The following is a 57671-nucleotide window of genomic DNA, read 5'->3' on the forward strand; positions in this document are numbered from 1 at the left end:
TTTGAGCCATCATTTTTTTGGGTTGTTCAGCTAACTTAAAGAATAAAAATATTCTAACATTATATTCCTTATTAATGTAAATTGTGGAATATGACGCTTTTGTGAAATTGTAGTAATTCTATTTGAAAATATACAAAATAGTGTGAAAAAAATCACATAATTACGCAAAAATCAGCGGTATACTGGGAAACGAAGAAAGGGGAGATAAATGTGGATACGTTAGATTTGTCAAGATGGCAGTTCGGAATTACAACTGTATATCACTTCTTGTTTGTTCCACTGTCTGTTGGTCTTGCCTATATGATGGCATTTATGCAGACCATGTATGTCGTCAAAAATGATGATAAGTACAAGTATCTTACTAAGTTTTGGGGAAAAATGTTTTTACTGAATTTTGCAGTGGGTGTTGTTACAGGAATTATGCAAGAGTTCCAGTTCGGAATGAACTGGGCAGACTATTCTCGCTTCGTAGGGGCGGTATTTGGTGGACCGCTTGCAGTTGAAGCGCTAGTATCATTCTTCTTAGAATCGACATTCCTTGGTATATGGATATTCGGTTGGGACAGACTTCCGAAAAAGATTCACTTAGCCTGTATTTGGTTAGTAGCGATTGCTGCTACATTATCGGCACTTTGGATATTGAGCGCGAACTCATTTATGCAAGAGCCAGTCGGATATGAAATTGTAAATGGGCGAGCAGAGATGACGGATTTCTTCGCGCTGTTAGGTAATCCTCAGCTTTGGGTAGAGTTCCCGCATGTTATCTATGGTGCGTTTGCTACTGGAGCATTTTTCATGGCAGGTATTTCAGCGTACAAAATCATTCGCAAACAGCAAGTTGAAATGTTCAAGACGTCGTTCTCACTTGGGATTGTTGTTGCATTGATCGCTAGTATTCTTACAGCAACAGCAGGACATTCTCAAGCGCAACATCTTATGACTACTCAACCAATGAAAATGGCAGCATCAGAAGCGTTATGGCATACGAGCGAAGAAAGTGCGCCTTGGTCTGTTATTGCTGCTATTGATACAGATAAGCAACAGAATAGCTTTAATATTGAAATTCCTTATGCACTAAGTATACTGTCGTTCAACAGTATTTATGGTAGCGTGACAGGGATGCTTGAACTGCAAGAACAATATGTGGAGCTATATGGTGAAGGGAATTATATTCCGCCAGTTAAAACAACGTATTGGAGCTTCCGCATTATGGTCGGTGCAGGAATGCTAATGATCTTATTAGGTATTATTGGGACATGGTTTATGTTACGACATAAACTTGAAAAGGTTCCAACTTTCTTGAAATTTATGATTCCAGCAATCTCGTTACCGTTTATAGCTAACTCTGCTGGATGGATTATGACAGAGGTTGGACGACAGCCTTGGATTGTCTTTGGTTTACAAAGAACGGAAGATGGAGTATCGCCGCTTGTTTCTCCTGGTATGGTTGCAACTAGCATGATTGGGTTTACGATAGTGTATGGCATTCTTGCAGCTGCATTTATCTATCTAGTTGTTCATTTTACGAAAAAGGGCATTGAGACAGATGATCATCATGAGGTGCATAGCGAATCTACTGATAAGGGAGATCATATCCCAGCGATCTAAATCAATAAAAAGTTTAAGTACGATGCTTTCGAAGCTACTTATCGTTCTACAAGAAGTGGTAGAGTTTCGCTTTCGATGTTACTTTTCTGAGCAAAGATAATTAATAGTTTATTCGAAAAGTTTTGAAAGTAAACGAAAAGTTTTAGGAGGTTATAGACATGCTAGAACCGTTATGGTTTGGCTTAATAGCAACGCTATTTGTTGGTTTCTTCTTTCTTGAAGGTTTCGACTTTGGTGTTGGGATGTTGGCTAGATTTCTAGGGAAAAACGATATAGAGCGTCGAGTTATTATCAATACGATTGGACCGTTCTGGGATGGTAATGAAGTTTGGTTAATTACTGCTGGTGGTGCAATGTTTGCTGCATTTCCTAACTGGTATGCATCGTTGTTTAGTGGATTCTATATGGCACTCTTCCTAATGTTAATTGCCTTAATTGGTAGAGGGGTTGCCTTTGAATTCCGTAGTAAATTAGAAAGTCCCAAATGGCGTAATACATGGGATTGGATATTATTCTTTGGTAGCTTATTACCGCCATTATTATGGGGTGTAGCGTTAGCCAATCTAATGCGTGGTATCGCAATTGATGAGAATCAGAACTATATCGGATCTTTCTGGGATCTCATCTCTGTATATTCTGTATTGGCAGGAGTTGCGATTGTATTACTGTTCTTATTACATGGTGCTTTATTCCTTAGTCTCAAAACGACAGATGTAATCAAGCAGAGAGCAGAGCAATTTGCACTGAAAATTGGTAAATGGACGAGTGCTGTTCTATTGCTATTCGTTGTTCTAAGTTATTTCGAGACAGATATGTTCACAGGTCAAGGTATTAATCCAGGTTCAGTACCAATCTTAGCAGGGTTCGCATTATTATCTGTTCACTTCTTCCTGAAGGCTGGATGGAATGGTTGGGCGTTTATTATGACCGGAGCTACTATCATTCTTTCTACGGTTACTGTATTTATGTGTCTATATCCAAATGTAATGATCTCATCTCTTAATCCGGAGTGGTCATTAACGATCTATAACACATCATCTAATACGTACACGCTGAAAGTAATGACAGTTGTTGCCTTAACGATGGTGCCGATCGTTATTGCTTATCAGACTTGGAACTACTGGATTTTCCGTAAACGTGTCACTGTGAAAGATCATTTAGATTACTAACTTAATGAAAAGTTAAGCTTATGCTTCTGAAGTACTTTTCATATCAAGGAGTAGTACTAGGAAGCTAATGAAAAGTTTGAGGATGATTCATATGATGAAAAGGCTGTTTCAGCAGGTACACAATAGCCGGAAATTATTCGTAATCAGTGTTATTTTCGGTTGTTTGGGTGGTCTTATCTTAATTGCTGAGGCTTATTATGTAGCAAATATTGTCGATGATGTATTTCTAGAAAGATTGGGGCTAGCTGAAGTGAAGCTAATGCTAGCTCTCCTGCTAGGTGTTATTATCATTCGTGCACTACTTCATATGGTGAGTGACTATACGGCTTCTAAGCTTGCGCAAGGGATTAAGAGTGAGCTTAGACTTCGTCTAGTTAAGAAGCTAGGAGACTTAGGAGCCGAGTATAGTAAAGAAGAACGTAGCGGTGAACTAGTATCCACATTGTATGAAGGAGTTGAGCAACTTGAAAATTACTTAGCTAAGTATGTACCGCAAATTGTACTATCAATGTTTGTGCCGTTTGCGATTTTTGTGCTAGTAGTTGGTCAAGACGGCTTATCTGCACTTGTCTATGCAATCACATTACCTTTGCTTATTTTGTTTATGATCTTAATCGGTAAGTACACAAAGTCTCGAACAGATCGACAATATAAGTTACTAGGTAGATTAGGTGGACATTTTCAAGAAATATTACGTGGTATGGAGACGCTGAAAATATTCAATCGTTCCAAGGCACAGCTACAAATAATTGGTAAAATTAGTGAAGAACATCGCCGATCTACGATGGCTACGCTGAGACTGGCCTTTTTGTCTGCATTTGTTATGGAATTATTTGCAACGATTAGTACAGCAGTTATTGCTGTATTTCTCGGTTTGCGACTAGTGAAGGGGCAAATGGAATTTTATGATGCGTTTCTAATTCTACTATTAACGCCAGAGTTCTATGCGCCGATTCGTGCGTTAGGTACTCAGTTCCATTCTGGCATGAATGGAGCTTCTGCAGCTACTCGTATTTTCAAAATTTTGGATGCAGATCCTGCTGGGTATATAGAGAAGGAAGAAGCTTTGACACCAACTCCAATTCGAGCGGAAGGATATCGCATCCAATTTCAACATGTGACGGTACACTATGCGGGATATGAAACACCAGCTTTACATGATGTGTCCTTTACGATAGAACCAGGACAACAGCTTGCTATAGTTGGAGCAACTGGCGCAGGAAAGAGTACTATTCTTGATTTGCTTCAAGGATTTATTAAGCCGACTAGTGGCAAAATTCTAATTGATGGGGTGGATCTCGCTGAGCTATCCATAGCTCAGTGGCGGAAGCAACTTTCGACTGTTTCGCAGAAGGTTCATTTATTTCATTGTTCCATTAGAGAGAACATATTATTAGGGTTAGAACATGAGTCGGATGAACAAGTGTGGAATATCCTTCGGCAAGCAGGAGCCGATCGATTTGTTAGTCAGTTGCCACAAGGGTTGAATACTGAGCTAGGGGATGCTATTCAATTATCTGGCGGGCAAATTCAACGAATTGCTATTGCAAGAGCATTAACGAGACAGGATGCTAAGCTAATATTACTTGATGAAGCGACGAATGGACTTGATGTTTATCATGAGGAGTTAGTCCATAATAACCTTCAGCAATGGACTCAAGGTAGAAGTTCAGTTATCGTTGCTCATCAGCTTGAAAGTATTACTTCTTCTGATTACGTTCTTGTATTAAAGGATGGCGAAATTGCTGAAAGCGGAACTCCAAACCATTTATTAGTGAGTGGTGGAATATTCACACAGATGATTACTGCAAGCAAAGAGCAAACATATGAGGAGGATTATATTCAAGCTGCAGATGCGTGGACTAGTCAGAGTAAAGAAGTACATGAAGGCGCATCTGCAGAAGATCATATCGCAGTCTTTGCTAACCGAAATGCCACTCATGAGTCGGTAGAGTGGACGATGACTGAGCAGACGATACAAACACAGAACAATGAAGAATCATTTAGCTTCGGTAGTCTATGGAAAGCAACGCATAACTTAATGACATTTTTATCGCAATATAAATGGTTAGCTTTATGTGCAGTGTTGTTATCATTTGCAACAATTGCCGCTAATATTGGTTTAATGGGGACTTCAGGTTACCTCATTGCGAAAGCAGCATTGCAGCCAGAAAATATACTGATGATCTATGTTCCGATCGTTGGCGTTCGTTTCTTTGGTATTTCTCGAAGTGTATTTCGTTATCTCGAACGACTAGCCTCACATAATGTCACATTTAAGGTGTTACACCGCCTAAGAATTTGGTTGTATGAGCGACTCGAACCGAAAGGCATCACTCTGTTTCAACGCAAACGTGGTGGAGATGTACTAGGAAGTGTCATAAGCGATATCGAACAACTTCAAAATTTCTATTTGAGATTGTTCTCGCCACCTGTAGTATATGCATTAACTGTCGTACTCACTGTAGGTTTCCTAAGTACCTTGCATATTCAGCTCGCAATTGTTTCATTCGTTATGCTTATTATCGCAGGAGTTGTCATTCCGTATATCGGATATAGAAATAGTAAGCAACGTGGTGTGAAACTTGTTATTGCTCGAGTTGGTCTATATGAGCAGGCACTAGATTTATTACGTGGAATGGGTACGATTCAGCAGTTTGGTACATTTACATCTTCACAGCAACAAATTGCGAAGGTTCAAGATCAGCTTAATCAATTGCAATTACAAGAGCACCGTAATACTTCATTAAGTAATGGATTGATGACTGCGATTACACAACTATCAATGTGGCTGATGCTCATTATTAGTATCCCACTTATCGTTAACGGAAGTATTGCACCCTATATGCTTCCAGCAATTCTACTCATTACATTAGCAAGCTTTGAAGCTGCGGCTCCCCTGCCTCAAGCATTTCAGATGAGTTCTGGAATAGCTACAGCTGCTAATCGGTTATACGCATTAGCAGAAGAGCCAGAGCAACCATCTTCTGTGAAGAAAAATCAAGAAACTACCATTGTGCAGTCATTTGAAGCTAGTGAAAATGCACAAGGAATCGCTGTTAGTGAACAAGTAGAATTAGTTGAAGTAGATAATACGTGGGTTAACAACTCTACTATTGAGCAAAATAATGACTGGCAATGCGTGCTGTGTAATGTGCAGTTCAGCTATGAACATAGCAATCAATTTGCTCTGAAAGATATCAATCTGACACTAGAAAAAGGAAAGAAAATTGCTGTAGTAGGAGAAAGCGGAGCGGGTAAGAGTACGTTACTTCAAGCAATACTGAAATTAAGCCCTATTGCGAGTGGTGAAATGAGTATTAATGATGTGAACTGTATTCACTGGGATGAGGAACAAGTTCGCGCGCATTATGCGGTTGTTTCTCAGCAAGTTCAGCTATTTAATGCGACAGTAGCGGAGAATCTACGGCTTGGTAATCAATCTGCCACTCTAGAGCAGATTAGAGCAGCGGCGCAAATTGCGGAGATTGATTCATTCATTATGAGTCTGCCGAGTGGATATAACACGATGATAGGCGAGTATGGTGCGAAACTGTCAGGTGGACAAAGACAGCGTCTAGCATTAGCAAGAGCGATTATCCGTCAAATTAATGCTATCCTGCTTGATGAGCCTGCTACTGGTCTAGATCGACTAACTCAGAAGGCATTCCATTACAATATGCGAGAGCTGATGGCAACACATGCTGTATTATGGATAACTCATCGTCTTGCTGATATTACCGAAATGGATGAGATTGTTGTATTAAAGCAAGGACGGATCGTTGAACAAGGTACCCATGAGCAACTGCTTCATGCCAAAGGGCACTACTATCATATGTGGCGGTTAGAGCGTTCCAAAGACTGGGAGCAGATTGTTAGTTAATAAGATAAGAAGTAGAAAAGCGTGAAAGACCATTATGTGAATGTAATGGTTTTTCACGCTTTTTGTGTGATTAGACGCAAGTGATATGAGATAATGAGGATATGTGCTTTAATAACATTGTTAATTCGAAAACAAGATTAGGATGGAGAATAATATGATCATTGAAGCTCAACAATTTAATGTTAATGGCTTAGCCTATACTATACGATCTGCTAGCAAAGAAGATGCCAAAGCTTTGTCGGACTTAAGATTACAAATAGATGGAGAAACTGAAAATTTAGATAGAGAACAAGGCGAAGCATATATAGATATATCAGGATTTGAAGAAATGATTAAAGCTGACAGTGAAAAATCTAGAAACTTATTTCTTGTAGCCACCGTGCTTGAGAGAATCGTTGCTTTCTCGAGATGTGAAGGTATATATCTTAAACGATTCTCTCATAAAGTAGAATTTGGTGTCTGTGTACTTCAACAATATTGGGGAAATGGAATAGGCGGGAATTTATTGAAACAATCAATTCGTTGGGCTGATTCCAATGAAATATTGAAAATGACGTTGAACGTTTTAGAAACGAACGATAAAGCGATAAAAATGTATACGAGTCTTGGCTTTGAAGTAGAAGGCATATTGAAAAAAGATAAAATACTTGCTGATAATAAATTTTATAACACCCTCATGATGGGAAGAATTAAAGATTCTAAATTGAACCAACTACACTAACAATAACGTTATTCCATATACACAAATCGATGCAATGACGAGCAACAATAGCGGTTTTGCTGCAGTTTTCTTGATGCTTCGTAAATCTATGGACAAACCTAACGCAGCCATCGATACGGCAAGCAGAAATGTTGCGAAAGAAGAAATATTTGTCTGAATTCCTTCATTCATGAATCCAACATAGAATCCTGCAGTACTGATCAATGATATGATAATGAATCCAATTATGAAGTAAGGGAAGCTTGCTTTGGCTGTAACTCCTTCATTTTTTCGATTCATCCACCATGTGAAAATGATCGTTACAGGGAATAGTAGAAACACACGACTTAGCTTGGCCATAAATGCGTTAGTTAATGACTCATTACCGAAGTAATCGCCTGCTAAAGCAGCATGAGCAATCTCATGTGTGCTGTAGCCTACCCAAGTACCATATTGCTCTGGAGATAAATGAATCCATTGTTCAGCTAGAGGTGCACCAAGAGCAAATAATGTTCCCACAATTGCAATTAATGCTGCAGATAGTGCAATATCATTTTTATTGGACTTGATAATGGGGGATACTGCCCCGATCGCGGCAGCTCCGCATATTGCTGTTCCTGTAGCAAGTAATAGTGCGATGGATTGCTCTACTTTCAACCACTTCGCTAATAACAGTACAATTGTAAATGTACATGCAATAACGATAGCCGCTGCTCCTATAAGGGATAAACCTTCTTGAAATAGCAATATAATATTCAAACGAACTCCGTAGAGTACGATTGCAATTCGTAATATGATCTTTGAACTGAAGTCAATGCCATCTTGCCACTTGGCAGCATTATATATAAAATTCCGAAACAACACTGCAAGTAGAATGGCAATAGGAAGGGGACCAACTAAAGATAATACAGGAAGAAATGAGAAAGCATATGCAACCATTGCTAAGCTTGTTGGTAGTAGTATTCCGTATAGTTTTCGTGTAGTCATGATGTTCGCCTCGCTCTCTACAAATACTGTACAATAGAATATGTATAATTAAAAATTAATATAATGTATAATAACTATAAGTAAATACTTATAGTTAGGGGCGATCTGTTGGATACGAAGCATCAAGTATTTTTAACTATTATTGAAACGGGCAGTTTCTCTAAAGCTGCAGAACGTTTATATATGACTCAACCTGCAGTTAGTCAATATATTAAGCAACTTGAAACTGAGATTGGTGTCTCGCTATTTGATCGTTCGACCAAAAAGCTACATGTAACTGGGACAGGTAAAATTGTTGAGCGATATGTTCGTCAATTAGCAGGAATGCATGTTGAGATGGAGCAAGCGATCCATGACTACTTGCATGAAGTAAAAGGGGCGCTTCGGATAGGGGCGAGTTATTCGTTCGGAGAGTATGTACTACCGAATATTTTGGCAAGTTTTCTAAAAGAATATACAGATGTTACTCCAAAAATAGATATACATAATACTTTTGAAATTGCTAACAATGTCGCGCAGCAACAAATTGATATTGGTATCGTAGAAGGTTATGTTGAGCACCCGCAGCTATTATTACAAAAGATAGCTCAAGACGAAATGGTTGTCGTTGCACACCGTCCTGACATTAATATCGATGAACAATCATGGATTGTGAGAGAGCGTGGGTCAGGAACTAGAGAAGCGATGAATACTTTTCTTACCAAGTTTCAATTAAAGCCCAAAGTAATGTATGAGTATGGTAGTACTCAATTAATTAAAGGGACAGTAATGGCAGGTATCGGAATATCGTACTTATCCAAATGGACGGTGCAGCGGGAGCTTGAAGAAGGTAGCTTATTCACGATCAATGAAGCGGAATTTAACATGGTACGGGACTTCTACTGTATTCAGCGCAAAGAGACAGTAAGAAGCAAAGTGTTCGAAGCGTTTATTCAACATTTGCACAAGTGCTGTAGTAATTTGTAATTAAGATTACTAATGTTTCAATCCTCATTAGCACATGTTAAAGTAATGTTAGAACTAATATGATGCAGTGAAATAGGAGGTAGATACTGTGGCGATTGCAGAAGTAACCGTTATTCCAATCGGAACAGCAAGTACGAGCTTGAGTTCATATGTGGCTGATTTGCAACGTGTACTAGAGCAACAGAGTAACATCCAATATACATTAACTTCGATGAGTACAATTATTGAAGGTTCATTGGACGATATATTTATTGCGATTAGAGCAATTCATGAAGCGCCATTTCAAACGGATGCTCAACGTGTGTCTACTTCGATCAAAATAGATGATCGTCGTGACAAAGCAAGCTCATCTGCACAAAAATTGCGTTCCGTTCAAGAAAAGCTATAACAGATAATTGTTATCTTAATAAGTTAAGCGATATCTCTATTCCAGCTTAATATGTAAAACAAAAACAAGTCTAAGTGAAACGGTATTTACCGTCATTTAGACTTGTTTACTTAATTAGAATTGTAAGATGTCTATTTTATTGCACTTGCTTTGGCTCTTTGTCAACATGTTGTTTCAGTGAGGCTTTCTTTGCAGATAACTGCTTTGATAGATCAGTTTGGGAACGTTTAGCTGTTTTGATTTCTTCGTTCAACTTATTGATTCGTGCCATTTTATTATTGAGTTCACTATGCGTTTTGCTTAATTTCATATCTTTTTGTAATTGATTAATTTTAGATTCAGCTTTTTCTTGTTTCATTTTTTCGTTAATAGTTTTAGTTTCTATGTCAGCAATTTCACGTTGTAGACGAGTAACAATTGCTTTAGTGAACATAATGGACATTCATACACCCCATAATCATTTAGTATAGCTAAGTCACTATATTACTATAAATAGCATGATTAAGCGAGAAGATGACATGTGAGAATCTTTACAATTAGAAAATTACTATAAATGTATAAAGAGAAGACGGAGTGACAATATAAAGTTAGATCTGTTAATTCATAATGATAAATTCAAATTAATGAAGTCACTTCACAAAATTTATTGGTGCGTGTAGACCATTTTAATTATCCCTTGCTAAGGCATAATTTGAGTTGATGCAGATCGTGCTTTATGATTAACACCCCAATCATAAAGTACATCAAAAATAGGTTCGAGTGATTTACCATATTCCGTAATAGAATATTCTACGTGAGGAGGTCTATTAGGGAATACAGTTCGTAATACTAAACCATCCTGCTCCATTTCTTTGAGATGCTGAGAGAGCATCTTTTGTGATATGTCAGGAATTAGCTTGCGTAGCTCATTATAACGTTTGGTGGATTGATGAACATGCCAGAGAATAAGCATTTTCCATTTACCTCCAATCACCTCTAGTGTTGTCCATACGTGTAGAACACAATCAATATCATCCTCGTTGTATCCCGGTTGATTAATCAAATAATCTAAATTCATCTGTTGGCCTCCTATGCAATATAACTTTAACGATAACGACTATATTATTATCCAAGCTTCATTTTTTATATAATAACATAATACGGATTGATCTATTTCTAACTTAAAAGTAACCAACGGAGATAAAAGTGCCTTCTTGTGTGAAATGAATCAGAGTATTACTCTATGATTAGAAGGAGTGAGGAAGCAAATGACATATTCATTCGAAGATAAAGTTGTGATTGTTACTGGAGCAACAAGAGGAATAGGTAGAAAAATTGCTGAACGGTTTGCGGAGTTAGGAGCTAAAGTTGTCGTTAACTACACACATAATGAGGCATTAGCTGGTGAAGTAGTTGAAGGAATTAAGCGTAATGGAGGAAATGCCTTTGACATTAGAGCAGATATTAGTCAAGTAAATGAAATTACACATTTGTTTGAAAAAACAATCAAAATCTATAAGAAAATTGATATACTAATTAACAATGCAGGGATTATGATTACTAAACCTATTTTGGATATAACAGAAGATGATTATGATCGACTTTTTGCAGTTAATGCTAAAGGAACTTTTTTCTGTTGCCAACAAGCAAATAAGTATATGAACACTGGTGGCCGTATCATAAATTTCTCTACATCTGTTGTAGGTACTATGTTTCCAGGTTATAGTGCTTATGCTGGAACTAAAGGGGCAGTTGAGCAATTTACTAGGCAGCTTGCAAAAGAGTTTGGTTCCAAAGGTATCACCATTAATTCCATAGCACCTGGTCCAATTAATACTGAATTATTCAATGATGGTAAATCGGCAGAACAAATTCAAGCGATTGTTAAGATGAATTCATTTAACCGACTTGGAGAAACGGATGATGTTGTGGATTCTGTGTTGTTTTTGGCGAGCGAGGAGTCAAGATGGATTTCAGGTCAGACGATTCGTGTCAATGGTGGCTTTGTATAGAGTTGTTGACTAATTAATCGTTCGATTGATATTCGCTACTAGCTGATTCAATAATTACGTTATGAATTTTATTAAATGCTAAAGGAGACTACATGATGACTAAAGCCATCTTAACTATCGACGATGGACCAACAACACTTACGCGATCAATGATTGACTATCTCAAATCTAAAAATATTATGCCGATTATGTTTTTCTATGGGCATCAATTAGAAAATCACTTTGAAGAAGGGTTGTACGCCTTGAAGCAAGGTGCAATAATCGGTAATCATAGTTATAGTCATCCCAATTTTAATAATATTTCATACGAAGAGTGTATCCATGAAATTGAAAAGCAAGATGCGTTACTTGAACGTTTATATCAAGCGGCAGGTATCGAGCGGACATATAAATTATTTCGCTTTCCTTACGGAGCAAAAGGCGGGAAAAATAAAGCATTAATTCAGCAATACTTACATGAGCATGGCTATAATAGAGTAGATGATAGTCAGATTGATATCAAATGGTATATAGATAATGGGCTCAATACAGATATAGATTCATTTTGGACATTCGATTTTATGGAATATCAGTTGAATCATTCTTCTGACTTTACGTATGAAAGTATTCTGCAACGAATACATGATCCAAATCCAGAGAATGGTGCGCCTTTATTGGAGAAAAATTCGAATCATATCATTTTAATTCATGACCATGAGAGTACAAATAAAATATTACCGAATTATTTTGAAATTCTTATCGATTACTTGATTGATGCGGGAGTTGAATTTATCGCTCCTAGAATTAGTGTAGTGAAACAATAAGTGCTATATTAAATAGACAATAGAGAGTAGAGCTTGGAGGGAACGCAGTTGCTTATTGGTTTTATTATTATTTTAGGAGTTTTACTGTGTATTTATTTATTATTAAGTTATTATCCTCCGCTAGGATCGAGTCAATCGAAAGCGCGTAGAAGTGAGCTGAGTAAGTCAAGGAACTATGCTGGTAAAAAATTTGTAAATGCGATTCCGACTTCGATGGCTGTAGCAACCTCAAATAAAGATAGAATGAGTCTGATGTCTGATTATATTAAAGGAAATCCAAATTCAAGACCGAGCAAACCGCTTGAGTTTGTAAGACTTAATGAACAGCATTTTGTTGCTGGAGAACTGCCTCTACTAACGTGGTTCGGTCATTCTGCATCTCTGCTGCAATTGGATGGAAAAACTATTTTGCTTGATCCGATGTTTGGAAATGCGCCATCACCTGTTCCATTAATAGGTGGTAAGCGCTATAGTAAATCATTACCTTTTGAAATAGAGCAATTGCCTACAATAGACGCAGTAATTATCTCTCATGATCACTATGATCATCTAGATTACGGCTCGATCATTAAATTGAAGAGCAAGGTGAAGAGATTTATTGTTCCGCTAGGTGTAGCACCCCATCTGATTAAATGGGGAATAGACAGAACGATAATTACGGAGCATGATTGGTGGGATGAACTCACTTATGAGGGAATTAACCTAGCATGTACTCCTGCGAGACATTTCTCTGGCAGAAGCCTAACGGATCGCAATGCGACATTATGGTGCTCATGGGTTATTCAGGGTCAATCAGCTAAAATCTTTTTTAGTGGCGACAGTGGTTATGGTCCCCATTTCAAGGAAATCGGAGAGAAGTATGGTCCGTTTGATCTGACATTAATGGAATGTGGTCAGTATAATGAGCATTGGGCTTCAATTCATATGTTTCCAGAGGAGACGGTTCAAGCGCATTTCGACGTTCGAGGCGATGTGATGATTCCGATCCATTGGGGAGCATTTACATTATCACTTCATGCCTGGAACGATCCTGTTGAACGGGCAGTCAAAGCGGCAAAAGAGCGGAATGTTACTATAGCAACACCTCGTATTGGCGAAACCGTTCAAATAAACGCAGCATCATATCCAGTAGAGGAATGGTGGCACAAAAAAGACAGCGATTAATTCGCTGTCTTTTTAATTATTCTGCAGTTAGCTCTCTTACTAGCTCTCAATGTTACGATCACGATTGTTACTCTCGATAGAAGAATTACACTGGATTTGAAACTCACGGGGTTTATCTATGAATAGATAAATACGATCTACCAATTGTCGTCTACCAAACATCCGACTAATCTTAATAGTATTGTTCAAAGTAATGAGTATGTTGGGCTCAATAGCAAGAGGTATGAAGGCTGTTTTTAGCTCATTATTAGGGATTTTTTCATAGTTCATCATAGAGACAGATTCAATATTATCGATATCAATATAGGCCAGCATTTGTAGACCATATTGAATTCTTATTTTATGCTTAAAAATTAGAATAGGATTGAGAGTCATCTCTCGATAATCAGCAATGAACCACAGAATAAGATAGACATTCCCTAATGAAATAATCCAAGCAGCGATATGTGACCATTGCATAAGAACGATATGAATTAAAGCCCCTTCAATGATTAAAAGCTTACATAAGAACAATACGATTACAAACCAACTTGAATTTGTATGGCAGCTGAATGATGTGGCTTCAGCTTGCGTATAAGTTTTTTTTCTCCAAGCAAGAAATATATAATAGCATACAGATATTTCATGGATAAGTAGAGCTGCGAGTTTCGAGTTTTTGAAATTCTCTTCAATACTTTTGGCAAGAGTTTCAATAGGGTGAGAATCGGTTGAACGGTTACGTCTATAAGTGATAATGATTTGAGAGAACTTGTAAATCTCATAACTAATGAACGCGAGCTCCAAAGGAATGATAATGTACTTCACAACTTCAATTTCCGTTTGACTGCTTTGAGGCAATAGTAGCATTAGCGCAATATAGCCAACAAGGCAATAGGGGAGAACAGAGATAAACTTTTTAGAAAGCTTCCGATAAATAAGGAAGTAAAGTAATAGCGGTATGACAACAACAAAATCTAATACAAGAGCCATTGATAGTAGTTGATTATTGTCTTGTAGAAGAGAAGACTTCACAATGAAAAAATCACATAGGATGATCAATAAACTTAGACCAATAAAATAATTGACGTTCTTTTTATAGCGCTTGAACATGGTATACACTCCTTTTCTTATAGAGTTAAGTCTATTTCTACACATGAAAATTGACGAATTACCTTTAAATGAATTAGTTTCAGTATAAAATATTGGTAAATTTTGGTCAACATAGTAAAGTATTTAAAGACACATGGGAAATAGTGACGACGCTTGTTTGAAGAAGATTTACATGTGATAAAAATATAGCCAGCTATCGATTGGGGAAATCGATAGCTGGCTATTTCATTAAATAAGCTCCTTAATAAGGAATGAGGAATAATGTATGGAATGAAATTTAACTTAGCGCTATTCCGGCTTAGTGACTTTTAACGTTTCAAGATCTTTACGGATATTATCTTCAGCGGTACGAATCGCAGTATTAACGTCGATTCCATGTAATGCAATATCAGCAAAAGCTTGGGTCACATGCACAGATACATCATTTTCCCATCTATGTTGAGCTAATACTGGTGTATCTGTTTTGAATATATTTTCAATTTTGATTCCTTTTAGAACTTCGATATCTGCTCCAAATTCTTTATCTAACTCAGCATTGTCAATTGCAGGTACTCGGCCATTGCGAGAGACTGTACGCTGAACTTCATCGGATAAAATATTAGCTAACACTTGAAAGGCTTCATCTTGATGCTTGCTCACACTTGAGATAGAGACAGAGTGCACATTCGCTACTTTACCTTGGCCTAGATTATCATCAAAGTTAGGGATAGGAGCGATGCCCCAGTTGAGTGGTTTACCTTCAGCGCGTAATTCTTCCAATGTACCAATTAAGTTAGCCAATAATGTTGGTCGCATCGCTAAATTCTGATCGATAACGAATGAGTTTCGGTCATATTGATACTTATCTCCTTGCACATATCCAGGAATTTTTACACTTTTCTCGACAGTCTCGAAGATTTTTCTCCATTGCTCTGTTTGTAAGATTGGCTCACCTGATATAGGATCTAATGTAGATACACCATAGCTACCTTGTAAAGTAGCGGGACCGTTGTTGAGATCAATTCCGACATATTGCACACCATCTTCATTACGTGTTAATTGTTGTGCAGTCGCTAATAGTTCATCCCAAGTGACTTGCTCATCAGAAGGATAGGGAACATGGAATTTATCAAATATATCTTTGTTATAGAACAAAGCTGCTACATTTGAAGAGAACGGTAGTGTAAATAGTTCACCATCTTTAGAAAAATTATATACGGATTCAAGAAGGTAAGGCTTAATGCGCTTCGTATCGAAACTATATTTTTCAGCTAATGGCGTTAAGTCAGCTAAAGCTTCTAGCTCTTGGAAAGCATAGTATGAACCACTAGTTTGATAGATGATATCTGGCGGATCGTTAGAGAGTAAAACCTCAGCAGGTGTTACACCTTCAGCGGGCACTATTTTTTCTAAAGTTATATGTGGAAATTTTGCTTTCGTTGGTTGAACAAAAAATAAATCGAATTCAGTGTCCGTCAACGTCCCTCCCCCAACATAGAAGGTTAATGTAACAGGATCTAGTACTTCTTGTTTTTCAGGAGTAGCCGTTTCCGAGGTTGATGTTTCTTTCTTACCATCCGTATTCGTTGCTGGATTATTCGTTACATTATTTCCGCATCCGAACAAAAATAGGCTTAGCATTAGAATTGATGCTACTGTTGGAATACTTTTAAGTCTAACTGTCTGTCTCTTCATAGTTATAATCCCCTCTCATTGTGTAAAGATAAACTACCTGTTACAAACATGTATATTTCTTATCATTCAGTCTGTTTAATAAATGCATAAAAGCGAAGACGCTTTATGAAACAGGCATCTCCGCTTATACGGTTGATCTATGAAATTAATTGTTAGAATACACATTTGTTTACTCGGATATAGCCATGATTATACTTACCAAATAACGGTAGGTCAATAGAGATTTTAAAAATAATTATGATTAATTGTTGGGTGCCTATTTTACATATAAATCTATTGACACCCCAAATTTTGGGTGTTAATATGGGTGAAATCAAACTAAAGCGGTTGGTTTTATTGGTATTATCCGTCAGCATTGACCATATCGATGGAGATGTTCAACTTTTCATAGTTCGCACGAAAGTGTCGTGCTTTATGAAAGTGGATATCTCCATTTTTTTATTTAAATAATAACGCTGAGCAGCGAAAAGCTTATGCATCCGATGCGAACTTTTGTTTTCAAAGAGGTTTGTACAAGGAAGTTCACAAAAAGTTTATAGGAGGAAGAGATATGAAGAGAGTTACGTTGTTAAGTGTGGCATTGATTTTAGTAATTATGGTGATTGCAGCTTGTGGAGGAAATACGAAAGTGACACAACAACCTGTAAATAAAAAAGGCGAAGATATAAACAATGATTCGCAGTTAGAAGATACGAAAGAGCCTGTTACCCTTACTTTTTGGAACTATGGTAATACGATTACAGATACGGAATTCGATAAGTTAATTGTACAGCCAACGAAAGAGAAGTATCCTCACATCACACTAGAAAGAATTCGTACAGATGACGATGTGACTCCAGAACAATTGTTGGCAGCAGGTAATTTACCGGACATTATTTATACGAGTACTGGATCTTCTTATTATCGCTTCTTAGATATTGGCATTGTCCAACCATTGGATGAATTGATCAAGAAGCATAATGTAGATATTTCAAAGGTCAAACCAGCAATTCTTGAATCCATTCAAAGTTATACAGAGGATCAATCAATTATCGCAGTGCCATTATCCTTCAATTTATTTATTACGTATTACAACAAGGAAATTTTCGATAAATTTAATGTCCCGTACCCATCAGATGAACCACAAACATGGCAGCAATGGTTGGAAATTGGTCGCCAATTGACTCGTGTTGATAACGGTGTTCAATACTTAGGTATTGATGTAGGTGGCGCAGGTAATTTAGCAAGAAGCTTAAAATTAGCCAATGTAGATCCTGCAACAGACCAATCTACTCTTGCCGATGAACAATGGGAACAAGTTTTTGAACTGTTAAAGCAACAATATGAAATTCCAGGCTTTATTGGAGAAAATCAAGAACTAGTTTACGATCGCACACAATTTATGCAAGAACGCAGATTAGCAATTCGTCATGCTTTCCTAGCCAATATGATTGGACCATTGGAGGAACTTCACAAGGAAGGTATTGAGTTAGATTGGGACATTGCCCCAGCCGCACACTTCGGAGATGAAAAGGTACCAGGAAGTATTCATTCTCTAATTGTTTCTAATCAGGGTGAGCACATTGAGGATGCATTTTTAGTAGTATCTAATGTATTGTCGGATGAAACTCAAAGATTAGTAGCAAGAAATGGACGTGTTCCTTCTATTATAAATCCAGAATTAGAGAAAGAATTTGGAGCAGATATCGAGGTTCTTAAAGGTAAGAAGATTGAAAATGTATTTAAACTGACTCCAATTGCTAATAGTGCACCACATCCACTTGACGGAAAACTTGGTGCAGTATTAGATACGATATCTCAAGAAATAGCGCTAAACGGAAAGGATGTTGTTTCTGCATTACGAGCAGGTAAAGAAGAAAGTGATCGTCTAATAAAAGCATGGGAGGCTACTAGATGAGTAACGAGAACATTAATTATTACTCAGCTGATGTATTAGTAATTGGAGGAGGACCAGCAGGAGCCTGGGCGGCATGGAGTGCAGCGCAAACAGGAGCAAAAGTTATTTTAGTGGATAAAGGATATTTAGGCTCAAGTGGCGCAACAGCTCCCGGAGGAACTAACTTATTATATTTACCTCCTGATCAAGCGCTAAGAGATACTGCTGTAGATATGCGAATGAATTCTGGTGGGTTTTTATCAGAACCTGACTGGATATACCGTGTACTGGACCAAGTTTACATTAATTTAGATCGAATTGAGCAGTGGGGATATCCATTTGTAAGAGATGAAAATGGTGATGCTCAGCGTAATCATCTACATGGACCAGAATATATGGCGCTGATGCGTAAGCAAGTGAAAAAAGCAGGAGTAACAGTTTTGGATCATGCCCCAGCATTAGAATTACTAGTGGATGAACATGGGGTTGGCGGTGCAAGAGGTGTACTTCGTCAACAGAATAAGGAGTGGGAAATTAGAGCAGGCGCTGTTGTTATTGCTACAGGTGGCTGTGCATTTTTAAGTAAAGGTTTAGGATGTAATGTGCTCACAGGTGATGGATATTTGATGAGTGCCGAGGTTGGAGCTGAACTATCAGGGATGGAGTTTAGCCGTCAATATGCACCAAGTGCTGCCTATAGTTCACCTACTCGTGGAAGATTACTTGGATGGGCTACTTATTATGACGAGGATGGAAATGAGCTAGGTGGAGATCGCGGTGGAGATTTCTTAGCAAAAAGACTGCTAAATGGTGGATCAGTGTACGCCATGATGAATAAAGCAGATACGCCAGAAAAACAAGCGATTTTACGTTCAGCACATTCAATCTTCTTCCTACCTTATGATAGAGCAGGAATTAATGTCTTCACAGATATGTTTCCTCTCAGACTTCGATATGAAGGTACTGTGCGAGGAACGGGTGGACTGCGCATTGTAACGGATGATTGTGGAACGACTGTTCCTGGCTTGTATGCTGCTGGAGATGCAGCTACAAGAGAGCGAATTACAGGTGCTGCATCCGGTGGTGGTGCTTTCAATGCTTCCTGGGCAATTTGCTCTGGTACTTGGTCAGGCGAAGGTGCTGCAAATTATGCGAAGAAAGAAGCCAGTACATTTGGCGAACGTGATTTGCAAAGAGCAGGTAAATATGGTCTTAAAGCAGAAAGCACGACACAAGTCGTACAAAACGAAGGTACACCAATAACTTCAAATGTTGCTGAATCAGATGTCATAATTAAAGAACTAGTTAAAGCCATTCAAAACGAGATATTACCACTTGAAAAGAATTATTTCCGTACCGAATCAGGCGTACAAGAGTCACTTGAGAAATTACATGAGCTATGGCCGAAAGTTCAAAACCAAAAAGTAGATTCCATTCATGATGTGGTTCATGCAAGAGAAGCTGCAGCAATGGCTGCGACAGCACGCTGGATTTATACAGCTGCACTTGCTCGAACAGAGACTCGTGGAAGAGGTTTGCATACGTTTAAAGAGTATCCTGAACAAGATCCGAATCAGCATCATCGCATTATAGTGTCTGGATTAGAGGAAATTCAAGTTAGCTATGATACCTCATTTCTAGATAAGGTAGATGAATATCAAGAGCTACACAAAAAGGAAGTGCAAACGAAATGATAGAGTTAGTTAGTGATAGTCGTTGCATTGGTTGCAATATGTGCGTAAAAGTGTGCCCAACTAACGTGTTTGATAAGACTGAGGATGTACCAGTGATTGCTCGACAAGATGATTGCCAAACTTGCTTTATATGTGAAGCTTATTGCCCCGTGGATGCATTATACGTATCTCCATATACGGATGAAGCGGTTGAGGTGGATGAATTACAGCTTGCCAATGATGATGTACTTGGTAGCTGGAGAAAAACTATTGGTTGGGGACCAGGTCGAGTGAAAATTGCTTCTATCGACCAAACCCCATTTATCAACAGAATTTTACCAGAAAGAGTATTAAAGGCTAGAGGGATTTCCGATGTGGATTCTCCATTTGGTCGTTAATAAAAATAAAGGAGATGGTTAGTCATGTCAACAACTAGTCGATTGGAACAAGATCAAACTGTTATTCAATATCGTGAAGAGGTTTTAGAGCATAGAGATGCTGCTAAACCTATACATCCAATTATATTGAACCGTTGGTCTTCTCGTTCATACGCTAATGAATCAATTACAGATGAGCAACTATATACAGTGTTAGAGGCGGCAAGATGGGCTCCTTCTGCCAGCAATGCACAACCGTGGCGCTTTTATATAGCTAAAACTCAAGAGGAGAAGGCGTTATTTCAGCAATTCATTAATCCTCGTAATCGCTTATGGTCACATAAAGCAGCTGTATTTATACTAGTTACATCTGCTAAGTTTAATAACGAAGGAAATCCACAAAGTTCCCACGCTTTTGATGCAGGTGCAGCTTGGGCTACCCTTGCTTTCCAAGCTAGTGCATTAGGATTGAATACGAGAGCAATTGGTGGCTATGATCGAGAAGTAGCTAGAAGATTGTTAACTATACCCGATGACATCGAACTACATGCTGTTATTACGTTAGGCGTTAGAGGAACAATTGAGGAGCTAGATGAAAATTTCCATGAAGCAGAAAAACCAAGTCCAAGAAAAGCATTAGAGGAAAGCATAATGCCAATTACAATACCAGGGCAATATGCAACTGAAAATAAAGAATAAAATTGGCAATTTAGGTATTGAATGTGATAGTCAGTCGTGCTATATTGTATTTATTGAATATATCCGATTAAACATATATGAATAGTATGTTATATGCACAACCGTACAAACGGAGAGCGTTTCTGAGTTAATCAGGAGCGCTCTTTGTCTATAATTAGCTATTCAAAGTATTGGAGGTGGTCATCTTGACTAGGGTTGCAAACAATATTACTGAATTAATAGGAAATACCCCATTGGTACGATTGCATAATATTGTACCTGAAAATAGCGCAGAAGTGTTGTTGAAGTTAGAATACTTCAATCCTGGAAGTAGTGTGAAGGATAGAATCGCCATTCGTATCATTGAAGAAGCAGAGCAAGAAGGGCTTCTACATAAAGGGGATACGATAATAGAAGCAACAAGTGGTAATACTGGAATTGGAATTGCGTTAGTTGCTGCTGCACGTGGTTATAAAGCTGTACTCGTCATGCCAGAAACGATGAGTTTTGAGAGAAGGAACTTACTTCGAGCTTACGGGGCAGAACTTATTCTGACACCCGGTGCGGAAGGCATGAAAGGTGCGATCCGTGTTGCACAAGAGATATTGGATCGTAATCCAAATTATTTTCCGGCCCGCCAATTTGATAATATCGCAAATGTAAATATCCATAGAGAAACGACAGGACCAGAGATTGTTACTGCTATTGATACATTAGATGGTGGTCTCGATGGTTTTGTAGCTGGTATTGGAACTGGTGGAACAATTACAGGAGCAGGAGAGGTGCTGAAAAACAAATATCCAACTATTCAAATTGTAGCGGTAGAGCCTGCCTTCTCACCGGTCTTATCAGGAGGTAAGCCTGCACCGCATAAAATTCAAGGAATCGGCGCTGGATTTATTCCATCAATATTGAACACCAAAATATATGATCAAATTATTACGGTAACGAATGAACAAGCATTTGAAACTGCTCGTCTTGTAGCTAGACAAGAAGGGATACTTGGTGGTATTTCGTCAGGTGCAGCGATCTATGCAGCAATACAATTAGCTAAACAACTTGGAACAGGGAAGCGAGTAGTAGCAGTAGTTCCAAGTAATGGTGAACGATATCTATCTACTGTTCTCTACGCAGACGAACAACAAGTATAAGTGACATTAATCTATTTATCCATGATCTACTGGTAAACCAGAGACATGGCTATCTTATTGTTAAGATAGCTACGTCTCTTTTTTTATATAAAATGTTAGGGAGATGAAGAATATGGCTTTTACATTACAGCTTGGAGATCAAGCGCCAAATTTTAATTTATTATCGGTTGATGGTAAGTATTACGGATTGAAAAATTTTGAGGATGCTAAAGTATTAGTTGTTTTCTTTACAAGTAACAGTTGTCCTTTTGTTGTTGGATCAGATGAAGTCACTCGTCAAACCGTACTGAAATACGCGCCACAAGGCGTTTCATTTATTGCAATTAATGCTAATAGTGCCAATACAAAACCAGATGACTCTTATGAAAAAATGGTTGAACGAATCCAGCAGCATAGATTCCCTTGGGTATATGTTCATGATGCAGACCAAACTGCAGCATTAGCTTACGGTGCACTACGTACACCACATTTCTTCGTGTTTGATCAAGATCGCCAACTTATATACACTGGACGCGGAGTGGATAATCCACGCGAAGCAGACAAAATTACAAGCAATGATTTAGAACGTGCACTAGATGATCACATTGCGGGTAGAGAAGTGCAAACTCCATTAACTAATCCACTAGGATGTAATGTGAAGTGGGAAGGACAAGATAAAAATTGGATCCCAGCTGAAGCGTGTGATTTGATTCTAACGACTAACTAACAGATCAGGCGAAGGTTCCGTATCTGGAGTAATCATTGCCACAGATACGGAATCTTTTATTTTTGTTAAAAATATAACAAAGTAATTTTATGTGAGCATTTAGTGTAGAAACCTTGTCTAAAACGCAATAAGGGAGCGGATGGCTATGGCTGGTATTGTTATCAACCATTTGTATAAACGATATGGCAAGGATAAACAGGTTGTAGTGAATGATTTCCATCTTGAAATTAAGGATCGAGAATTTCTAGTGTTTGTCGGTCCTTCAGGATGCGGGAAATCTACTACTTTAAGAATGATAGCAGGGTTAGAGGATATTACAGAAGGTGAAGTCTATATTGGTGATCAATTGGTAAATCATCTTCCTCCAAAAGACCGAGATATTGCAATGGTATTTCAAAACTATGCCTTATATCCAAACATGAGTGTGTTCGAAAACATTGCTTTTGGTTTGAGGCTTAGAAAACAACCAAGACATGAGATTGATTTGGCTGTGAGAAAAGCAGCAAAAATATTAGAAATTGAGGCATATTTACATCGAAAGCCGAAAGAATTGTCAGGTGGACAGCGTCAGCGTGTTGCTCTTGGAAGAGCGATTGTACGTAATCCTAAAGTGTTTCTAATGGATGAACCACTCTCGAATCTTGATGCGAAACTACGTGTCCAGATGAGAATGGAATTAATAAAGCTACACAAAAGTTTAGCGGCAACATTCATCTATGTCACACATGATCAGGTTGAAGCAATGACAATGGCTGATCGCATTGTAGTTATGAAGGATGGAGTTGTACAACAAATCGATACGCCAGAAGCAGTTTATGCTACGCCAAGCAATACTTTTGTCGCAAGCTTTATCGGTTCCCCACAAATCAATTTAATTCAAGGGAAAGTAATAGCTGACAAGGCAGGTCGATTAACTTTCCAAACGAAAAGATATAACTTACCTATTGGGCAAGAGGCATCAGATATTTTGCGAAAGCATAATAAAATTGATCGAAGAGTCACGCTTGGACTTCGGCCAGAGCATATAGCATTAGAAGGGTTATATACGGAGCCGGTTATTACAGCTACATTTCATATTAGTGAGTTGATGGGAGCAGATCGTTTCCTCCATCTTGATATTGGCGAAGAGAAATTACTTGTTATGCGGGTAGATGCTTACTACAAAACTAATGATCAAGAAAAACTACGTATTGTTCCAGATATGTCCAAAGCACTTTATTTTGAAGCAGATAGTGGAGAACGACTAACATTAAATAATCCATAAAAAACAACAAGTTCTAACTAAGGACGGAAAGGAGTGGCATGTAATGATACGAGGTAAATTACAAATGAAAAGTAGATATGTTTGGTTAATTTTATTATTGCTAGTTATCGCTACATTAACGACGGGACTTATTTCTAGTCAAGTAAAGGGCACTCTTCGTTCAGGTCCGTATCAAGCGAACTTATCACTAAAGGGATTTGTAAGTTGGGAGGATCAGTCTGTAGCAGAAGCTGATCTAGATCCCTATTATGCGAATGTTCTTCAGGATTGGGAGCAGCAACAAATAACTTCGGCAACATCTCGTATTGAAATAGACGCTACCACTCCTTCTGCTCAATCGAGTCAAACTGACATCTATGAGGGCTCATACGGAGGCAAAGATAATGTACTCATATGGGAATCTAGGGACACGCACTGGATAGAATATGAAGTTAATGTTCCAGAGGGTGGATTATATGAATTACATGCGCTCTATCACCCTATTAAAGGTGAAAGTTATACCCGACCGATAGTATGGGATGTCAAGATTAACGGAGAACGTCCTTTCCGAGAAGCATCATCAATCACATTATATCGATTGTGGCGTGACAAGAGCGAAATTTTGAAAAATGATGACGGTGATGAGATTCGTCCTGTAGCACAGGATATTTCAGACTGGAGTCAATGGCCGTTCGTAGATGCTGGTGCCAATTATGCAAAGCCGCTTAAGTGGTATTTTACACAAGGTAAAAACACGATTCGGATTGAAGGTTATGAGCCAATCGCGTTAGATAAATTTTACTTAGAACCGCCTAAGGTTTTGCCTACTTACAATGATGTTACTAATGAGCAGGAAATAGAACCACTTAATCAAGAGATCATTACGTTGCAGGCAGAACAAATGGAATGGAAGAATGATCCTTCTATTGTAATGATGTGGGATCGTGATTGGAGTACTGTTCCTCGTGCAAAAGGACGTATTACTTATAATACGATGGGGGGAGTTCGGTGGGATTGGCCAAACCAAGAGGCTGCTTGGGAATTTGAAGTAAGTGAAAGTGGATACTATCAAATTGGAATGAGAGCACTTCAAGAAAGATTTTCCCAAAAAGCTTCTTTTAGAAGAATTCAGATCGATGGGGAAGTTCCTTTTGAAGAATTATTGACGTATCGATTCCCATATTCCTCTTCATGGAAGGGAGTAGTGCTTGAGGATAGTTTGGAAGAGCCTTTCAACTTCTATTTGGAAAAGGGGACACATACTTTATCGATAGCTTTGACACATGCAACGATAAGTCCAATTGTCCGTGGCATAGAGAATTTAAGCTCACTATTGCGTGAGGCTGAACAAGATATAAGATCTTCGACTGGACGCCAAATTGATCGAAACCGTACTTGGAAGCTAGATCGAGATTTACCAGGTTTAACTGACAAACTAGAATTAGCACAAGCTAACTTAATTGTTTTGGCAGATGAAATGGCAAATGTGAATGGAAGTAAGGACAGTATAAGTGAAGGTTTTCGAGCATCGGCGAGTGATATTGAGGAATTATTAAAGCATGCTGATGATATACCCTACTATGTAGATGAGATTACTTCAATTACTGAAAAAATCAATAATTTTGTCGTTAATTTGCATAAGCAACCACTCCAATTAGATGAAATATATATTGTACCTTATGGTCAATCGATTCCTGTGATGGAAACATCTGTGGGAGATAAGGTCGTAGGACAGTTAGCTAACTTTGCCTATTCATTTAATACACGTCAAAGTTTAGATGATATGGATGCGACGGAGTTAAATGTTTGGGTACTGCGTGGTCGAGATTATGTAACACAACTACAAGATCTTGTTAATGAACAATTTACGCCAGCAACTGGAATTAAAGTGAAAGTGAATCTACTTCCTACTACTCAATTGCTCGTTTTATCTAATGCGGCGGGATTGCAACCAGATATTGCCCTTGGATTAAATCAAGATTTACCTGTTGATTATGCAATTAGAGGGAGTATATATGATCTTTCAAAATTCGAAGATTTCGATGAACTATATGAACGCTATAGCCCAGGATCATGGCAAGCGTTGTATTACGACGGAGGTTATTATGCTATTCCTGAGACACAATCGTTCCAAGTTCTCTATTATCGTAAAGATATTATGCGAAATCTTGGATTAGAAATTCCTGAAACTTGGGGAGACGTATATGATGCACTACCAACTTTGCAACAAAATGATATGAATTTTTATATCAATCCAACTGAATTTTTACCATTTATCTATCAAAATGGTGTTGATTTCTACTCAGCTGATGGACTAACTACGGCACTAGATTCACCCGAAGGTTTCAAAGCATTCCAACAGTGGACTGATTTGTTCAATATGTATGCTCTTGAAAAACAAGTGCCGAGCTTTTATCAACATTTCCGTAATGGAACAATGCCTATCGGTATCTCTGATTATAATATGTACATTCAATTGTCGGCAGCAGCACCAGAACTTAACGGTCGCTGGGGAATGGCACTTATTCCAGGAGTGGAACAAGAGGATGGATCTATTACTAGATGGGCAGGCGGGCAACAAACGACAGGGGTAATTTTCGAGAAGTCTCAGAAAAAAGATGATGCGTGGACTTTTATGAAATGGTGGGTATCCACAGAGGCTCAACAACGTTATGGTTCAGATCTAGAAGCTATAAATGGAGTTTCATTCCGCTGGAACACCGCTAATATAGAAGCCTTTACTCAACTTCCTTGGAAAAAAGAAGATTCAAATGTCATTTTAGAACAATGGTCTTGGTATCGAGAAAAAGAAAATCCTCCTGGAGGTTACTTCTTGGGACGTGAACTGAATAATGCTTGGGTAGCGTCAGTAATCAATGGAACGAACTATCGAACGGCGCTTGAGACAACAGTTATGGATATCAATCGCGAATTACTGCGAAAACAGCAAGAGTTTGGTTTTGTGAATGAAAACGGCGAGATCCAAAAAAGGTTCAGCTTCCCTCAAATCACTGATCCATGGGCGGGAGTGAATGATTATGTCAAATAAAATAAGGATTCATTTGCAAAATATTTGGAAGTTCAGATTAAGCTACTTATTTATTACGCCATTTATGCTTTGTTTCCTAGCATTTATTGTTGTACCTGTTGTAGCTGCTGTTGTTCTAAGCTTTACCTATTTTAATGCTATTGAAAAGCCTAGATTTATTGGGTGGCAGAACTTTCAATATCTAATATCACAAGATTTATTGTTTCTAAAATATGCTCTTCCTAATACTTTTAAGTTTGCTTTAATCGTTGGACCTGGTGGTTATATAGCGGCTTTTCTGTTGGCATGGTTAATCTCTCAATTACCAGGTAAATTGCAGAAGTGGTTCTCTCTTGCAATGTATACACCATCGCTAACGATCGGAATTGCCATGTCTATTGTGTGGTTGCCGATGTTGACAGGTGATCGAATTGGTTACTTGAATAGTATTCTTCTTAGACTTGGGGTTATAGATGTGCCTCAATTATGGGTAACTGATCCGGACTATTTAATGAATGCCATGATAGTGGTCACATTATGGTCAAGTATGGGTGTAGGGTTTCTCGCTATGCTCGCAGGCATCCTTAATATTAATAAAGATTATTATGAAGCAGCTCGAATAGACGGTATGAAAAGTAGGTTACAAGAAATATGGTACATTACGATACCATCTATGAAACCACAGATGTTATTCGGAGCAGTAATGGCTATTGTAGCCACATTTAAGACAGGTGCCATTGGAGTGGAACTATCGGGAACGAATCCAACACCTGCGTATTCCGGACATCTTATTATTAATCATATTGAAGACTTTGGATTTATTCGGTTTGAGATGGGCTATGCAGCGGCTATTTCTGTGTTTTTACTTATTGTTATGTATGCTTCAAATCGATTAAGCTGGGGACTTTTTGGAACGAAAGGAGATGAATAATATGTGGTATAAGTTTCAATTATATCGCCGGAATAGAGTACAAACAATGGATGGATTCCAGAAATTATTAACGGTAATTCTCATCGTGATCTCTATTTTCATGTTATTACCTATCGTCTATATATTTAATCATGCATTTAAGCCATATCATGAGTTGTTTGTGTATCCACCTACCTTTATCGTGAAAGAGCCTTCCCTGCAAAATTTTAATGAACTTCTTTCTGTTACAGCAAGGTCAACTGTACCTATGATTCGCTACATTTTTAACAGCGTATTTGTATCGGTAGCATCCGTTGTACTTGTAACGATTGTTAGTGCACTATGTGCGTACCCTTTAGCTAAACATAAGTTTCCAGGGGCAGCATTTGTGTTTAGTAGCATTCTTTTGACTTTAATGTTTGCACCAGAAGTCGTACAAATTCCAAGATATTTAGTCGTAAGTCAATTGGGCATTATGAATACTTATTTTGCTCATTTCCTTCCGATGATGGCTATGCCCGTTGGCGTGTTTTTACTTAAGCAATTTATGGATCAAATACCAGATGCATTATTAGAGGCTGCTCGAATAGATGGAGCGAGTGAGTTTACAGTGTTTCTACGAGTGGTGATCCCTGTATGTATGCCAGCTGTTGCTACAGTAGCTATATTAGCGTTTCAAAATTCGTGGGCGAATATTGAAACGTCATCGTTATTTATGCTTGACGATGAGATGAAGAGCTTTGCTTTCTTCTTATCGACGTTAACTAATAACTTGGCTAACAATGTTGCTATGCAAGGTGCAGCTGCGGTCGCATCACTTATTATGTTTATTCCTAATCTAATTGTATTTGTAATTTTACAAAGTAAAGTTATTACGACTATGGCACATTCAGGTATTAAGTAGAGATAGGGGGAGGTCAGATGCATAAGCAACTGCGGCGGTTCTTACTACTGCCACTGTTACTATTGATATTATTAGTGAACGCAATCTTACAGCCTCAGACTGCTTCGGCGGATGTACCTTATACAACCTATTATAAGGACAATTATGGTCAACATTATCAAATTCAAGCAGCGTATACACCAACAGCAATGATTGGTTCGCAACTATTTATAGAAGTAAATGGAGAAGAACAATACTCACCACTAGTTCAACCGCAGGATCTATTTATTGACCAAGACGATCAAATGTACATCGCAGATACAAACAATAATCGAATTGTACATTTGAATGAACGTGGAGAATTAGTTCGAATTCTTGAATTTCCGGATAATCCACTGAAACAACCTCAAGGTGTATTTATTACAGATAAAGGTGACATCTATATTGCCGATACGGGTAATCACCGGATCTTGAAATTGAATAAAGAAGGAATAATAATTGCGGAATTCGGTAAGCCAGAGAGTCCTCTTATTCCAGACGGTTTTAAGTATGATCCAATAAAGCTTGTTGTTGATAAAAGAGGGTTTCTCTATATTGCTACATTGGGTGGCTATCAAGGTTTGTTGCAATTGGATCCTGATGGTAATTTTCAAGGTTTTTTTGGAGCTAATAAAACAAGCTTTTCTGTTGTAGATAGCATTAAAAGACTCCTTTATAGTCGTGAAATGTATGAGCGAGAAATTAGTAAATTGCCGGGTTCCATTACTAGTGTTGCTTTAGATTCCAATGGATTTGTTTATACGGTAACCAAAGAGGTTAAGCGTGGGCAAGTTAAAAAGTTGAATATTGCTGGACTAGATCAATTGGCAGGAAAAAGCGAATATTCTAACTCGGATGATGCTAGTTCATTTGGTGAAAAAATTCGCTCTGGTGGATATAGTAGGGGCGTAACATCACAACTCAATGATTTAACGGTTGATAAAGATGGGAATATCACCGTGATCGATTCAAAATTAAATGTAGTCAGTCAATACGATAGTAATGGTAATCTACTATTTTTCTGGGGAGGAGCTAGTCAGGACACAACAAGTAAACTCGGTAATATTAAATTGCCTTCTGCTGTCGCTAATGATTCCAAAAACAATTTATACATTTTAGATAGTGAAAATAATGTGATTCAAAAGTTCTCATTATCCGAATTCGGAGAGTATGTTCACAGCGCTAATTCACTTACACAAGATGGAAGATATGTAGATAGTGAACCAATATGGGAAGAAGTGAATCAACTGAATGCGTACTATGCACCTGCAGTTCTCGGTTTAGCCAAAGCTGCTTATAAGAAAGGTGAATATGAGCAAGCAGAACAATTATTTACTTCTATTGGCGTCGCTCAAGGTTATTCTGATTCATTTTGGCAAAATCGCTTGTTATGGTTTCAAAATCAATTCGGTTTTTTTATGAATTTATTTATAGCAGCATTTGCTTCATTAACGCTATTCCGATATATTGCACGCAAGAGAAACTGGAAGCTTCAAGTACGACTAACAGATCGATCAGTATTGCTGCAGCAACTAAAGCATACGTTCTATATTATTCGCCAACCGATTGATGGATTTCATGCCATTCGTTATGAACAAAAAGGCAGTATATTAAGTGGAACGATTCTACTAGTTTTTGCCATAAGTTCATACGCGATTATGTCATCGCAAATACATTTTATATTTAATCCATCTGTCATTGTACGAGTGGAAGTGTTTACGCCGATTGTCCAATTTTTAGTATTTTGGTTTGGATATGTGGTCTCAAATTATTTAATAAGTTCTTTGAATCAAGGAGAAGGAAGATTACGTGATGTTTATATTGCTAGTTCATATGCCATGTTCCCATTTATTATTGTTGGCTTACCGCTTACGTTAATATCTAGAGTGATGACATTGAATGAAGAAGCAATATTTATGTTTTTACAGTATTTTCTGTATGGGTGGGTTATTTTACTTATTTTTTGGAAGGTGCAAGGCATTCACAATTTTAGTGTTGGTGAAACGATAAAAACATTAATTTTAACGTTAATAACGATGGCTATATTAGCAATATTACTATTTCTTATGTTTAGTTTATCAAGCGAACTTTATCACTTTGTATATTCAATCTATCAGGAGGTGGCTATTCGATGATTCGAAAGCATGGAACAACGATTGCAGGCGCAGTAGCCACGCTATTGGTATTGGGTGTATTAGTATGGTTTATTCAATCAGAAGTAGGGAGTGAAGCACCCAACTTAATTAATGTAATTGCTAGTGAAATAAGCGCTGATGCTTCAGCTAGAATAGAAGCTCGACTACCTGTTGAAACAGATTTTGTCCTTGCAGGAGAATCAGATCATTTGAAACTGTGGGCAGATCAATCGACCGGACATTTCAAAGTCGAACAAAAAGATTCTGGTTACGTTTGGAGATCTTATCCTGATCCTGCTTATTGGGATACTGAAACTTCAACAGGGTTGTGGTATTCCAATTTGTTATCACCTGTCATGATTGAATACATTGATGCTACCAACTCAAAATCTCAAGCAAAATTAACAAACTTGATGGAAGAAAAAGGAGTCATTGAACAATATGAAAGGATCTCAAATGGATTTCGAGGAGTTTATCATTTCGTGAATAGCGGATTCAAAATTCCATTTGAAGTGGTGCTGGGGGATAATTTTGTAGAAACGAAAGTGATCGACAGTGGTATTGAGGAAGGGAAATATAGTCTACTAAATCTAAAGCTATATTCTCAGTTTGGGGCAAAACCATCTATTAATGAGGATGGGTATATATTAATTCCAGATGGTCCAGGAGCACTTATAAAGTTTGATCAGAATAAAAATCAAGACAAATCGATTTATCGAGAGATGGTCTATGGATCAGATCTATCATTCTATAATGAGGCTACGAATCGTCAAACGGTTACAATGCCTGTTTTCGGAATAAAGTCAGGCAAACAATCATTTTTAGCCGTTTTAACTGAAGGGGAAGAATATGCGAAAATATTTGCTGCTCCAGCAAATGCCCTTGGTCAATCGAATTGGGCAACAGGAGAATGGCAATATCGCATTAAGTTTTTCCAAAGTACAGATCGTGATGGCAATCAGGGTTTTTTCACTTATAGTAATGAGCGATTTGAAGCACCGTCTAGAACAACTAGATACTATTTAATGTCAGGTGATCACAGCGAGTATTCAGATATGGCCACAACATACCGTAATTATTTAATAGAAACTTATGACTTAACCAAGCAGGAAAATGTAAGTGACAATATCCCTTTTTATGCTGATCTAGTAGGTGCGGATCTACAAGAAGGTTTACTTTGGGATGATTATATTACAGGTACAACGACAGACGAGGCCCTTAACATAGTAGATAAATTGTATGAGTCTGGAATCCAAAATGTAAATGGTATCTATAATGGCTGGCAAAGATGGGGATATAGCTCATATGGCGGACTTTTTCCTGTTGATCAACGATTAGGTGGCAATGAAGGGATGCAAAAATTCACTACTCATACGAAAGCATTAGGCGGGAAAGTATTTCTAGCAGCCAATTATGCACTTTACAGTAGCAATCGTGGAAACTTTTGGAGCTTAAACGATGGGCTTCGTAATATGGCAGGAACATTGTTGAAATATGAGGCGAATAATGGGGATGAAATTCCTTATGTTTCTCCACACTATGCTTTCAATGAAGTTGCTGATGATTTAGTTGATTATACTTCCATTGGGGTAGATGGTGTGATGTTTACAGGAGGGATTGGAAATGCTCCGCATACCGATTTTAATACGAATAATAAAGCGAGTAGAGCTGATGTTATCATTGGACAACAGGATACTTTAACTTCTGTAACGCGTGAAATTGGAGAGTCAGCAGTGGATGAAGCGGCTTTCTATAGCTTAGGTTCTGTGAATCATATTCACCGACTCGCAGATGATTATTCCTATGATATTTTTGTGGATGAGACGATACCCTTTGCACAAATGGCTTTACACGGACTTGTAACGTACACTTCCGAGTGGGGAAATATGCGTAATGAATATCATAATGAATTTTTACGGAGTGTGGAATACGGGGCTTATCCTGCCTATATTTTTTCAGCTGCACCATCAGGCGCTTTCAAGAAAGCATATTCCATCTGGCATTATAGCCTTAATGAAGATTCTTGGATCGATTCGGCTGCCGAGCAATATAAACGTATGAATGAAGCACTCAAGGATGTCCAGGATCAATTTATTGTGCATCATGAAACTTTATCAGACGGCGTAAAACTAACTGAATATGAAAACGGTAAGCGTATTATCGTCAACTATAATACTGAAAGTTATTCGTATCACAATATTGTTGTACCTGCACAAGATTTTGTTGTAGTGAAGGAGGGGAAATAAATGCTAGCGAGAATGAAGAAATCACTACAGCATAATAGATTCAATCTATTAAATCGATCAACTAAAACACGTCGACCAATTTGGCGCAATACAGCTACACTACGAAAAATTGAAGGCTCTTTTTTTATTGCACCTTGGATTTTCGGATTTATCGCATTTGTCGCATTTCCCCTAGTATATTCCTTTTATATGAGCTTTAATCTAGTGAAAATTACCGTTACTGGAGTACAATCTTCTTGGGTTGGCATTCAATACTACCGTGAGATTCTGTTTTCAGATGGGGGATTATTATATGATGATTTATTTCCTTTTCTGAGAGAGGCATTAGTAATTATTCCGATTATATTAGTGTTCTCGTTAATGATAGCTATTTTACTAAATATGAAATTTTATGGTAGAGGTCTGTTTCGAGTTATTTTCTTCTTGCCAGTCATATTCTCTTCGGGGCAAATTATTGATGAGTTTATGGAGCAAGGCGAAGGGTCCTTAACGATTATTTCAGATTTGAAGGTGGATACATTTCTTCAACAATATCTACCCGAGATGTGGCTGAATCCAGTTCAAAATGTAATTGGTTCGTTTGTATTAGTGCTCTGGTATTCAGGTGTGCAAATACTTATATTCTTAGCAGGAAGACAAACGATATCAGGCAGTGTATACGAGGCGGCACGCATCGATGGGGCGGATCCATGGAGTATTTTTTGGAAAATTACATTGCCAGGAATGGCACCATTTATTTTCTTGAATTTAATCTATACCATTGTTGATCTATTCACGTATCCTTCAAATCCAATTATAGGTAAGGTGACCACAGATAACTATGGTCTATCGAGCGCATTAGCTTGGATTTACTTTATGATTGTACTCGTATTCATTGGAATTGTTCTTGTTATATATTCAAGAATTAACAATAAGTTAGCTGCACAAAGATAATATAAGAGAGGTGGACATAGAATGAATAAAGTGAAACAGTTATTACTAGGAAAAGAAGTAGACAAAGGTTTATTGTTTCGTATTTTCATGTATCTACTACTTATCGATGTAGCTTTTATTTATTTGAAACCGATAATTTATATGCTAACAACAATGATCAAAAGTAAGTCTGATTTACTTGATCCAGCAGTAATATGGGTTCCGATGAAGTTATACGCTGGCCACCTCATTGATGCACTAAGCATGCTTGACTACTGGAAGGGATTTACGATAAGTGTTACCGTAGCTAGTTTAAGTGCATTCTTTCAAATAATTTCATGTGCAATTGCTGGATATGCTTTTGCTAGACTGGAGTTTCCGTTCAAAAAGTTTTGGTTTGCTGCTTTGTTATTTACCTTTATTATGCCGCCACAAGTAACGATTCTGCCATCTATCTTAATGTTCAAAGAATTTGGTTGGATTAATACTTATTGGCCACTAATTATTCCTACTTTGTTCGGACACGGTTTAAAAGGAGCTTTATTTGTACTCATATTTAGACAATTTTTTTCAACATTACCGAAGGAAATGGAAGAGGCTGCTCGTATGGATGGAGCTGGCGCATTGCGAATATTTTTCAAGGTCATGTTACCTATCTCTAGATCAGCCATTATTGTAGTGTTTTTATTTTCATTTGTATGGACATGGAATGATGCCTATTTCCCTTCTATGTACATGTTCGGAGCATCCGATGTCCCTTTATCTACAAGTTTATCTAAGTTAAATGCAAAATTAGCTATGGAGGCACAAGAAGGTGGTTTACGAGCTTTTTTAGAACCTATTAAAATGGCTTCATCATTCTTTATCATCTTGCCGTTATTAGTACTATACGCTTTTACTCAAAGATGGTTTGTAGAAGGGATTGAACGTACAGGAATTGTGGAATAGCAAGGTATGGAAGAGGCGGATATAAATGTAGTTCATACTGTTATAGGAAGTGGTGCAAAGTTGGATTCACAACGTATACTATCGCAGTTTTTCAAGAAAACATGGATCTTCTATATGTTTTCGATCTTGCTTCATGGTATTGCTAATATTATTCAGGTTCAATTCCCACATGTATTAGGGAAATTTACAGATGAACTACAATCGGGTCAACTATCATGGGATGGGATATATCGCTATGGTTGGCTATTACTTTTAATTGGTGCTGGTTTCGCAATATTAGGGGGACTTGGACAATATTTGGTCATGTATACAGGGCGATTGTTCGAGTACTTGAATAGACAACGACTATACACTCATTTTCTCGGATTAAGTGAAAAGTTTTATTCCAACAATGGGGTCGGCAAACTATTAAGTTATTTTATGAACGATATTACTGCCGTTCGAGAGTCAATCTCGATGGGCGTGAACCAAACAGCGAATGCATCGATGTTACTTATCTCCACTATTGTTATGCTACTGCTCTCGGATGTTCCTTTATATTTGGTGGTGGCAAGTATTATCCCACTATTGTTAATTCCTATCATTGTCGTTTGGGTAGGACCTATTATTAAAAAACGTTCGTTAAAGGTGCAAGAAGCACTAAGCGCAATGACTGCCTCCGCCGAAGAACAATTTGCAGGTATTCGAGTGACTAAGAAATTTGCAGTAGAATCTGTCATGAATAATCGCTTTGGTGAAACAGTAGATGCAATCAAAGAAAATCAACTTCGCCTCGTACGAGTTTCTTCACTATTTCAAGCGATCATTCCTTTTCTAGGATCAGTATCTCTTATCGTTGCAATTGTATTAGGTGGCTACTTAACAATTCAAGGGAGAATTACATTAGGTAGTTTCGTAGCGTTAACGTTATATGTTCGCATGCTAATGAACCCACTTCAGCAAATTGGTAATGTCATTAATACTGTTCAGAGAGCAAGAGCGTCTCTAGAGAGATTAAATGATTTACTAGGTAAAAAACCTGATATTGTGGAATCTAGTCAAGCCATTGATCTTCCTTCTGAGAAAATGAGTATCTCAATTCACGATCTATCGTTTAGCTATGAGAAGGAATCGAATGGAGAAGAGGGAAGAAAAGCGCTCAGTAATATTTCTTTCACAATACCAGAAGGAACAACACTTGGGGTTATTGGGCGCACAGGAAGCGGGAAAACTACACTGATGAAGTTATTATTACGTTTATATGATCCTCCTGCAAACACCATTTTATATGATCATTATGATGTTAGAGAGTTAACAATTGAAAGCTTACGGACCTCAATTGCATATGTGCCACAGGATGGCTTTTTGTTTAGTTCTACGATACGTGAGAATATCGCCTTCTTTAAGCGGGACATAGACGAAGAGAAAGTATTATGGGCGGCGCAAGAGGCACGCATTTATGACAATATTATCGATCTACCTGATCAATTTGAAACTAAGCTAGGTGAGCGCGGAGTAACATTATCTGGCGGGCAGCGACAAAGAACCAGTTTGGCTAGAGGCATAATAAAGGAAGCGCCTATCCTAATACTTGATGACAGTGTGAGTGCTGTAGATTCTGTAACTGAAAGTGAAATTTTGAACAATATTAAGCAATTAAGGCAAGGGAAGACGACGATTATTATCGCAAATAGAGTTAGCGCATTAAAACAAGCAGATGATATTATCGTACTGGATGGAGGAGTAATTGTTCAGCAGGGTCGACATGAACAATTACTTGAAGAAGATGGCCTCTATCGCAAATTGTTTGAATTGCAGGAGGAGGGAACAAGAGCCTAATGGCACAAGCGATTAACAATTGGCAGATGGATCAAAAGGCAGATTTAAATGCCCCAAAGGAAAAACCAAAGTACATTTCCACCTTTCGAGCTTTATCTGGATATATGTTAGAGCATAAATACACGTTTATAGGTTTTATCATCTGTACATTAATTGCTATTGGCGGCGAGTTACTACAACCTTATTTGCTCAAACTTGTAATCGATGACAACTTGATGGTAGGTAAAAATGATTATAGCAACTTACTAACTATTGGTGGAATATATTTAGCATTATCAGTCATTAGTTTGCTCTTCACCTATTTGCAAAATAATTTATTACAAAAAGCAGGACAGAGTATTGTCGCAAGTATTCGCAAACGATTATTTAATCATATTTCTAAGCTTTCTATGTCTTATTTTGACCGTGTACCAAGCGGTAGTTTAATTACACATGTATCAAGCGATACAGAGGCAGTGAATCAATTTTTCCAGCAAGTTGTCCTTAGTATTTTTAGAGATGGATTTACGCTAGTCTTCATTCTGATTCTGATGTTCCAATTAGACGTTAGTTTGACCTTATACTGTTTAATTTTATTACCTGTAATTGCATGTATAGCGATTGCGTTTCGATCCTATATGCGAACGACTTATCAATTAGCTAGAACAAGATTGTCTCGTTTAGTTTCTTTTGCTGCTGAGAACTTGGCAGGCATGCCATTAATTCAAGTGTTTCATCAACAAAAGGAGCAAAGTAATCAATTTCATGAAAAAAATGATTCCTATTTTCGCGCTAATCTTAGAGAAATTCGGACAAATGTATTGTTTAATCGTTCGTTTGAAATTCTTAATAACATTGCTATTGCTTGTATTGTTTGGTTTGGTGGTCAAGCGGTATTAGGGAAAACGCTTGAATTCGGTGTGTTATATGCCTTCATTACATATATTCGCTTATTTTTCCAACCAATTAATACAATTACTCAACAATGGAACACACTGCAAGCTGCTACTGTTGCCATTCAACGTATTTGGACATTGCTAGCCATTGAACCTGATGTGAAGGATCACGTAGAAGCAAAAGAACTATCTTTATCTAAAGTTAAGGGCGCAATTAACTTTAATCGTGTTGTGTTTTCTTATGGAGATGGTGAACCCGTTATTAAAAATTTAAACCTAAACATTAAACCAGGTGAGATGATTGGTATTGTTGGAACCACCGGGGCGGGCAAAAGCTCACTTATAAGTCTATTATGCCGATTTTATGATGTGAATGAAGGAGATATTTCGATTGATGGTCATTCAATTACTCAATTACAACAGTCACAATTACATCGCATGGTTGGCTTAGTACAGCAAGAGCCATATCTATTTACAGGTAGCGTATTGGATAACGTTCGGTTATTTGATCAATCCATTTTACGAGAACAAGTTATTGATGCTTGTCGCTTTATCGGAGCAGATACGATTATCGATCGAATGAAGGATAGTTATGATACAGGACTCTCTGAAAGAGGTAGTGGATTGTCCGCGGGTGAACGACAGTTAATATCATTTGCTCGTATTATTGTGTTCCAGCCTCGTATTCTTATATTAGATGAAGCAACTGCTAATTTAGATTCACAAACAGAACAACTGATTAGTAGAGCTCTTGATATCGTATCGCAGGGACGCACGACTATTATTATTGCCCATCGATTATCTACTGTAATGGGTGCGGATCGAATCATCGTTATGCGACAAGGAGAAATCGTGGAAGAAGGCAATCATTCGGAATTAATGCAACTTGAAGGGCATTACCAAGAGATGTATCTTTACACTCAAGGAATCACCAATGAAATGGTTAAGATTTAACATTAATTGTTCCCTCCCCAAAGCTCTGAAACAATTGTAAAAATTTAGCGTATAAGACTATGAAGGGACGGAGGAGGGAGCAGAATGAATGGTTTGATTGGGTTTCTATTTTTAGTTGGTGGATTAATTGGATTCTTCTCACCTCAAACAGCATGGTATCTATCTATTGGATGGAAGTTGAGGGATTCAGAACCTAGTGATGCAGTGCTTGCTTGGAATAGAATTTCGGGTGTTATTTTAGTGTTGATTGGTTTTATTATGATAGCATCATCTTGTGCTAATTTATTTACTGGCGGTAGTCAAGGGCGATGGGCAGAGCAATTTCAGCAACGAGTAGAAGCGGGAGAAATTAGTTCAATTTCAATTATAATATCCCCAGCAAAAAAATTAACAGATGATGAATTAAGCGAAGTCAGTCCATTCATACGTGAGGCAACATTAATACCATTCGATATACCGAATTCTTATAGCTCAAGTGGCCATGGCACATTGAAATTTAACGATGGTTTTGAAGTGGATTTGGAGTTTTTTGGTTCTTCCGGAGGGATCGAGCTTCATCCAAATGATATAGACAAAGGGTTCAAAATAGAAAGTGTACAACTTGAACGATGGTTTAGAGCTTATTTAAACGAGATGTATGAAACTGTAGATTAGCTAGAAATCATAAAAATGGTGTCTCATTGTCTAATAGTAGACAACAGAGACACCATTTTTTATTTTTTATTCATTACACTATGTTTACTACCGTAGAACAGATAGATAAACAATCCGATGATAAACCATATACCACATGCAATCCACGTATGAACAGATAGTTGGAATATTAAAAATACACTTAATAAGAATGATCCGATCGGCACAATAGGAAAGAACGGTACTTTGAATCCTCCTGATGGTATATTCTTATCTTTTCGTAAGTAAATAACGCCAATAGACACGATGATAAAGGCTACTAAAGTACCAGTGCTAACTAGTTCAGCCAGCTCTGATAATGGAATGAAACCGGCACATAAAGCAACAAGTATGGAGAAAATCCAAGTGTTTTTAACTGGTGTCTTATATTTTTTACTAAGCTCATACATACTTCTTGGCAGTAATCCATCTCGTCCTAATGCGTATAGAACTCTTGTCCCGCCATATAACATAACTAATATGACAGTCATCATTCCAACAACAGCACCTAGTGAAATAATACCTGCCACCCAATCTTGATGAATGACTTGTAAAGCAAAGCTAACGGGATCAGTTACGTTAAGCTTTGTATAGGGGACAAGACCGGTTAATACAAGCGAAACTGTTACGTAAAGGAGAGAGCAAATAACTAACGAACCAATAATACCAATCGGCATATTACGACGTGGATTTATTACTTCCTCAGCAGCTGATGAGACAGCATCAAATCCGAGATAAGCGAAGATGACAAGAGATGTCCCACTTAATACACCACTTACTCCAAAAGGCATAAAAGGTTGCCAATTTGCTGGTTCCACGTAAAAAATACCGACTCCAATGAACAATAGAATAACGCCTACTTTTACAAAAACCATAATCGTATTAATTTTTGTAGACTCTCGAATTCCAATCGTTAATAAGAGCGCAATTACTAAAACAATTGCAATAGCTGGTACATTAATATACGTCCCATTGGAAGGATCCCAAGGTCCGGATATAGCTTGCGGGATAGAGAGATTAAATCCTGCTAGCAATGAATTTAGATATGATGACCAGCCTGTGGCGACAGAAGCGACAGCTAGACCATATTCTAACAATAGCGCCCATCCAACTAACCAAGCAATTAATTCTCCAAATACTACATATCCATACGTGTATGCACTACCTGCAACAGGGATTGCTGATGCGAATTCTGAATAACACATTCCTGCCAAAGCACAAACTATAGCAGCCAAAATAAACGAATATATAATAGCTGGTCCTGAATGACTTGCAGCTACTGTACCAGGAAGAATGAATATACCTGTTCCAACAATAGCTCCAACCCCAAGCATAATGAGATCAAACGGTCCTAATGATTTCGTTAGCTTAACACCATTGTCGTTGTTTAATAATTCTCCAACAGGTTTTTTCCTGAACCATACACTTTTCATAATAAGCCCCAATCTATTAAACATATGTAGAAATTCTATACTGTAACTTATTAAATATCAAATGTTGAGAACAACTTTCAAAATAAATTGGTGATGGATGAAATATATAGAAATTAATAAAGAAAAATACAATATGTATCGAAGTAATTGATGAGAAAGTATCTGTCTATTGATTTTGTGACAAGGAGATTATTTAAGTACAACAAAAAAAAGGATGTCTCATTTTTGCTAAGAGACATCCTTTATGCTAATTTTATCTCCCTTTAATAGGGGTGGTTTACAATTAGAAGTTGATAACAATATTAGAAGTAAACGTGAGTAATTTCTAGTGTTCGTTCGGTTGTTAAGTCAATAAATTCATGACCTATTTTAATAAGTGGACTGAAAAACTCAGTTGGATGAGTCATAATAATTGATCCTGTACGACCATCATTCAATTTAATTCTTTTTCCAATAAAGTTAGGTATCATATGTTGAATAAAAGTATGGGTGATCACAGGATCTAACTCTGAAAAGCTCAGACGATATAATTCTTTCAGAACGAATAATAGGTCTCGTTCTTTCTGATAAACTCGGGAGGAAATCATTGCGCTGTATATATCAGCTACAGCGATAATACGCCCAATTTGAGATATTTCTTGGTTCTTAACACCGTGAGGGTAGCCTGTGCCATTAATTCGTTCATGATGTTGCAGCGCACCAATTGCTAATTCCTTATCAGCATGTGAATTCATTATAATTTCATAACCATAAATGGTGTGACGTTTGATCTCATCAAATTCCTCGGCCGTTAATTTTCCAGGTTTATTCAGTACAGATTCATCAAGCTTACATTTTCCGATGTCATGTAAAAAACCTGCATTTCCTACTGTTGTAGCCTCTTCCTTAGACAATCCTAACCAATTCGCTAAATAATAGGAAAGCATTCCAACTTGAACGGAATGTTGGTATGTATAACTATCTTGATTATTAAGTAGTAGTAATAGTGACACAACGTCACGTTCTAAATGTAAATTTTGAAGTAGTGGATTAAAAGTAGCGGCAGCCGCCTCTGTATCGATCGCATTTTCTGTTCTAGCAATATGAAATAATTCTTGAATATTATTAACTACCGCATCATAAATAGGTTTTACTTGAGGAACCCACTTAGGAGTAACAGTAGATTCAAGTGTTCTTTCTAGTTGATCAAAGTCTTCAAGACTATTATTGATAAGGCCGCTTCTTTCTAAAATGTCTATGTAATCAATTTGATGCTGTAAAAGTTTACTAATTTCCGCAGAATAGAGAACGGCTTTTTTTGATAATATATGAAGCCCATAGCTATTAAATACATCGTCTCGAAGAACATCGCCATCTACGATGTCTGTTACATGAATTCTCATAATCCACCTCATTAAAATATGTACGAGCCTATCAAAAATATTTATGATAAATTATTAATTGATTACAAGTCCAATATTATCAAAATTTGTAATCTCTTTCAATGTAAGAAATTCCAAAATTCTTGCAATAATCATTATATTTTAACAAGATGTGCAATTATTGCTTCTGCTTTAGAAATATTGTCGGTTCCTTGCACAATTGCACGTCCATCTGGAAAGAAAACAATCGTATGTTGATCATTGTAAAATAATTTGAGCAAGTAAGTATTTCGCTTTAATTTGTAATGGGTATTATAATAATTCTCTAGTTGATCTAGTGTAACAATCTTTGAACCAGGCAGTGTTACTTGAACAGAATCTCGACCACATAATGAGGAACTGAACACTTTAGGCACATCTTGCTGAAGATTTTCAAATTCATGATGAGTGCAAACAGGACAATCCGTTCTTCGAGCATGTGCAATATTTAGTTTTAATTGATCATTTGTCCAACAATCAAACTGAAGTAGCGAGTGATGAAGGGCAGTTACATTATGACTGCAATATTTAATAACTTCTGTTACCTGGATAGAGGCAATCATATGTACGATTGAACCTAGTACTCCGGCAGTATCACAAGTTTCGACTGTACCTAATACAGGTTTTTCTGGAAATAAGCATCGATAACAAGGTGTCTTCTTAGGTATAAATGTAGCAGTCGAACCACTAGTACCTACGACTGCACCGTATACCCACGGGATTTCATGTGCAATCGAATATTCATTAATGAGATAACGTACAGAAAAATTATCGCTTCCATCAATAATGATATCAATCTGATCGAGTAATTCTTCAATGTTAATAGCAGAAAGATCAGCAATAATCGGTTCAATTTCAATATTCGAATTAATAGCTTGTAAATGCAGAGTTGCAGCGGTTGCCTTTGGAGAAAATTGTATAGCATCTTCCTCGGTATACATGATTTGCCGTTGTAAATTACTAAATTCTACAAAATCACGATCAATTAAACGCAAATAGCCGATTCCAGCTCTTGCTAGCTGTTCGGCGATAACGGATCCTAGCGCACCTAAACCAACGATAGCACATCTTGCTTTGTGCAATTCTGTTTGACCAGTTACGCCTATATGTGAGATTTTTAGCTGCTTAGAATAACGTGATAAGTTATCAACTGTAACTTGGTCTTTCACTTTGATTGCTCCTAATATGGATTTGAGGGAATATAATAAATTATTGCTGTAGACTTACTGTAGGTTTCCACGTTCCTTGCTGATGTCCCTTCCACTCGGAGCCATCTTCCCAAATTTCTTTCTTCCATATCGGTACAATTTGTTTTAGTCTTTCAATAGCATAGCGACTTGCTTCATAACAGTCATCACGATGTGCAGTAGCGACTGCGATTACGACACTAATCTCAGCCAATCCAACAGAACCAATGCGATGCGTAATCGCACAATCGGCACCATGCCAACGCTCTGCAATTTCTTGGCCAATCTGTTGCATTGTAGCAATTGCCATAGGCTCATAAGCTTCATAATCTAAACTTATCGTTCTCATTTCTCCAGTAAATTCACGAGTTGTCCCAACGAAGAGTAGTGTTGCTCCATAGGCAGGCGTTATGACTTTATTCATCACGGATTCCGTGTTAATCGATTCATTCGTAATTTCGAATTTCGAAATTGCATTGTTTTGTAGCTTGATATTATCGCCGTGCTCTCCACCAGACACCGGTGGAAGTAGAGCTATTTCTTGTTCATAATTAATGATTTGTTCATCGATACAATACTGCATATTAGCTGCTATATAACAGACTGAAAGTGAAGCTGCTTGTTGCGGAAAAGCTTCACTAAGGTGTTTTTTCAATTGTAATGTAGTATAAGAAGGTTGTTCGAGAGAGACTTCGATAACCGAGCTTCCAAAGCGTTCAGTTAACCCAGCAAAAAGCTTGAATTTCCAACTATATGTCATATAATTACCTACTTTATTTCATAATGTACAATAGCATTAATAAAAGTTCAAATAGCAGGCTTTCATATTCGATGTCGATTAAGTCACCAGTGTTACTTCGTTTTCAAAGTCTGCTTTTTGAACTACAGCTAATAGCATACCATAATTGAGTTAAAAATGTTATGCTAGAAGCAGTAGAGAAGGGAAGTGACAGCATGCAAATACTTGAAGACAGATACGGAAGATTACACGATTATTTGCGTATTTCAGTCACAGATCGTTGTAATTTACGTTGCTTGTACTGTATGCCTGAAGAAGGTGTTCAGTTTGCAGCTTCTGAAACTTTACTTTCTTATGATGATATCGTTGAAATAGTTAAAGTAGGAGCTTCATTAGGCATAAAAAAATTAAGAATAACTGGTGGAGAACCATTAATTCGTCCCAATTTACATGAATTAATTGGTCAACTTTCAGCAATTCCTCAGATTGAGGATATTGCATTAACGACCAATGGCATATATCTTGAATCTCAGGCAGAAAAATTACGTAAAGCAGGCTTGAATCGGGTTAATATAAGTTTGGACACACTTGATCCAACACGATTTAAGTTCATTGCAAGAAATGGTGACTTGAAAAAAGTGTTAGCAGGAATTGAAGCTGCAGCGAAGGTTGGATTCTCACCTATCAAATTGAATTGTGTTCTTCTTAAAGGTATTAATGAAGATGAAATAGCTCAATTTTTAAGATTAGCTTATGAACAACCATTGCATGTACGTTTTATTGAATATATGCCGATTGGGCATGCCGATGAAGGTTGGAAACAACATTATTTACCGCTTTCTACCGTTCTAGATATCGCGCAAAAAGAAGGCTACAATATAAGCGAAAAGAATGAGATTCAAGGTAATGGTCCGTCTGAAAACTGGGAGTTTTCAGGTGGTGTTGGGTCATTCGGTCTTATCCATCCTATTAGCGATCATTTTTGCAAAAACTGTAATCGACTTCGCTTAACTTCAGATGGTCTGATTAAGCCATGTCTATATTGGATGGATGAGCTAGACATGAAATCTGCTATAGGTAACAGTGATGAGCTACGCAATGTTTATTATAAAGCGATGCAAATTAAGCCGCAAAATCATGAGATGGCTGAGAAGTTACTGGATATTGCTCAAACTCATGTGCCGACGGAGCGAAGAATGTCTCAAATCGGTGGCTAATTACATCTAGTGCAAGTTTAAATAGAAGTTACAGAGCGTAATGTAAAGCGAAGTGTGGGGTGACAGAAATGGAGAAAGACATACAATTAAAGCAGATTGCGATCTATCATAGTAACGATATTCATAGCAGATTGGAAAACAGTGCCAAAATTGCGACGATTATTAATAATGGGCGTAAACAATATGGCGAGGAAAACGTAATAGCTGTAGACATAGGCGATCATATGGATCGGGCAAGAATGGAAACAGAAGGAACGGACGGCTATATACATCGTGAACTATTGAATGAAACGCGATATGATGTCATCACACTTGGCAATAATGAAGGTCTAACATTTACTGCGGAACAACTTAATGCCGTATATAGCGGTAATAATAGTTTTCAAGTCGTCTGTAGTAATATTCATAGTACAGAGCAAGAAGATCCTAATTGGCTGTTACCCCACTTAATTATGGAGATAAATGGAATTAAGATTGGGTTTGTTGCTGCAACAGCTGATTTTACTGATTTTTATGAACAAATGGGTTGGCAAACAGAAGAACCCTTGCAAGCCATTAATACTCAAGTTGCGAATATTCGAGACCATGTTGACATTATTGTACTTTTATCACATCTGGGTATTAAGATTGATGAGATGATTGCCGAAAAATGTTGTAATATAGATGTCATTATGGGGGCTCACACTCATCATCTGCTAGACCCTCCTGTTCATATTAACAACACACTTGTGTGTGCAGCAGGTAAATTTGGGTCCCATGTAGGTAAAGTTACTATTCAATTAGACACTGTGTCTAACGAACTGACTGTTTTTGGCGAGTGCATTGCTACTGCAGCGTATGAGGAACAGACTAGCATTACAAATATTATTTCAGAGTATGGCCTTCAGGCTAAAGAAGTTTTAAAGAGACCAATAACGATATTACAAGCTCCACTGCCAACATCAATTGAACGAGAAAGCCCGCTAAGTAATCTATTGGCAATGGGATTACGCAAATGGTGCGATGCTGAGATTGGATTAGTCAATTCAGGACAATTATTAGCGGGATTGGCAGTTGGTGAAGTGACCGCAGGAGAGATTCATGGTATATGCCCTTCTCCTATTAACCCATGTCGGATGACCTTGTTGGGTAAAGATATTAAAGAAGCATTGGAGCAATCTATACTTGACGAATTTATCCAGTTGCCAATTCGAGGTTATGGTTTTCGCGGCGAGCGACTAGGTAATCTTGCAGTAGATGGTTTAGAGATTCAGGTTAAACGAAGCAATCCACCAATGGACAAAATTATTTCTATAAAGGTTAATGGCATACCACTACAACTGGATCAGTATTACAGTGTGGGTACGATTGATATGTTTACGTTTAATGTAGGCTACAAAAGTTTAGCTAATTACAAAGAGGTTACATACTGTTTGCCAGAGTTTATTCGATATATTGTTGAGGTTGAATTAATGAACTTGAACAATATTGATCAGAGTCATTATCATCGTTGGAGTTTTTCATAGCAGTAACTTAAAACTAACGATGGAATGGTAGTGGAACTCTTAAAAAATATGTTGTAGCAATTCTGTAATTAAGAGTAAAATGAAGTATAGTTTTATACAGAAGGGATCGGAAGTATGCGTCTTCTCACAATAAAGCAATGTAAGCCAGGTATGAGGCTAGCAAAAAAGATATTTTCAGAGGACGGTATCGTACTTCTCGGCAACGAGATGGAACTGACTCAAAGATTAATATCTCGTTTAGAGGCTTGTAATGTGCAATACGTATATATCCAAGATCCTCGGACAGAAGATATTGATCATTCGCCATTAATAAGTGAAGATACTTTTCGCATTGCGGTGAAAGAAATCCGTAAAAATTTTGCTGCCATGATGATACCTGCTCCATCACATAAACCGATTAGGCGGCCATTTATAGCTAAACCACTTAAAGAAATGATGGGTCTAATTATTGACGATTTATCCGATAATAAGGATGCTATGATTATGTTAATGAACATGGGCATCGTTGATCATTATTTGTACCAGCATTCTTTAAATGTATGTGTTTATACGACATTGTTAGGAATGAGTCATGGTTATTCCCGAGATGAAGTTATCCATCTGGGATTAGGTGCTTTACTACACGATATCGGTAAAACGCAAGTTGCTATTGATATATTGAAGAAGCCTCACTCTTTGACAAAGGAAGAATATGAAGAGATGAAGCTACATACGACCAAAGGATTTGAACTGTTAAAAGATGAACCGAATTTCCCGCTTTCTATTGCCCATTGTGCTTTCCAACATCATGAGCGAATTGATGGAAGTGGTTATCCTCGAGGTTTATCGAATAATGAAATTCTGGAGCATGCAAAATGGATTGGCATCGTGGATTCCTATGATGCGATGACAACAAGCCGTATATATAGTAGCCCGATGCTCCCTCATGATGCAATGGAACGATTATATGCCGGTTCTGGAACATTATATGAACAATGGATGCTTGCTCATTTTCGTGATAAAGTAGTAATCTATCCTGTAGGAATTTCAGTAAAACTTAGTACAGGTGAATTTGGTGTAGTAACCAATTATAATGCTAGTTACCCTCATCGTCCCATCGTTCGTGTTCTAATGAATGAAGCGGGAGAAGATCTTAGTATGCCATATGAAATCGATATGTCTACTAGTTTAAGTACGATGATTATAGCTGTGAATGAAGACGATATTTCTATTAAGAAATAAGCATTTGCATAGTTTGCGAGATGATTCAGCCTCCGTAGAACATTACTAATTTCGTGATTAGTTAATATGAGATTTTAATATAGGATGCTGGAAGACCGCCTCGAAACAAGGCGGTCTTCTTGTTGAGAGTTGAAAAAATATGAATTTACATATTGAGTTTGCTTCTATATCTATAGACCCTTACAATATATATGAATAGAAAAGTAAAAAAGGTTAAGGTGCGATTACAATAATGAATCAATTACTATTACCAATGTCTCCGACAAATGATCCTTGGGAGGCAATACATTCGTTACAAAAATATGGTAGACATCGATTAACTAGTGTAGAGATGACCGTAACCAATCTTTGCAATATGCGTTGTGAGCATTGCGCGGTTGGGGATACATTAGTTATGAAGGAACCTACGAAAATTCCATTAGACCTAATGCTGAAAAGACTTGATGAAGTGAAAGAACTTCAGACAATTAGTATTACTGGTGGAGAGCCAACGTTTGCTCAGAAAACGGTAGATGAATATATCGTTCCACTTCTTCAATATGCTAGAAGTAGAGGCATCCGTTCTCAAATTAATTCCAATGTGACACTTCCATTCAAGCGCTATGAAAAAATAGCACAATACCTTGATGTTATGCATATTTCTTTCAATTATACAGAAGCAAAAGATTTTCATGAAGTTGGTTTTGCAAAAGCGGGTCACTCTGTTCCGCTGGAAGCAGCAACGAAGCTATACAATCAAATGATTGATAATGCTAAAAGGTTAAGTGATGCTGGTGTGCTAGTCTCAGCTGAATCGATGATTAATTATCGAACGCATGAGAAAATCGATCGGATTCATGAATTAATCGTTGAGATGGGATGTCAACGTCATGAAGTTCATCCGATGTATCCAAGCTCATTCGCTAAAGATTTGCCCGCAATTACAAAAGACGAGATGCGTGCAGCTATCGAGTTGCTACTAAATACTAGAGATCAATCGATTTGGATGCTTTTCGGTACATTACCATTTTATCATTGCAGTAATATTGTAGAGGAAAGACAATTACTAACTCGTCTTAATCATGAACCTAACGTATCAGTTCGTAATGACCCTGATGGTCGTAATCGATTGAATGTGAACTTGTTCACAGGAGAAGTTTTCGTAACAGACTTTTCAGATGTTCCTTCGTTCGGAAGTATATATAAGGAGCCTCTTGATCATATTTTTGAGCAATGGTTAGATCATCCTTTAGCTAAAAGTGTGAATTGTCATTGCCCTGCTGTTTCATGTAGCGGTCCAAATTTATTAGTGAAAGATATGTACTATAAGGATGATAATTTCCTTCTACGTAAGGCGATTATTGATTAATTTGATGAGGATGTGATACTTTGTCAGTTCGTGCGATGCTTTCAATTGCTGTTGCTCTAGGTTTGCTCTATTTATCGTTTACAGTAGGAGCTCCGTTTCTACTTGCGCTGATCGTGGCAATATTTCTAGAGCCGCTTAATAAATTGTTTATGACAAAGCTTCGTATGCCACGTTTAGTAGCGGCGATTATCTCCTGTACATTGTTTACGGTCGGTTTACTTGGATTAATGTTTCTAATTGGACTTAAAGTGCTCAATGAAGTTATTGCTTTTGTTGAGAAGTTACCACGGTATTTCTCAAACTTAAGTGGTATGACCGATGACTTACTAGGTCAATTAAGAAAATCATACGAAAATTTACCGCCAGAAGTCGTTGAGTCACTTGAAAAATACATGACAACGATTATCGATTGGTTAACAAAAGCGGCAATGGGTCTATCAGGTAAATTGGGATCTGCACTTTCTGCATTGCCAAGTATGTTTATATTCTTTATCGTGTTCATTGTTGCTGTGTATATGTTAAGTTTCGGGCTGCACACATTGAAACAATCTGTTATCTCCTTTTTCCATGAAGAGTCTCATGATAAAGTAACGACTGTATTAGATAGCTTGAAAGTATCCATCTTTGGGTTTTTACGTTCTCAAATTATTTTAAGTGCTATGACTTACGTGCTTTCACTAGTTGGATTATTAATTCTCGATATAAAGTATCCACTTGCAATTGCTTTACTTATTATTATTGTTGATATATTGCCAATTTTGGGTACAGGTTCTGTACTCGTACCGTGGGCAATATACTGTCTATTCGTTGGTGATATTTTTACAGCGATCGGATTAGTATTACTATTCGTAGTGATTACTGTATTCAGACGTACAGTAGAACCGAAGATTCTCGGTGATGCAGTAGGGATAGGCGCGTTATCTGTACTAATTAGTTTATATGTAGGACTAGAACTTGTTGGCGTAATAGGTGTTTTCCTTGGCCCACTTGTTGTCATTATCTACTCAGCTTGTAAAAAGGCAGGTATTATACCATCATCGATTAAACTGTAAGTGCTTTTTGAACAACCTCGTAAATTGCAACCTCTATAAGGTAGGCGTAGGAATGCTCTTTGAAAAAAGTTCATGCCTACGCCTATTGTTTTTGTCAGATGACAAAACATGGTATAGTGTATATAGCAAAACTAGATGAAAAGGAGTAAATCAGATGTCCGATTTGCGATTGAAGTCAACTAGCCATTCATTAGTAAGATTATTATTGTTAGTTTTTGTGATAGGTTTAGGCTTATTCGTTGCTGCACCTGTATTTGCAGCTGAAGCTGAAGCCGATCCGAAAATATCGATATTGATCCCATTGATTGCTATTTTTCTATTTTGCATGATGAGTGCGATAGTTCATCAAATATGGTTTCGTGATAGTAAGTTATTAGAGAAAAAGTTAATATTGAAAAAGACTACGATCATTTGGACTAGCATTTTAATAGGTCTAGCACTTAGATTATGGCTTGCCGCTACGAATAGCGGTTATGTTAATGACCTATCATTATTTCACTATTGGGGAAATTACGCATACTCTGCCGGTATGCATCAGTTCTATCATGGAGATTTCTTTGTCGATTATCCACCTGGGTACATCTATGTACTGTACATCGTTGCATGGCTAGGTGATATGTTAAATATCGACTATGGAAGCATGGGTTTTCTGATCCTTTACAAGTTGCCTGCAATTATTGCAGACGTTGTAGCTTCCTTATTAATATTCAAATTAGCAAATAAAAAATTATCGATGCCGATTTCATTAGGGCTTATGCTTATATATTGGTTTAATCCTGTTGTACTAATAGATGGTGCAGTATGGGGTCAAGTTGATTCTATATTTGCATTAGTACTTGTATTAAGCATTGCGTTCTTTATTGATAAAAGAATTGCCGCTGCTTCTGTTACTTTTGCCTTTGCGGCACTTATAAAGCCACAAGCGTTTATCTTTATGCCGATTGTTCTATTGGCATTATGGTATGGACGTAGTTGGAGAAATGTAGTGATTAGTGCTGCATATGGTTTTGGAACATTTTTATTGTTAGCGTTGCCTCTATTTTTACAGGGGAATGGTTTGATTCAATTAATTGATCTTTATAAAGGAACATTATCTTCGTATGCTTACGGAAGCTTGAATGCATTTAATCTTTACTCATTATTTGGTTATAACTGGGTTGAGTTAGATGCAAAAATGTTAGGTATCACATTGAAAGTTTGGGGAAATGTAGGCATAGTTGTAGCAGTGTTGTATGCTGCTTGGCTCGGACTACGAAGTAAAGTAAAACTTGAACAGCTGTATTTCATCGCAGCTTCGTTAATTGGGATTGTATTTATTCTTGTCACGAAAATGCATGAACGGTATATGTTTGTCATTATTATTTTGCTAATTATGGCATTCATTCAACATCAGGATCGGAGATTATTACATCTGATCTATGGTTTCACCATTACGAATACATTGAATTTATATGATGCATTGGCATTTAGTCCAACGACTTCGTTTGTTCCTAATGATGGAGTAGCTATTCTTTGTGCAACAGGCAATATCATCTTGCTCATATACATGCTTTATATTGGCGTTGATCTATATATTCGTGGTCGAACATTGAATATAAATGCTCGCGATGAACAATTGAGACTGCAACATGCAGCAGAAATTGTAACTGCAGATGTACTGGATAAGCATGAAATGCAACCACCGCGTCGCTGGTACGATATCGGTATGAAGCGGAAAGACTGGATTATTGTAGCGATTGTTACGGTAATCTATGGGATTGTAGCTTTTATTAATCTTGGGGATATGAAGTCTCCCAAAACAGTGTGGGAACCGACAGTTGTCGGTGAATCCGTCATATTCGATCTAGGGACTTCTCAGCCGATTGAGCGAATTACAAGTTTTGGTGGAGTAGGCAGTGGAGAATATAGTTATTCATTTGCCAATGAGTTAGGTGAATGGTCGAATGAAGTTATCGTTACACATGATCATGTAGCCGTATTCGCTTGGCATGAAGAAAATATTATGCAAGATGTAACATATGTAAAACTTACAGCAACGCAACTAGGCTTCCGTTTACATGAGTTAGGTATTTATGTTCAAGGATCTTCAGAACCAACTCCAGTAACAATTGTTGAAAATACGAATAATGATACGAAGGCAACACATTTAATCGATGAGCAGCAGCTAGCACAATATCACCATACGTATAAAAGTGGTAGCTACTTCGATGAAGTGTACCATGCTCGTACTGCTTACGAGAATATCGAAGGAATTAAAGCATATGAAAGTACGCATCCGCCTTTAGGTAAAATACTTATTGCACTGGGCATTCAGTTATTTGGTTTTGGACCATTTGGCTGGAGATTTATGGGTACATTGTTTGGTGTGTTGATGTTACCTGTTATGTACTTCATAGCTAAGGCAATTTTGCGTAAAACTGTGTATGCTACAGGAGCGATCATTTTACTTGCAGTAGATTTTATGCACTTCACGCAGACAAGAATAGCAACTATTGATGTATATGCAGTATTCTTCATCATGCTAATGTTCTTCTTCATGAATCAATACGCCTCACTCAATTTCTATCGAGAACGGCTCAGATATACATGGATACCATTAGGACTAGCCGGATTATGTTTTGGACTGGGAGTAGCGTCAAAATGGATTGTACTATATGGTGGGGCAGGTCTAGCTATAATGCTAGCGATCGTATTATGGCGTAGATATCAACAATATCGCGGAGCGAAACTTCTACTTGCAGAAGGTAAACAACTGAAAGTTGAATATATCGCACAACTAACTACAATTAAACAGAAATTTGTTCCGTACACGGTGTATACACTATTGATTTGTATCGTATTCTATATTGGTGTGCCAGCGCTCATCTATGCATTGTCCAATATTCCAATCCTGACAGTATTACCATCAGGATATACATGGCAAGCTTTAGTGGATTATCAAGTCAATATGTTCAATTACCATAGCAATCTAGTGTCTTCTCATCCATTCTCCTCAACTTGGTGGGAGTGGCCATTTATGAAGCGTCCTGTTTGGTACTATGTGGACAGTGAAACAGCTACAGGATTACGTTCTACTATAGTAGCTTTAGGGAACCCGATTATTTGGTGGAGTGGTATATTTGCGATGATCGCTACGATCTTTATTAGTATTCGCAAAAAAGAATATATGGCGATGATGTTATTTATTGCGTACGGTTCGCAATACATTCCTTGGATGTTAGTCCCAAGGGAAACGTTCCTTTATCATTATTTTGCGATGGTACCATTCATCATTGTTAGCATTATGTATATTGCAAAATATATTGAAGAGAAAGAAAGATGGGGCAAGATCGGAAGAAATGTATTTATAGCGATCGCCGTCTTCCTATTCATATTATTCTATCCCGCATTATCAGGAGCAGTAGTTTCAGAGCAATTTGTTAATGAATATTTGAGATGGTTCCCTTCTTGGTTATTCTAGTCATTAAGTAACGATATAGATTGGAGATAAGGCATGTCTACTCGATCAGTTATGTACAGTGTTATTGTACCTATGTTCAACGAGGAAGAAGTAATTACTACGACATTTGAACGACTTACAGAAGTAATGAAGCAAACGAATGAAAGTTACGAGTTAATCTTCGTTAATGATGGGAGTAGAGATGCTTCAGCAACGATTATATCTGAACTAGCTAATAAACATGATGAAGTTGTATTGATTGATTTTTCTCGCAATTTTGGTCATCAGATTGCGATTACTGCAGGGATGGATTATGCGAATGGTCAGGCGATTATTATTATCGATGCTGACCTTCAAGATCCACCTGAAGTGATGTTAATGATGATTGAGAAGTGGAAGCAAGGGTACGAAGTTGTTTACGGTAAACGTATTAAACGTAAAGGTGAAACTTGGTTTAAGAAATCTACAGCTAAGTTATTCTATCGTATATTAAGAATGATGACGAATGTAGAAGTTCCAACAGATACTGGAGATTTCCGCTTAATAGATCGAAAAGTTTGTGATGTTCTAAAAAGTTTGAAGGAAAAAAATCGGTTCGTTCGTGGATTGATTAGTTGGGTTGGCTTCAAGCAAACAAGTGTAGAATTTGTTCGAGAAGAACGTTTTGCTGGTGTTACCAAATATCCATTGAAACGAATGATCAGCTTTGCGTTAGATGCTATTACATCATTTTCGTACAAGCCTTTGCGTATTGCTACATACGTAGGCTTCCTTATCTCTCTTTTTAGTTTTATTTATTTAATCGTTGTACTATATCAACGGGTTTTCACCGATTCAACAGAAGCGGGTTGGGCAAGTATTATTGCGCTTAATTTACTATTCAATGGGATTATCTTGATTTTGCTAGGGGTTATCGGAGAATATATTGGACGAATTTACGATGAATCCAAAAATCGTCCATTATATATCGTTCGAGAAGTCGTGTCTCAAGATAATATATCTCAACCAACTGTGAAACGAAGTATGGAGAAACGTGAGCAAGATGAATGATCAAGAACAAGCTGCTCTAATGGATTCGGAAAAGTATGCTAAGACGATAAGTAGAAAGTCACTTAAGCAGTTCATTATTTTTGGCATAGTGGGCGTCAGTAACACTGTAGTGGATCTAATTATATTTTGGCTTCTTATTCAGTCATCTCTACATTATATTATTGCAAATATCGTTGCTTATAGTGTAGGGATGTTGAATAGTTACCTTTGGAATAGCGCAATTACTTTTAAGAGTAAACATCGGAAAAATGAAATTGTCGCAGTAAAACGTATAGTAAAATTTATTATTTGGAATGGATTGATGTTGCTATTATCAAGTGCACTGATCTACGTAGTCGTTGAGTTCATGCATTGGCACGCTCTAATTAGTAAATTAGTGGTTACGGTATTTATTCTTGTGGTCCAGTTTCTCGGTAGTAAGAAGTGGGTATTCAAGCAAGAATAATGTGAAATTGATCTTTAGAATAATTATCATGCCTATTTTTCGAACATAGGTCACCAACCTCTAGGTACTTACATATGATATGTTGACTGTATCCCTTGACCTTGGTATTACACAAAACCCTGGCAAGGAGGGGTGAAACACATTGAAGCAAAACGACCACAAAAGCAAATTTTTACTAACGAATCGCGAGCGAGAAGTATTCGAATTATTAGTTCAAGACAAAACAACTAGAGATATTGCTCAACAACTTTTCATTAGTGAGAAAACCGTGAGAAATCACATTTCCAATGTTATGCAAAAACTTAACGTAAAAGGTCGTTCGCAAGCAGTTGTTGAGTTAATTAAGATGGGAGAGCTTCAGATATAATTGTGAAGTGTTCCCATACTCTATATGGCTCAAATGATATGCAATGTGAAGGAGCAGATTGAGGACAGTATGTTGTTATTATGAAAATAATAATGATAACTGTCTTTTTTTTATTTTAATCCAAAATTATTACAATAATGAATTTTTATAGCAAAAACACAAAATGTGACATTTATGTGTTAATATAAGGAAGAGTTTTGATTGTTAATGATGTTACATATATGGATTTTAGGAGAGTAGCTATGCAAAGAAACATTTGGTATATGGCAATCAGCACGATAGTGCTACTTGTTATTATTAATAATTGTGTTTATTTTTTTATTACAAGAAACATGCTCGTTGAGCAGTTAGATACAGAGTTACAAGTTCTCGGTAAGCAGATAGAAAGTTCTGTTGAACAGACACGTATAGGATCACAAATGTTCGAGGATCAGATCGGAAGAGAGTTAAGGAGCGCGTCCATTGCTGCGAAATATGCTTTGAACAATGATATCGAGCAAGTAACGAATGATCACCTTACTGAACTTGCTGCCGAGTTAGATATCTCACACATCACTTTATTAAAAAAAATGGAAAATAGAGATATATTATTATATCGATCTTCTGATCCTTCTCAATTAATGAAGAGTACACGTGATTGGGATCCTTGGTTCAGAATTTTTCATGAGCTATTTGAAATGAAAGGTATTAGTCATGAGTGGGTAGGAATGACATTGCCTTCCTTCTGGTCTGGACCATATGAAGTAGCTTCTACTGACTATAAGAAAGAATACAAATGGGGATATTTCTATGACGGTACTTCGAATTATATGATTGATCCTTACGTTGATTATGAGGCTGTAGCGAAATATAATCAGGAGACAGGGTTAGATCGTTTGTTTGAAAATTTGAAAGAAGCCAACGATTCTATCGTAGAAATAAGTATTGTTAATCCAGAAACTTTCCCTAATGATAGTGTTACAGTAAATCAAGATGGTTCTATTCGAGAACATGTAGTGCAGCGACCACTATTGTATGGTAGCTATAATTTCGTATCCAGTTATGATGAACAAGATGTGAAAAAGGCTTATTTAGAGTCGGAAAATGTAAGTAGAGAAGAAAAAATAGGTGGTAGCCATACTTATAAAATGTTTATCCCTGTTCAAGTTAAAAATGATAAATTAGCAATGGTAGATGAAGAAGGAACCCAAATGAGTGGGTATGTCCTTATTATCGTATCAGATTATAGTCTAATTAAAGAAAAACTTCTTGAAAGTATTATCCGTGTAGCTTTAATTACGATTATGGTAACTGCGATTATGCTACCTATTGTTATTACGGTAATGAGATATTTCCGAAAATTACGTGATCAGGCAGTACAAGTTGCTCAAGATACCTATATCGAAGAAATCAATGCTTTGTTCCAATCGATTCGGTCTCAAAGACATGATTTCATTAATCAAGTTCAGACGATCCATTCTTTAACGAAAATGAAAATGTATGATGAGCTTGAAAAATTTACAGAGGCTATTGCCGGGGAAATACATTATGTAAATGACTTTATAAATATAGGTAATCCAACGGTTGCCGCACTTGTAAGATCCAAAATATCACAAGCAGAAGGATTCAAAATTGATTTTGTACGTGATGTGAAGAGTGTTAATTTGCATGCTATGGCAGGTAAAACACTAGATGTTAATCGAATTCTTGGCAACTTGATCGATAATGCTTTTGATGAAGTAC

45 protein-coding genes (1 of these 45 only partly in view) are annotated in these 57671 nt (G+C 37.4%); 36 read left to right on the forward strand and 9 right to left on the reverse strand.

Features of this window, described 5'->3' with window-relative positions; all coding sequences use genetic code 11:
* Positions 1-210: 210 nt before the first annotated feature.
* The 4 genes from NV377_RS16735 to NV377_RS16750 all read left to right on the forward strand — a co-directional run bounded on the left by NV377_RS16735 (position 211) and on the right by NV377_RS16750 (position 7381).
* Positions 211-1608 carry a cytochrome ubiquinol oxidase subunit I gene (locus NV377_RS16735; RefSeq protein WP_258201942.1) on the forward strand — a complete coding sequence of 466 codons (1398 nt, stop codon included), beginning with the start codon at positions 211-213 and terminating at the stop codon, positions 1606-1608.
* A 158-nt stretch (positions 1609-1766) separates the two neighbouring features.
* Positions 1767-2777: a cytochrome d ubiquinol oxidase subunit II gene (gene cydB, locus NV377_RS16740; RefSeq protein ID WP_258201943.1), complete on the forward strand. Its 1011-nt coding sequence runs from the start codon at positions 1767-1769 to the stop codon at positions 2775-2777.
* 91 nt (positions 2778-2868) lie between these two features.
* Positions 2869-6660, forward strand: coding sequence for a thiol reductant ABC exporter subunit CydD (gene cydD, locus NV377_RS16745; RefSeq protein ID WP_258201944.1), 3792 nt, complete (start codon positions 2869-2871; stop codon positions 6658-6660).
* A gap of 154 nt (positions 6661-6814) precedes the next feature.
* A complete protein-coding gene (locus NV377_RS16750; RefSeq protein WP_258201945.1) occupies positions 6815-7381 on the forward strand; it encodes a GNAT family N-acetyltransferase in 567 nt (188 codons plus the stop codon).
* Here the strand turns inward: NV377_RS16750 and NV377_RS16755 are convergent.
* A complete protein-coding gene (locus tag NV377_RS16755) occupies positions 7373-8347 on the reverse strand; it encodes a YeiH family protein (RefSeq protein WP_258201946.1) in 975 nt (324 codons plus the stop codon). The two genes, NV377_RS16750 and NV377_RS16755, sit on opposite strands and share 9 nt — an antisense overlap.
* A 108-nt stretch (positions 8348-8455) precedes the next feature.
* On the opposite strand from NV377_RS16755, the gene NV377_RS16760 reads away from it, so the two are divergent.
* Together NV377_RS16760 and NV377_RS16765 are read left to right on the forward strand one after the other, a co-directional pair.
* Positions 8456-9313: a LysR family transcriptional regulator gene (locus tag NV377_RS16760; RefSeq protein ID WP_258201947.1), complete on the forward strand. Its 858-nt coding sequence runs from the start codon at positions 8456-8458 to the stop codon at positions 9311-9313.
* An 88-nt stretch (positions 9314-9401) separates the two neighbouring features.
* Positions 9402-9701, forward strand: coding sequence for an MTH1187 family thiamine-binding protein (locus tag NV377_RS16765; protein ID WP_258201948.1), 300 nt, complete (start codon positions 9402-9404; stop codon positions 9699-9701).
* 136 nt (positions 9702-9837) lie between these two features.
* Here NV377_RS16765 and NV377_RS16770 read toward each other — a convergent pair whose 3' ends face one another.
* Together NV377_RS16770 and NV377_RS16775 are read right to left on the reverse strand one after the other, a co-directional pair.
* Positions 9838-10143, reverse strand: a complete 306-nt coding sequence (locus NV377_RS16770; RefSeq protein WP_258201949.1) for a hypothetical protein — start codon at positions 10141-10143, stop codon at positions 9838-9840.
* Between the two features lie 237 nt (positions 10144-10380).
* Positions 10381-10758, reverse strand: a complete 378-nt coding sequence (locus tag NV377_RS16775; RefSeq protein WP_258201950.1) for a winged helix-turn-helix transcriptional regulator — start codon at positions 10756-10758, stop codon at positions 10381-10383.
* A gap of 190 nt (positions 10759-10948) precedes the next feature.
* Between NV377_RS16775 and NV377_RS16780 the strand changes: the two genes are divergently transcribed.
* The 3 genes from NV377_RS16780 (at position 10949) to NV377_RS16790 (ending at position 13659) form a co-directional block, all read left to right on the forward strand.
* Positions 10949-11692: an SDR family oxidoreductase gene (locus tag NV377_RS16780; protein WP_258201951.1), complete on the forward strand. Its 744-nt coding sequence runs from the start codon at positions 10949-10951 to the stop codon at positions 11690-11692.
* Positions 11693-11784: 92 nt separating this feature from the next.
* On the forward strand, positions 11785-12495 hold the full coding sequence (locus NV377_RS16785) for a polysaccharide deacetylase family protein (protein ID WP_258201952.1): 711 nt from the start codon (positions 11785-11787) through the stop codon (positions 12493-12495).
* A 213-nt stretch (positions 12496-12708) separates the two neighbouring features.
* Entirely contained in the window at positions 12709-13659 is a 951-nt protein-coding gene (locus NV377_RS16790) for an MBL fold metallo-hydrolase (RefSeq protein WP_258202284.1), read from the forward strand.
* A gap of 39 nt (positions 13660-13698) precedes the next feature.
* Here the strand turns inward: NV377_RS16790 and NV377_RS16795 are convergent, their stop codons facing one another.
* Both NV377_RS16795 and NV377_RS16800 read right to left on the reverse strand, forming a co-directional pair.
* Positions 13699-14748: a hypothetical protein gene (locus NV377_RS16795; RefSeq protein WP_258201953.1), complete on the reverse strand. Its 1050-nt coding sequence runs from the start codon at positions 14746-14748 to the stop codon at positions 13699-13701.
* Between the two features lie 288 nt (positions 14749-15036).
* Entirely contained in the window at positions 15037-16422 is a 1386-nt protein-coding gene (locus NV377_RS16800) for an ABC transporter substrate-binding protein (protein ID WP_258201954.1), read from the reverse strand.
* A 550-nt stretch (positions 16423-16972) separates the two neighbouring features.
* On the opposite strand from NV377_RS16800, the gene NV377_RS16805 reads away from it, so the two are divergent.
* The 17 genes from NV377_RS16805 to NV377_RS16885 all read left to right on the forward strand — a co-directional run bounded on the left by NV377_RS16805 (position 16973) and on the right by NV377_RS16885 (position 39528).
* Positions 16973-18319, forward strand: a complete 1347-nt coding sequence (locus NV377_RS16805; protein ID WP_258201955.1) for an ABC transporter substrate-binding protein — start codon at positions 16973-16975, stop codon at positions 18317-18319.
* Positions 18316-19992: an FAD-dependent oxidoreductase gene (locus NV377_RS16810; RefSeq protein WP_258201956.1), complete on the forward strand. Its 1677-nt coding sequence runs from the start codon at positions 18316-18318 to the stop codon at positions 19990-19992. The genes NV377_RS16805 and NV377_RS16810 overlap by 4 nt, the downstream gene beginning before the upstream one ends.
* The gene (locus NV377_RS16815) at positions 19989-20369 is read left to right on the forward strand and encodes a 4Fe-4S dicluster domain-containing protein (RefSeq protein WP_258201957.1); all 381 of its coding nucleotides are present in this window, start codon (positions 19989-19991) and stop codon (positions 20367-20369) included. The genes NV377_RS16810 and NV377_RS16815 overlap by 4 nt, the downstream gene beginning before the upstream one ends.
* Positions 20370-20393: 24 nt before the next feature.
* Positions 20394-21047, forward strand: a complete 654-nt coding sequence (locus NV377_RS16820; protein ID WP_258201958.1) for a nitroreductase family protein — start codon at positions 20394-20396, stop codon at positions 21045-21047.
* Between the two features lie 185 nt (positions 21048-21232).
* On the forward strand, positions 21233-22177 hold the full coding sequence (cysK, locus tag NV377_RS16825) for a cysteine synthase A (protein ID WP_258201959.1): 945 nt from the start codon (positions 21233-21235) through the stop codon (positions 22175-22177).
* 112 nt (positions 22178-22289) lie between these two features.
* Entirely contained in the window at positions 22290-22883 is a 594-nt protein-coding gene (locus NV377_RS16830) for a thioredoxin family protein (protein ID WP_258201960.1), read from the forward strand.
* A 145-nt stretch (positions 22884-23028) separates the two neighbouring features.
* Positions 23029-24147 (forward strand): ABC transporter ATP-binding protein, encoded by a 1119-nt coding sequence (locus NV377_RS16835; protein WP_258201961.1) that lies wholly within the window; start codon positions 23029-23031, stop codon positions 24145-24147.
* A 43-nt stretch (positions 24148-24190) separates the two neighbouring features.
* Positions 24191-27175: an extracellular solute-binding protein gene (locus tag NV377_RS16840; protein WP_258201962.1), complete on the forward strand. Its 2985-nt coding sequence runs from the start codon at positions 24191-24193 to the stop codon at positions 27173-27175.
* Positions 27165-28085 carry a carbohydrate ABC transporter permease gene (locus tag NV377_RS16845; protein WP_258201963.1) on the forward strand — a complete coding sequence of 307 codons (921 nt, stop codon included), beginning with the start codon at positions 27165-27167 and terminating at the stop codon, positions 28083-28085. Before NV377_RS16840 ends, NV377_RS16845 begins: the two co-directional genes overlap by 11 nt.
* A gap of 1 nt (position 28086) precedes the next feature.
* Complete coding sequence (locus tag NV377_RS16850) at positions 28087-28968, forward strand: carbohydrate ABC transporter permease (protein WP_258201964.1); 882 nt, start codon at positions 28087-28089, stop codon at positions 28966-28968.
* 17 nt (positions 28969-28985) lie between these two features.
* Entirely contained in the window at positions 28986-31121 is a 2136-nt protein-coding gene (locus NV377_RS16855) for a YIP1 family protein (protein WP_258201965.1), read from the forward strand.
* On the forward strand, positions 31118-33367 hold the full coding sequence (locus NV377_RS16860; protein WP_258201966.1) for a DUF5696 domain-containing protein: 2250 nt from the start codon (positions 31118-31120) through the stop codon (positions 33365-33367). Before NV377_RS16855 ends, NV377_RS16860 begins: the two co-directional genes overlap by 4 nt.
* Complete coding sequence (locus NV377_RS16865) at positions 33368-34300, forward strand: carbohydrate ABC transporter permease (protein WP_258201967.1); 933 nt, start codon at positions 33368-33370, stop codon at positions 34298-34300. It abuts the gene before it with no gap.
* A 21-nt stretch (positions 34301-34321) separates the two neighbouring features.
* Positions 34322-35227 (forward strand): carbohydrate ABC transporter permease, encoded by a 906-nt coding sequence (locus NV377_RS16870; protein ID WP_258201968.1) that lies wholly within the window; start codon positions 34322-34324, stop codon positions 35225-35227.
* 60 nt (positions 35228-35287) lie between these two features.
* On the forward strand, positions 35288-37045 hold the full coding sequence (locus tag NV377_RS16875; RefSeq protein ID WP_373425832.1) for an ABC transporter ATP-binding protein: 1758 nt from the start codon (positions 35288-35290) through the stop codon (positions 37043-37045).
* Positions 37045-38874, forward strand: a complete 1830-nt coding sequence (locus NV377_RS16880; protein WP_258201970.1) for an ABC transporter ATP-binding protein — start codon at positions 37045-37047, stop codon at positions 38872-38874. Before NV377_RS16875 ends, NV377_RS16880 begins: the two co-directional genes overlap by 1 nt.
* A gap of 84 nt (positions 38875-38958) precedes the next feature.
* Complete coding sequence (locus NV377_RS16885) at positions 38959-39528, forward strand: DUF6199 family natural product biosynthesis protein (RefSeq protein WP_258201971.1); 570 nt, start codon at positions 38959-38961, stop codon at positions 39526-39528.
* A 59-nt stretch (positions 39529-39587) separates the two neighbouring features.
* Here NV377_RS16885 and NV377_RS16890 read toward each other — a convergent pair whose 3' ends face one another.
* From NV377_RS16890 to NV377_RS16905, 4 genes are all read right to left on the reverse strand, one after another.
* Positions 39588-40979, reverse strand: coding sequence for an amino acid permease (locus tag NV377_RS16890; RefSeq protein ID WP_258201972.1), 1392 nt, complete (start codon positions 40977-40979; stop codon positions 39588-39590).
* Between the two features lie 302 nt (positions 40980-41281).
* Positions 41282-42361: an HD-GYP domain-containing protein gene (locus NV377_RS16895; protein ID WP_258201973.1), complete on the reverse strand. Its 1080-nt coding sequence runs from the start codon at positions 42359-42361 to the stop codon at positions 41282-41284.
* 134 nt (positions 42362-42495) lie between these two features.
* A complete protein-coding gene (locus NV377_RS16900) occupies positions 42496-43548 on the reverse strand; it encodes a ThiF family adenylyltransferase (RefSeq protein WP_258201974.1) in 1053 nt (350 codons plus the stop codon).
* Positions 43549-43588: 40 nt separating this feature from the next.
* Complete coding sequence (locus NV377_RS16905) at positions 43589-44326, reverse strand: molybdenum cofactor biosynthesis protein MoaE (protein ID WP_258201975.1); 738 nt, start codon at positions 44324-44326, stop codon at positions 43589-43591.
* Positions 44327-44520: 194 nt separating this feature from the next.
* On the opposite strand from NV377_RS16905, the gene moaA reads away from it, so the two are divergent.
* From moaA to NV377_RS16955, 10 genes are all read left to right on the forward strand, one after another.
* A complete protein-coding gene (moaA, locus tag NV377_RS16910) occupies positions 44521-45522 on the forward strand; it encodes a GTP 3',8-cyclase MoaA (protein WP_258201976.1) in 1002 nt (333 codons plus the stop codon).
* A 68-nt stretch (positions 45523-45590) separates the two neighbouring features.
* The gene (locus NV377_RS16915; RefSeq protein WP_258201977.1) at positions 45591-47027 is read left to right on the forward strand and encodes a bifunctional metallophosphatase/5'-nucleotidase; all 1437 of its coding nucleotides are present in this window, start codon (positions 45591-45593) and stop codon (positions 47025-47027) included.
* A gap of 114 nt (positions 47028-47141) precedes the next feature.
* Entirely contained in the window at positions 47142-48248 is a 1107-nt protein-coding gene (locus NV377_RS16920) for an HD-GYP domain-containing protein (protein WP_258201978.1), read from the forward strand.
* A 232-nt stretch (positions 48249-48480) separates the two neighbouring features.
* A complete protein-coding gene (gene yfkAB, locus NV377_RS16925) occupies positions 48481-49596 on the forward strand; it encodes a radical SAM/CxCxxxxC motif protein YfkAB (protein WP_258201979.1) in 1116 nt (371 codons plus the stop codon).
* A gap of 20 nt (positions 49597-49616) precedes the next feature.
* The gene (gene ytvI, locus NV377_RS16930; RefSeq protein WP_258201980.1) at positions 49617-50648 is read left to right on the forward strand and encodes a sporulation integral membrane protein YtvI; all 1032 of its coding nucleotides are present in this window, start codon (positions 49617-49619) and stop codon (positions 50646-50648) included.
* Between the two features lie 154 nt (positions 50649-50802).
* Complete coding sequence (locus tag NV377_RS16935) at positions 50803-54108, forward strand: phospholipid carrier-dependent glycosyltransferase (protein ID WP_258201981.1); 3306 nt, start codon at positions 50803-50805, stop codon at positions 54106-54108.
* A 33-nt stretch (positions 54109-54141) separates the two neighbouring features.
* Entirely contained in the window at positions 54142-55137 is a 996-nt protein-coding gene (locus tag NV377_RS16940; RefSeq protein ID WP_258201982.1) for a glycosyltransferase family 2 protein, read from the forward strand.
* Positions 55130-55582 (forward strand): GtrA family protein, encoded by a 453-nt coding sequence (locus tag NV377_RS16945; protein WP_258201983.1) that lies wholly within the window; start codon positions 55130-55132, stop codon positions 55580-55582. The genes NV377_RS16940 and NV377_RS16945 overlap by 8 nt, the downstream gene beginning before the upstream one ends.
* Before the next feature lie 142 nt (positions 55583-55724).
* Positions 55725-55949, forward strand: a complete 225-nt coding sequence (locus tag NV377_RS16950) for a helix-turn-helix domain-containing protein (RefSeq protein WP_258201984.1) — start codon at positions 55725-55727, stop codon at positions 55947-55949.
* Positions 55950-56191: 242 nt separating this feature from the next.
* Positions 56192-57671, forward strand: the 5' portion of a protein-coding gene (locus tag NV377_RS16955; RefSeq protein ID WP_258201985.1) for a sensor histidine kinase. 269 nt of this gene lie beyond the right edge of the window; only the first 1480 of its 1749 coding nucleotides appear in the window; its start codon is at positions 56192-56194; the stop codon falls past the right edge of the window.

Source organism: Paenibacillus endoradicis, from assembly GCF_024721975.1.

Bases quoted from the DNA above. Each gene is read 5' to 3' on its own strand.
- cydD (WP_258201944.1), top strand. From the start codon at position 2,869: ATGATGAAAAGGCTGTTTCAGCAGGTACACAATAGCCGGAAATTATTC.
- NV377_RS16855 (WP_258201965.1), top strand. From the start codon at position 28,986: ATGCATAAGCAACTGCGGCGGTTCTTACTACTGCCACTGTTACTATTG.
- cydB (WP_258201943.1), top strand. From the start codon at position 1,767: ATGCTAGAACCGTTATGGTTTGGCTTAATAGCAACGCTATTTGTTGGT.
- NV377_RS16850 (WP_258201964.1), top strand. From the start codon at position 28,087: ATGTGGTATAAGTTTCAATTATATCGCCGGAATAGAGTACAAACAATG.
- NV377_RS16870 (WP_258201968.1), top strand. From the start codon at position 34,322: ATGAATAAAGTGAAACAGTTATTACTAGGAAAAGAAGTAGACAAAGGT.
- NV377_RS16770 (WP_258201949.1), bottom strand. From the start codon at position 10,143: ATGTCCATTATGTTCACTAAAGCAATTGTTACTCGTCTACAACGTGAA.
- NV377_RS16795 (WP_258201953.1), bottom strand. From the start codon at position 14,748: ATGTTCAAGCGCTATAAAAAGAACGTCAATTATTTTATTGGTCTAAGT.
- NV377_RS16840 (WP_258201962.1), top strand. From the start codon at position 24,191: ATGATACGAGGTAAATTACAAATGAAAAGTAGATATGTTTGGTTAATT.
- NV377_RS16945 (WP_258201983.1), top strand. From the start codon at position 55,130: ATGAATGATCAAGAACAAGCTGCTCTAATGGATTCGGAAAAGTATGCT.
- NV377_RS16790 (WP_258202284.1), top strand. From the start codon at position 12,709: ATGGCTGTAGCAACCTCAAATAAAGATAGAATGAGTCTGATGTCTGAT.
- NV377_RS16905 (WP_258201975.1), bottom strand. From the start codon at position 44,326: ATGACATATAGTTGGAAATTCAAGCTTTTTGCTGGGTTAACTGAACGC.
- NV377_RS16940 (WP_258201982.1), top strand. From the start codon at position 54,142: ATGTCTACTCGATCAGTTATGTACAGTGTTATTGTACCTATGTTCAAC.
- yfkAB (WP_258201979.1), top strand. From the start codon at position 48,481: ATGAATCAATTACTATTACCAATGTCTCCGACAAATGATCCTTGGGAG.
- NV377_RS16800 (WP_258201954.1), bottom strand. From the start codon at position 16,422: ATGAAGAGACAGACAGTTAGACTTAAAAGTATTCCAACAGTAGCATCA.
- NV377_RS16845 (WP_258201963.1), top strand. From the start codon at position 27,165: ATGTCAAATAAAATAAGGATTCATTTGCAAAATATTTGGAAGTTCAGA.
- NV377_RS16775 (WP_258201950.1), bottom strand. From the start codon at position 10,758: ATGAATTTAGATTATTTGATTAATCAACCGGGATACAACGAGGATGAT.
- NV377_RS16750 (WP_258201945.1), top strand. From the start codon at position 6,815: ATGATCATTGAAGCTCAACAATTTAATGTTAATGGCTTAGCCTATACT.
- NV377_RS16860 (WP_258201966.1), top strand. From the start codon at position 31,118: ATGATTCGAAAGCATGGAACAACGATTGCAGGCGCAGTAGCCACGCTA.
- NV377_RS16755 (WP_258201946.1), bottom strand. From the start codon at position 8,347: ATGACTACACGAAAACTATACGGAATACTACTACCAACAAGCTTAGCA.
- NV377_RS16835 (WP_258201961.1), top strand. From the start codon at position 23,029: ATGGCTGGTATTGTTATCAACCATTTGTATAAACGATATGGCAAGGAT.
- NV377_RS16830 (WP_258201960.1), top strand. From the start codon at position 22,290: ATGGCTTTTACATTACAGCTTGGAGATCAAGCGCCAAATTTTAATTTA.
- NV377_RS16890 (WP_258201972.1), bottom strand. From the start codon at position 40,979: ATGAAAAGTGTATGGTTCAGGAAAAAACCTGTTGGAGAATTATTAAAC.
- NV377_RS16920 (WP_258201978.1), top strand. From the start codon at position 47,142: ATGCGTCTTCTCACAATAAAGCAATGTAAGCCAGGTATGAGGCTAGCA.
- NV377_RS16895 (WP_258201973.1), bottom strand. From the start codon at position 42,361: ATGAGAATTCATGTAACAGACATCGTAGATGGCGATGTTCTTCGAGAC.
- NV377_RS16935 (WP_258201981.1), top strand. From the start codon at position 50,803: ATGTCCGATTTGCGATTGAAGTCAACTAGCCATTCATTAGTAAGATTA.
- NV377_RS16880 (WP_258201970.1), top strand. From the start codon at position 37,045: ATGGCACAAGCGATTAACAATTGGCAGATGGATCAAAAGGCAGATTTA.
- NV377_RS16820 (WP_258201958.1), top strand. From the start codon at position 20,394: ATGTCAACAACTAGTCGATTGGAACAAGATCAAACTGTTATTCAATAT.
- NV377_RS16785 (WP_258201952.1), top strand. From the start codon at position 11,785: ATGATGACTAAAGCCATCTTAACTATCGACGATGGACCAACAACACTT.
- moaA (WP_258201976.1), top strand. From the start codon at position 44,521: ATGCAAATACTTGAAGACAGATACGGAAGATTACACGATTATTTGCGT.
- NV377_RS16810 (WP_258201956.1), top strand. From the start codon at position 18,316: ATGAGTAACGAGAACATTAATTATTACTCAGCTGATGTATTAGTAATT.
- NV377_RS16805 (WP_258201955.1), top strand. From the start codon at position 16,973: ATGAAGAGAGTTACGTTGTTAAGTGTGGCATTGATTTTAGTAATTATG.
- NV377_RS16815 (WP_258201957.1), top strand. From the start codon at position 19,989: ATGATAGAGTTAGTTAGTGATAGTCGTTGCATTGGTTGCAATATGTGC.
- NV377_RS16865 (WP_258201967.1), top strand. From the start codon at position 33,368: ATGCTAGCGAGAATGAAGAAATCACTACAGCATAATAGATTCAATCTA.
- NV377_RS16885 (WP_258201971.1), top strand. From the start codon at position 38,959: ATGAATGGTTTGATTGGGTTTCTATTTTTAGTTGGTGGATTAATTGGA.
- NV377_RS16780 (WP_258201951.1), top strand. From the start codon at position 10,949: ATGACATATTCATTCGAAGATAAAGTTGTGATTGTTACTGGAGCAACA.
- NV377_RS16915 (WP_258201977.1), top strand. From the start codon at position 45,591: ATGGAGAAAGACATACAATTAAAGCAGATTGCGATCTATCATAGTAAC.